The sequence below is a fragment of the Actinomadura chokoriensis genome, from assembly GCF_039529475.1.
GTDB lineage: Bacteria > Actinomycetota > Actinomycetes > Streptosporangiales > Streptosporangiaceae > Spirillospora > Spirillospora bangladeshensis.
In genome coordinates this window covers 1-55,983 of the sequence record NZ_BAAAMW010000025.1, presented here as the reverse complement: position 1 = coordinate 55,983, position 55,983 = coordinate 1, and the positions used below count along the sequence as shown (strand labels likewise).

At 73.2% G+C, this 55,983-nt stretch carries 51 protein-coding genes, 1 tRNA gene and 1 riboswitch; of the genes, 21 read left to right on the top strand and 31 right to left on the bottom strand.

Going from position 1 to position 55,983, the window contains the following annotated elements:
- Positions 1–52 precede the first annotated feature (52 nt).
- The 9 genes from ABFX46_RS35660 (at position 53) to ABFX46_RS35620 (ending at position 8,672) form a co-directional block, all read left to right on the top strand.
- Positions 53–454 carry a nitroreductase family deazaflavin-dependent oxidoreductase gene (locus ABFX46_RS35660; protein ID WP_346048369.1) on the top strand — a complete coding sequence of 134 codons (402 nt, stop codon included), beginning with the start codon at positions 53–55 and terminating at the stop codon, positions 452–454.
- Positions 455–559: 105 nt separating this feature from the next.
- On the top strand, positions 560–1,648 hold the full coding sequence (locus ABFX46_RS35655; RefSeq protein WP_346048368.1) for a phosphotransferase enzyme family protein: 1,089 nt from the start codon (positions 560–562) through the stop codon (positions 1,646–1,648).
- Positions 1,649–1,793: 145 nt separating this feature from the next.
- Positions 1,794–2,660: an NAD(P)-dependent oxidoreductase gene (locus tag ABFX46_RS35650; protein ID WP_346048367.1), complete on the top strand. Its 867-nt coding sequence runs from the start codon at positions 1,794–1,796 to the stop codon at positions 2,658–2,660.
- Positions 2,661–2,802: 142 nt separating this feature from the next.
- Positions 2,803–3,192, top strand: a complete 390-nt coding sequence (locus ABFX46_RS35645; RefSeq protein ID WP_346048366.1) for a VOC family protein — start codon at positions 2,803–2,805, stop codon at positions 3,190–3,192.
- A gap of 22 nt (positions 3,193–3,214) precedes the next feature.
- On the top strand, positions 3,215–3,817 hold the full coding sequence (locus tag ABFX46_RS35640; RefSeq protein WP_346048365.1) for a class I SAM-dependent methyltransferase: 603 nt from the start codon (positions 3,215–3,217) through the stop codon (positions 3,815–3,817).
- Between the two features lie 65 nt (positions 3,818–3,882).
- On the top strand, positions 3,883–4,710 hold the full coding sequence (locus ABFX46_RS35635) for a hypothetical protein (protein WP_346048364.1): 828 nt from the start codon (positions 3,883–3,885) through the stop codon (positions 4,708–4,710).
- The gene (locus tag ABFX46_RS35630; RefSeq protein ID WP_346048362.1) at positions 4,707–5,846 is read left to right on the top strand and encodes a hypothetical protein; all 1,140 of its coding nucleotides are present in this window, start codon (positions 4,707–4,709) and stop codon (positions 5,844–5,846) included. Before ABFX46_RS35635 ends, ABFX46_RS35630 begins: the two co-directional genes overlap by 4 nt.
- Before the next feature lie 7 nt (positions 5,847–5,853).
- Positions 5,854–7,326, top strand: coding sequence for a hypothetical protein (locus ABFX46_RS35625; RefSeq protein ID WP_346048361.1), 1,473 nt, complete (start codon positions 5,854–5,856; stop codon positions 7,324–7,326).
- Positions 7,323–8,672 carry an AAA domain-containing protein gene (locus ABFX46_RS35620; RefSeq protein WP_346048360.1) on the top strand — a complete coding sequence of 450 codons (1,350 nt, stop codon included), beginning with the start codon at positions 7,323–7,325 and terminating at the stop codon, positions 8,670–8,672. The genes ABFX46_RS35625 and ABFX46_RS35620 overlap by 4 nt, the downstream gene beginning before the upstream one ends.
- 7 nt (positions 8,673–8,679) lie before the next feature.
- On the opposite strand, the gene ABFX46_RS35615 is transcribed toward ABFX46_RS35620, so the two are convergent.
- Positions 8,680–9,468: an ABC transporter ATP-binding protein gene (locus tag ABFX46_RS35615; protein WP_346048359.1), complete on the bottom strand. Its 789-nt coding sequence runs from the start codon at positions 9,466–9,468 to the stop codon at positions 8,680–8,682.
- 190 nt (positions 9,469–9,658) lie between these two features.
- On the opposite strand from ABFX46_RS35615, the gene ABFX46_RS35610 reads away from it, so the two are divergent.
- From ABFX46_RS35610 to ABFX46_RS35600, 3 genes are all read left to right on the top strand, one after another.
- Positions 9,659–10,174: a hypothetical protein gene (locus ABFX46_RS35610; protein ID WP_346048358.1), complete on the top strand. Its 516-nt coding sequence runs from the start codon at positions 9,659–9,661 to the stop codon at positions 10,172–10,174.
- A gap of 89 nt (positions 10,175–10,263) precedes the next feature.
- Positions 10,264–10,953: a hypothetical protein gene (locus ABFX46_RS35605; RefSeq protein WP_346048357.1), complete on the top strand. Its 690-nt coding sequence runs from the start codon at positions 10,264–10,266 to the stop codon at positions 10,951–10,953.
- Between the two features lie 141 nt (positions 10,954–11,094).
- Complete coding sequence (locus tag ABFX46_RS35600; protein WP_163060803.1) at positions 11,095–11,310, top strand: hypothetical protein; 216 nt, start codon at positions 11,095–11,097, stop codon at positions 11,308–11,310.
- Positions 11,311–11,341: 31 nt separating this feature from the next.
- Here ABFX46_RS35600 and ABFX46_RS35595 read toward each other — a convergent pair whose 3' ends face one another.
- The 5 genes from ABFX46_RS35595 to ABFX46_RS35575 form a co-directional block, all read right to left on the bottom strand.
- Entirely contained in the window at positions 11,342–12,901 is a 1,560-nt protein-coding gene (locus ABFX46_RS35595; protein WP_346048356.1) for a coiled-coil domain-containing protein, read from the bottom strand.
- Positions 12,902–12,976: 75 nt separating this feature from the next.
- Positions 12,977–13,930 (bottom strand): prolyl aminopeptidase, encoded by a 954-nt coding sequence (pip, locus tag ABFX46_RS35590; protein ID WP_346048438.1) that lies wholly within the window; start codon positions 13,928–13,930, stop codon positions 12,977–12,979.
- Positions 13,931–14,004: 74 nt separating this feature from the next.
- Positions 14,005–17,937: an ATP-dependent RNA helicase HrpA gene (hrpA, locus tag ABFX46_RS35585; RefSeq protein WP_346048355.1), complete on the bottom strand. Its 3,933-nt coding sequence runs from the start codon at positions 17,935–17,937 to the stop codon at positions 14,005–14,007.
- Positions 17,938–18,124: 187 nt separating this feature from the next.
- Positions 18,125–19,033, bottom strand: a complete 909-nt coding sequence (locus tag ABFX46_RS35580) for an SDR family oxidoreductase (protein ID WP_346048354.1) — start codon at positions 19,031–19,033, stop codon at positions 18,125–18,127.
- Positions 19,030–19,803 (bottom strand): SDR family oxidoreductase, encoded by a 774-nt coding sequence (locus ABFX46_RS35575; protein ID WP_163057604.1) that lies wholly within the window; start codon positions 19,801–19,803, stop codon positions 19,030–19,032. Before ABFX46_RS35575 ends, ABFX46_RS35580 begins: the two co-directional genes overlap by 4 nt.
- Before the next feature lie 54 nt (positions 19,804–19,857).
- Here ABFX46_RS35575 and ABFX46_RS35570 point away from each other — a divergent pair, with 54 nt between their 5' ends.
- Genes ABFX46_RS35570 through ABFX46_RS35555 form a run of 4 tightly spaced genes read left to right on the top strand, consistent with a single transcriptional unit; the run spans position 19,858 to position 23,371 of the window.
- On the top strand, positions 19,858–20,604 hold the full coding sequence (locus ABFX46_RS35570) for an enoyl-CoA hydratase family protein (RefSeq protein WP_346048353.1): 747 nt from the start codon (positions 19,858–19,860) through the stop codon (positions 20,602–20,604).
- A complete protein-coding gene (locus ABFX46_RS35565; protein WP_346048352.1) occupies positions 20,601–21,464 on the top strand; it encodes a CoA transferase subunit A in 864 nt (287 codons plus the stop codon). Before ABFX46_RS35570 ends, ABFX46_RS35565 begins: the two co-directional genes overlap by 4 nt.
- 55 nt (positions 21,465–21,519) lie before the next feature.
- Positions 21,520–22,257 carry a CoA-transferase subunit beta gene (locus ABFX46_RS35560; RefSeq protein WP_346048351.1) on the top strand — a complete coding sequence of 246 codons (738 nt, stop codon included), beginning with the start codon at positions 21,520–21,522 and terminating at the stop codon, positions 22,255–22,257.
- Positions 22,258–22,309: 52 nt separating this feature from the next.
- Positions 22,310–23,371, top strand: coding sequence for an NAD(P)H-dependent flavin oxidoreductase (locus ABFX46_RS35555; protein WP_346048350.1), 1,062 nt, complete (start codon positions 22,310–22,312; stop codon positions 23,369–23,371).
- On the opposite strand, the gene ABFX46_RS35550 is transcribed toward ABFX46_RS35555, so the two are convergent.
- Complete coding sequence (locus ABFX46_RS35550; protein ID WP_346048349.1) at positions 23,368–23,988, bottom strand: TetR/AcrR family transcriptional regulator; 621 nt, start codon at positions 23,986–23,988, stop codon at positions 23,368–23,370. The genes ABFX46_RS35555 and ABFX46_RS35550 overlap by 4 nt on opposite strands.
- Before the next feature lie 68 nt (positions 23,989–24,056).
- Between ABFX46_RS35550 and ABFX46_RS35545 the strand changes: the two genes are divergently transcribed.
- Complete coding sequence (locus ABFX46_RS35545) at positions 24,057–24,629, top strand: peroxiredoxin-like family protein (RefSeq protein WP_346048348.1); 573 nt, start codon at positions 24,057–24,059, stop codon at positions 24,627–24,629.
- A gap of 84 nt (positions 24,630–24,713) precedes the next feature.
- On the opposite strand, the gene ABFX46_RS35540 is transcribed toward ABFX46_RS35545, so the two are convergent.
- From ABFX46_RS35540 to ABFX46_RS35505, 8 genes are all read right to left on the bottom strand, one after another.
- On the bottom strand, positions 24,714–25,724 hold the full coding sequence (locus ABFX46_RS35540) for an aldo/keto reductase (RefSeq protein WP_346048347.1): 1,011 nt from the start codon (positions 25,722–25,724) through the stop codon (positions 24,714–24,716).
- A 103-nt stretch (positions 25,725–25,827) separates the two neighbouring features.
- On the bottom strand, positions 25,828–26,679 hold the full coding sequence (locus tag ABFX46_RS35535; RefSeq protein WP_346048346.1) for a helix-turn-helix transcriptional regulator: 852 nt from the start codon (positions 26,677–26,679) through the stop codon (positions 25,828–25,830).
- Between the two features lie 40 nt (positions 26,680–26,719).
- Positions 26,720–27,904 carry a CaiB/BaiF CoA transferase family protein gene (locus ABFX46_RS35530; RefSeq protein WP_346048345.1) on the bottom strand — a complete coding sequence of 395 codons (1,185 nt, stop codon included), beginning with the start codon at positions 27,902–27,904 and terminating at the stop codon, positions 26,720–26,722.
- 93 nt (positions 27,905–27,997) lie between these two features.
- The gene (locus tag ABFX46_RS35525) at positions 27,998–29,173 is read right to left on the bottom strand and encodes an acyl-CoA dehydrogenase family protein (RefSeq protein WP_346048344.1); all 1,176 of its coding nucleotides are present in this window, start codon (positions 29,171–29,173) and stop codon (positions 27,998–28,000) included.
- An 11-nt stretch (positions 29,174–29,184) separates the two neighbouring features.
- Positions 29,185–29,961, bottom strand: a complete 777-nt coding sequence (locus tag ABFX46_RS35520) for an enoyl-CoA hydratase/isomerase family protein (protein ID WP_346048343.1) — start codon at positions 29,959–29,961, stop codon at positions 29,185–29,187.
- A 49-nt stretch (positions 29,962–30,010) separates the two neighbouring features.
- Positions 30,011–30,706, bottom strand: a complete 696-nt coding sequence (locus tag ABFX46_RS35515) for a GntR family transcriptional regulator (protein WP_346048342.1) — start codon at positions 30,704–30,706, stop codon at positions 30,011–30,013.
- 88 nt (positions 30,707–30,794) lie between these two features.
- Complete coding sequence (glpK, locus tag ABFX46_RS35510) at positions 30,795–32,321, bottom strand: glycerol kinase GlpK (protein ID WP_346048341.1); 1,527 nt, start codon at positions 32,319–32,321, stop codon at positions 30,795–30,797.
- 27 nt (positions 32,322–32,348) lie between these two features.
- Positions 32,349–33,116, bottom strand: a complete 768-nt coding sequence (locus ABFX46_RS35505; RefSeq protein WP_346048340.1) for an IclR family transcriptional regulator — start codon at positions 33,114–33,116, stop codon at positions 32,349–32,351.
- A 247-nt stretch (positions 33,117–33,363) separates the two neighbouring features.
- Here ABFX46_RS35505 and ABFX46_RS35500 point away from each other — a divergent pair, with 247 nt between their 5' ends.
- The 3 genes from ABFX46_RS35500 to ABFX46_RS35490 all read left to right on the top strand — a co-directional run bounded on the left by ABFX46_RS35500 (position 33,364) and on the right by ABFX46_RS35490 (position 37,480).
- Complete coding sequence (locus ABFX46_RS35500) at positions 33,364–34,209, top strand: MIP/aquaporin family protein (RefSeq protein WP_346048338.1); 846 nt, start codon at positions 33,364–33,366, stop codon at positions 34,207–34,209.
- Between the two features lie 35 nt (positions 34,210–34,244).
- On the top strand, positions 34,245–35,762 hold the full coding sequence (gene glpK, locus ABFX46_RS35495) for a glycerol kinase GlpK (protein ID WP_346048437.1): 1,518 nt from the start codon (positions 34,245–34,247) through the stop codon (positions 35,760–35,762).
- 62 nt (positions 35,763–35,824) lie between these two features.
- A complete protein-coding gene (locus ABFX46_RS35490; protein WP_346048337.1) occupies positions 35,825–37,480 on the top strand; it encodes a glycerol-3-phosphate dehydrogenase/oxidase in 1,656 nt (551 codons plus the stop codon).
- A 134-nt stretch (positions 37,481–37,614) separates the two neighbouring features.
- Here the strand turns inward: ABFX46_RS35490 and ABFX46_RS35485 are convergent, their stop codons facing one another.
- The 10 genes from ABFX46_RS35485 to ABFX46_RS35440 all read right to left on the bottom strand — a co-directional run bounded on the left by ABFX46_RS35485 (position 37,615) and on the right by ABFX46_RS35440 (position 51,226).
- The gene (locus tag ABFX46_RS35485; RefSeq protein ID WP_346048335.1) at positions 37,615–38,775 is read right to left on the bottom strand and encodes an NADH:flavin oxidoreductase; all 1,161 of its coding nucleotides are present in this window, start codon (positions 38,773–38,775) and stop codon (positions 37,615–37,617) included.
- 146 nt (positions 38,776–38,921) lie between these two features.
- Positions 38,922–40,076 carry an acetyl-CoA C-acetyltransferase gene (locus ABFX46_RS35480; RefSeq protein ID WP_346048333.1) on the bottom strand — a complete coding sequence of 385 codons (1,155 nt, stop codon included), beginning with the start codon at positions 40,074–40,076 and terminating at the stop codon, positions 38,922–38,924.
- 39 nt (positions 40,077–40,115) lie between these two features.
- Positions 40,116–40,733, bottom strand: coding sequence for a TetR/AcrR family transcriptional regulator (locus ABFX46_RS35475; RefSeq protein WP_131937757.1), 618 nt, complete (start codon positions 40,731–40,733; stop codon positions 40,116–40,118).
- Between the two features lie 7 nt (positions 40,734–40,740).
- The gene (locus ABFX46_RS35470) at positions 40,741–41,520 is read right to left on the bottom strand and encodes an SDR family oxidoreductase (RefSeq protein ID WP_346048332.1); all 780 of its coding nucleotides are present in this window, start codon (positions 41,518–41,520) and stop codon (positions 40,741–40,743) included.
- The gene (locus ABFX46_RS35465; protein ID WP_346048331.1) at positions 41,517–42,698 is read right to left on the bottom strand and encodes an acyl-CoA dehydrogenase family protein; all 1,182 of its coding nucleotides are present in this window, start codon (positions 42,696–42,698) and stop codon (positions 41,517–41,519) included. The genes ABFX46_RS35470 and ABFX46_RS35465 overlap by 4 nt, the downstream gene beginning before the upstream one ends.
- A gap of 24 nt (positions 42,699–42,722) precedes the next feature.
- Positions 42,723–43,952: a glycosyltransferase gene (locus ABFX46_RS35460; RefSeq protein ID WP_346048330.1), complete on the bottom strand. Its 1,230-nt coding sequence runs from the start codon at positions 43,950–43,952 to the stop codon at positions 42,723–42,725.
- The gene (locus tag ABFX46_RS35455; protein ID WP_346048329.1) at positions 43,936–46,839 is read right to left on the bottom strand and encodes a bifunctional glycosyltransferase/CDP-glycerol:glycerophosphate glycerophosphotransferase; all 2,904 of its coding nucleotides are present in this window, start codon (positions 46,837–46,839) and stop codon (positions 43,936–43,938) included. The genes ABFX46_RS35460 and ABFX46_RS35455 overlap by 17 nt, the downstream gene beginning before the upstream one ends.
- 256 nt (positions 46,840–47,095) lie before the next feature.
- Positions 47,096–47,860, bottom strand: coding sequence for a CHAP domain-containing protein (locus ABFX46_RS35450; RefSeq protein WP_346048328.1), 765 nt, complete (start codon positions 47,858–47,860; stop codon positions 47,096–47,098).
- 11 nt (positions 47,861–47,871) lie between these two features.
- Positions 47,872–48,027, bottom strand: a riboswitch (cyclic di-AMP (ydaO/yuaA leader).
- A 453-nt stretch (positions 48,028–48,480) separates the two neighbouring features.
- On the bottom strand, positions 48,481–50,370 hold the full coding sequence (locus ABFX46_RS35445; RefSeq protein ID WP_346048327.1) for a PP2C family protein-serine/threonine phosphatase: 1,890 nt from the start codon (positions 50,368–50,370) through the stop codon (positions 48,481–48,483).
- A 184-nt stretch (positions 50,371–50,554) separates the two neighbouring features.
- On the bottom strand, positions 50,555–51,226 hold the full coding sequence (locus tag ABFX46_RS35440) for a hypothetical protein (protein ID WP_346048326.1): 672 nt from the start codon (positions 51,224–51,226) through the stop codon (positions 50,555–50,557).
- Between the two features lie 303 nt (positions 51,227–51,529).
- Between ABFX46_RS35440 and ABFX46_RS35435 the strand changes: the two genes are divergently transcribed.
- Positions 51,530–51,603, top strand: a tRNA-Pro gene (locus tag ABFX46_RS35435).
- 102 nt (positions 51,604–51,705) lie between these two features.
- Here ABFX46_RS35435 and ABFX46_RS35430 read toward each other — a convergent pair.
- From ABFX46_RS35430 to ABFX46_RS35405, 6 genes are all read right to left on the bottom strand, one after another.
- Positions 51,706–52,887, bottom strand: a complete 1,182-nt coding sequence (locus ABFX46_RS35430; RefSeq protein WP_346048325.1) for a site-specific integrase — start codon at positions 52,885–52,887, stop codon at positions 51,706–51,708.
- Positions 52,865–53,041 carry a CopG family ribbon-helix-helix protein gene (locus tag ABFX46_RS35425; protein ID WP_346048324.1) on the bottom strand — a complete coding sequence of 59 codons (177 nt, stop codon included), beginning with the start codon at positions 53,039–53,041 and terminating at the stop codon, positions 52,865–52,867. The genes ABFX46_RS35430 and ABFX46_RS35425 overlap by 23 nt, the downstream gene beginning before the upstream one ends.
- Positions 53,042–53,190: 149 nt before the next feature.
- Positions 53,191–53,451 carry a helix-turn-helix domain-containing protein gene (locus ABFX46_RS35420; protein WP_346048323.1) on the bottom strand — a complete coding sequence of 87 codons (261 nt, stop codon included), beginning with the start codon at positions 53,449–53,451 and terminating at the stop codon, positions 53,191–53,193.
- Positions 53,452–53,534: 83 nt separating this feature from the next.
- On the bottom strand, positions 53,535–54,044 hold the full coding sequence (locus tag ABFX46_RS35415; RefSeq protein ID WP_346048322.1) for a hypothetical protein: 510 nt from the start codon (positions 54,042–54,044) through the stop codon (positions 53,535–53,537).
- A 439-nt stretch (positions 54,045–54,483) separates the two neighbouring features.
- Positions 54,484–55,461, bottom strand: coding sequence for a C40 family peptidase (locus ABFX46_RS35410; RefSeq protein WP_346048321.1), 978 nt, complete (start codon positions 55,459–55,461; stop codon positions 54,484–54,486).
- Positions 55,462–55,482: 21 nt separating this feature from the next.
- Entirely contained in the window at positions 55,483–55,764 is a 282-nt protein-coding gene (locus ABFX46_RS35405) for a helix-turn-helix domain-containing protein (RefSeq protein ID WP_346048320.1), read from the bottom strand.
- Positions 55,765–55,983 lie beyond the last annotated feature (219 nt).

Sequence of the window (55,983 nt, the reverse complement as noted above, 5' to 3'; positions counted from 1 at the left end):
GCGGGTTGTCACCGGTGGCCGCGCCGCGGCCGAATCCAGAAGAGGAGGACCGATGCTGTACGGCAAGGAACATGTCCAGCGCTACCAGGAGACCGACGGAGCGGAGGGGCACGACTGGCAGGGCACGATCACGCTGCTGCTCACCACCACCGGGCGGAAGAGCGGCAAGGAGCGCACGACGCCGCTCATCTACCAGCCCGAGGGCGACGCCTACCTCGTCGTCGCGTCCAAGGGCGGCGCGGACGAGCCGCCGCTCTGGTACCTGAACCTCCAGGCCGACCCCGAGGTGAAGGTGCAGGTGAAGGGCGACAAGTTCACCGCGCGGGCGCGCACCGCGACCCCGGAGGAGAAGCCGGCGTTCTGGCGGAAGATGACGGCGACCTGGCCGGCCTACGACGAGTACCAGACGAAGACGAGCCGCGACATCCCCGTGGTGGTGCTGGAGCGCGTCTGAACCGCCGTCCGCGCGGGTTCCCTTTCGCCGTGCGGGCCGGGCGTGTAGCGTCGTCGTAGAACATCCATTCGACCGCCGTCCGCCCGACGCAGCCGAGGTGCCGAGGTGCCCACGTCGCACAGCACGGAGACCCGCCAGGGTGCCGACACCGACCCGCCGACGCGGCTGCTGCGCCGCTGGGACGCCGGCGCGCCGGACGCGGTGAGCCCGCTGCCGGCCGGGCCCGGCCGCCGGTGCTGGCGGGTCGACACGGCCGCGGGGACGTTCTTCCTCCGCGAGTACGCCGAGCCCGACCGGCGCCGCGTGCTGTTCCAGCACACGGTGACCGCCGCGCTCGACGCCGCCGGGCTGCCGGTCCTCGCGCCGCTGCCGGCGCGCACCGGCCGGACGCTGGTCACCGCCGCCGGCCGCGGCTACGTCCTGTATCCGTGGGTCGGGGGCCGCGGGCGCGGCGGCCTGGAGCTGACGTTCGGCGGGTGCGAGGCCCTCGGCGCGCTGCTCGGGCGGCTGCACGCGGCGCTGGACGAGCTGACGGCGCCCGTCCAGCAGAGCATGCTGGTGCCGACGCCGCGCGCCGCCGACGCTGCCGCCGCCGTCGAGGCGATGCTGGCGGACGTCCCCGGCGACGGCGACGGCACCGACTTCGACGCGCTGACCGCCCGGCGGCTGCGCGAGCGCCGCGACCTGCTCGCCGAGTTCGCCGGGCACCAGCCGCCCGACATCGAGGTCAGCACGGTCGGGCACCTGCACGGCTCGTTCCACGGCGGGCACCTGCGCTACGGCGGGTCGGGCAACGTCACCGCCGTCCTCGGCTGGGACGGCCTCACCACGGGGCCGGTCGCCGGCGAGGTGGTCCGCTCGGCGGCGCGGCTGTTCGCGTGCGACGACGAGCGCGGCCTCGACCTCGACCGCGTGCAGGTGTTCGTGCGGGGGCACCGCTCGGCGTACCCGCTGGACGCCGGGCAGATCCAGGCGGCCGTGCACCGCGAGTGGTGGGAGCGGCTGTGCGACGTGGCGCCGCTGCGGCACCGCTACCTGGGCGAGGACGGCGCGGGCGGGCGCGGCCCGGCGTCGCTCGTGGCGTGGTGGTCGGCCCAGCTCGACCGCACCCTCGACGCGTTCGCCGCCCCGTACACCGACGCGAGCGCCGACGCCTACGCCGACGCGGCGGACGACGACCACGCCTACGGCTGACCTCCTCGGTAGGCCACCCCGGCTGACGGCCGTGCCGCGGAACCTCGGCCGGCGGTGGGTAGTGCATCCATGATGCGCGACGCGCAGCCGTGTGCGAGGCTTGTCCCGCACATTTATGAACTGGACAGTCCAAAAGGAGCGCGAGATGACTCAGGTCGCGATGCTCGGCACCGGCATCATGGGGGCCGCGATGGCCCGGAACCTGCTCCGGGCCGGCCACCGGGTCGCCGTCTGGAACCGCACGGTCGCCCGCGCGGAACCCCTCGCCGCCGACGGCGCCGCGGTGGCCGGCTCGCCCGCGGAGGCCGTGGACGGCGCCGAGGTGGTCATCACCATGCTGAAGGACGGCGAGACCGCCCTCGCCGTCATGACCGATGCGGCGCCGTCGCTGCGCTCGGGGCAGGTCTGGGCGCAGATGGGCACGGTCGGCCTCGGGTCCCTCGGGCGGCTCGCCGCCTTCGCCGCCGAGCGGGGGCTCACGTTCGTCGACGCGCCCGTGCAGGGCACGAAGCAGCCCGCCGAGCAGGGGACATTGCTGGTGCTCGCTGCGGGCCCGCAGGACGCGCGGACCGTCCTCGCCCCCGTGTTCGACACGGTCGGCGCCCGAACGCTCTGGCTGGACGAGAGCGGCGCGGGCGGTGCGGGCACCCGGCTGAAGCTCGCCGCGGTCAGCTACGCGATCTCGCTGACCTCGGTCGTCGCCGAGTCGGTCGCGCTGGCGAAGGGCCTCGGGCTCGACCCGGCGCTGCTCGGCGAGGTCCTCACCGGCGGGCCGCTCGACAGCGTCTACCTGCAGACGAAGATGAAGGCGATGATCGAGGGCGACTTCGAGCCGAGCTTCGCCGTCCGCAACGCCGAGGCGAACACCCGGCTCATCCACGAGGCGGCGGAGTCCGCCAAGATCCGGGTGGACGTCAACGACGCGGCCGGCGAGCGGTTCCGCCGCGCCATCGAGCAGGGGCACGGCGACGAGGACATGGCGGCCACCTACCGCGCGAGCTTCCCCACCTGACCGGAGCAGAACCGGGGCGGGGCCCGCGTGCCGCCCGCCGCGCGACCGGCAGGCGCGGCCGGAGCGGGCCCGGCCCCGGGGCGGTGCGGCGCGCGGGCGTGGCGGTGCCCCGCGCCGGGCGGCCGCGGGCGAGGATGGGGGCATGGACGTTCTGAGCAGCCGCATCCTGCTGCGCCCGGCCGACCCCGCCCGCACCCAGCGCTTCTACCGCGACGTGCTGGGCCTCGCCGTCTACCGCGAGTTCGGCCCCGCCGACTCCCCCGGCGTGGTGTTCTTCCTCGGCCCGGGGTTCCTGGAGGTGTCGGGGCACGGCGCGGGCGCGCCGGGGTCGTCCCCGATGATCTGGCTCCAGGTGCGGGACGTCCGGGCGGAGCACGACCGGCTCGCGGCGGCCGGGGCGCGCGTCACCCGCGAGCCCCGCGAGGAGCCGTGGGGCCTGGTCGAGATGTGGACCGAGGACCCGGACGGCGTCAAGATCGTTGTCGTGGAGGTCCCCGAGGGCCACCCCCTGCGCCGCGACCCGCGTTCCTGACCCGGCGGCGGCGATGGTGACGATGACCGGCGATTACTGGAATCACAACACCCACTACCACGGCGTCGTGCTGCGCAATGTGCCGCGCGGATGCGGCGAGGCGCTGGACGTGGGCTGCGGCGACGGCCTGCTCGTCCGGCGCCTCGCGTCCCGCGCCGCGCACGTCACCGGGCTGGACCGGTCGGCGGAGATGATCGCCAAGGCGACGAGGCTCGGCGACGGGATCGGCAACGTCGATTTCGTCGCGGCGGGGCTTCTCGAACACGACCTGCCGGCCGGCCACTACGACTTCGTGTGCAGTGTCGCCGCGATCCACCACATGGACTTCACCAAGGGCATGGCGGCGATGCGCGACGCCGTCCGTCCCGGCGGGAGCCTGGTCGTCATCGGCCTGGCGAACAACCGGGGTCCGCGCGACTGGGCGTTCTCGGCACTCGGCGTCCCCGCGCACCGCGTCCACCGGCTGCGGAACCGGCGGCGGGCGGGCGAGCCCGGCGCCCCGCTCGCCGACCCGGCGATGACCTGGGGCGAGGTCCGGGACGAGGCGCTGCGGCTGCTGCCGGGCGCCGTGTTCCGGCGGCATCTGCTGTGGCGGTACTCGGTCTCCTGGCGGAAGCCGCGCTGACCGTCTCGCCACCGCAAAACTGGAAAACACTGGAAGTGTCCGGAAGTACCTGTACTGTCTGCGGCATGTCCCGGCCCCCCGGCGTCCCGACCCCCGACGAGCTGGAGGCGCGCATCACCGAGCTGCGCGCCGCCGTCCGCCGGGCGATGGCGGCCGGGGACCGGCGGGCGGCCCGCGACCTGCGCGCCGAGCTGCGCGGGACGGAGCAGGCATGGGACGACGCGGTGCTCGGCGACCCCCGGCCCGCCGCCCCCGCCGAGGGCGAGCGCGGGCTGCTGCCCGTCCGCGACCAGGTCCACCAGGCGCTCACGCTCCTCGGCGCGCCCGCCGCGCCCAAGCTCATCGGCTCGGTGTACGCGGCGTTCTTCCCCGGCGAGATCCCCGGGGCTCGGCTGACGAGCCTGCGCCGCGACGAGGAGCGCTCGTTCCGCACCGCCCCCTACGCGCGGCCGTACTACCTGTGCGCCGCGCTGACCGCCGACCTGCTCGCCCCCGCGCGCGGCCTGCTCACCGTGAGCACGTGGCCGCTGGAGCAGCGGATCGTCGGGCCGCTGAGCCCCCGCACCGACTTCCTCACCGCCGCGGTGCGGCTCGCCGAGCACGCCGGGCGCGGGACGCCGTCCCCGGACGTCCAGCGGCTGCTGTGGCGTTTCGCGTCCAACATTCCCGGTGCGGTCACCGGTACGGTCGGTACGGCCGATCCGGCCAGGCTCGCCGACGCCGCCCGGGCCGAGCTGGACGTCCACCGCGAACCCGACCGCCGGCGCCGCGAGGCCGCCGCGGTCCGCGCCCTGGAGCGGCTCGACGACGCGGAACGGCTGTTCGGCAGCCGGCTGCGCGCCGTGCGCGCGTCCGGGCGCCGCCCTGCCAGCAACGGAGAAACGGACCCATGACCGACACCGCACCGGATCTGGACCGGCTGCGCGGCGCCACTCCCCCGCGCAACCACGACGCCCGCACGATCGCCGCGCTGACGTCCAATCCGGGCTGCGCCCGCCGCGGGGTGATGGACGCGGCGGGCGTCGACAAGGACGCGGTGGCCCGCGCCCTCGGGTTCCCCGCGCCGTTCGGGCAGTCGCAGTTCGCGATCACGCGCGGGAACGTGTTCGAGGCGCAGGTGAAGGCGGACGGGTGCGCGGAGCTGCTGACGCTGCTGCGCGACCGGCTCGGCCTCGACGTGCCGGAGGTCGCCTACGACGACCTGGAGGTGGTCGCGGGCAACGAGGGCCGGGAACTGCGGCACTCGCGGACCCGGCGGCTGCTCGCCCGCGCGCTGGAGTCGGGCGAGGGCACGCTGTTCGACCATCCGCTGCTGCGGCTGGAGATCGCCGGGTGCCCGGCCTACCTGGAACCGGACGTCATCGCGTTCCAGCTCGCGGGCCGGCTGCACGTCATCGAGATCAAGTCGTTCGCGGTCGTGGACGGGCAGGCCGAGCCGGAGCAGGTCGCGGCCGCGGCCCGCCAGTCGGCGGTGTACGTGCTGGCGCTGCGCCGCCTGGTGGCCGAGCTCGGGCACGACCCGGCGCGCGTGTCGCACGAGGTGTTCCTCGTCTGCCCGGAGAACTTCTCCAACCGGCCGACGGCGACGCCGCTGGACGTGCGGCCGCAGCTCGCCGTCCTCGAACGGCAGCTCGCCCGCCTCACCCGCGTGGACGCGCTGCTGGCGGAGCTGCCCGCCGGGCTGAGCTTCGAGATCGGCGAGGCGCTCGCGGAGTCGGTCCGGGCGGTGGACGCCCGGTACGCGCCCGAGTGCATGTCGGGCTGCGAGATGGCGCTGTTCTGCCGGGACGAGGCGCGCGCGTGCGGCGCGACGGGTGCGCTCGGCCGGTCCGTCCGCGACGACCTCGGCGGCGTCGACACGATCGGCACCGCGCTGGCGCTGGCGGACGGCTCCCTGGACCCGTCCGACGACCTGGCCGAGACGGCCGAGCAGCTGCGCGCCGCGGCCCGGCTGCGCGCCGAGGCGCTGCACGGCGGCGCCCCGCACGGCTCCGCGCCGCACGGCACCGCGCTGCACGGGGCGGCGTGATCGCTTCATGAGCGCACTGTCCTCGCTCGCGCAGTTGCAGGCGGTGGCCGCGGGGGTCGCGCAGCCGCTCGCGACCGTGCGGCACTGCCACGTCCCGGACGCGCCGCTGGTGCTCGTCCCGCTGAAGCTCGCCGGGGAGGCCGCGGCGCCGCTGGCCGTGCTCGTCGGCAGCGCGCCGGACGATCCGGCGCTGCTGGTGGTGCCGCAACCGCGCAACCGCGACCTGCGGTTCGCGTTCGCCGCCGACCTCGCCAAGCTCGTCCTCAACCACATCGAGACGAGCCGGGGCGCGGTGGAGGAGCTGCCTCCCGGCAAGGAGGGCGAGGAGCGGATCCGGTACGGGGACGCGCCGCAGCTGCTCGTCCCGAACCGGGGCGGCGTCGCGTTCCTGCGGCTGATGGGCCGGTCGACGCGGTTCCGCAGCACCGAGGGCCCGTACGCGGTCGATCCGGCGGTGCCGGTGCTCGGCCGGTGGCTGACGTGGTTCGCCGACCGGTACGACCACCCCGGCTCGTCGCTGCTGCTGGCGATGACGGAGGCGCTGCGGCTGCACTGGGCGACCGGGCAGAGCTCGCTGGAGGACGGCAACCTCGCGGCGCTGATGGGGTGGATCGACCCGCCGGACGGCATGGACGGCCCCGCCGCGGCCGCCCGCGCCGAGGACCCGGTGCTGTGCCCGCCCGCCGGGCCCACCACCGACCCGACGTTCGACAACGAGGTGCTCGCCCCGGCGATCGCCGCCTACGACCGGGCGGGCCGCGGCTCGCGCGCCGAGGAGCGGCTGCGCGGCGTCCTCGCCGACCAGCTCACCCCGACGTGGGACCTGATGTGGCGGGCCGTCGGGCTGCTGCGCGCACTCCCCGAGGGGGCGAGCGTGCCGCGCCGATGGGAGCGCGACCGGGACGCCTTCACCTATTACCACCAGACGTTCGGCGAGGCGTATCCTCAGGCGCGCCGCGACCCGCCCGTCCGGGCGGCGCGGCGGCTGCACGACCTCGAACGGGCGCAGGACGCCTACGACGCGCAGCGCGCGTTCGACGACCCGCTGGTCATGGCCGAGCACCGGCTGAGCGGCCAGGCGTTCGGCGGGACGGTCACCGAGTGCGACCCCGCCCGGCTGGACGAGACGGGCAAGCGGCCGAAGCTGCGCCCGCTGCTGCGGGTCGGCACCGAGGACCCGGTGCGGCTCGACATCGGGACGACCGTTCGCAACGCGGCGCGTCCCGCGCTCAAGGGGAGGATCGTGGAGATCGGCGACGGGTCCGTGCTGCTGGAGCTGACCGGCGGGATGGGCCGCAAGCTCACCCCGGAGCCGGGCGCCGTCCCCGCGGCCGGGGACCGGGTCTGCTTCACCTCGCTGACCGAGGGCTCGTTCGGCGCGGCGAAGTTCCCCGACCGCGAAGAGACGCCGTGGACGCACGGCGGCCCGCCCGGCGAGTACGTCCCGACCGACGAGGACGCCGAAGAGGAATGGTCGTGACCGGGCAGGCGGGCCGGCACCTGGTGCCGGTGGCGGCGGACGACCTCGTCCCGTCCGAGGCGGCGGCGCGGGTGGTCGACGGCGTCCTGGCCGACCTGGCGGGCGGGCATCGCGGCGTGGTCGTCGACTCGCCGCCCGGCGCGGGCAAGTCGACGCTGGTCGTCCGCGCCGCCGCGCACCTCGCCGAGGCCGGCGAGCGGCTGATGATCGTGGCGCAGACCAACGAGCAGGTCGACGACCTCATCGAGCGCATCGCCGGCAGGCACCCCGATATCACCATGGGCCGGCTGTCCGCCTCGCAGTACGTGCCGTCCGAGCGTGTCCTGGCGCATCCGCAGGTGAAGGTCGCGCAGAAGGCCGCCGACCTCGCCGAGCGGACCGTGGTGATCGCGACCGCGGCGAAGTGGGCGACCCTGTCGGAGGGCTCGTGGCCGTGGGCGATCGTGGACGAGGCGTACCAGATGCGCTCGGACATGCTGCTGCGCATCGCGGGCCGGTTCGAGCGGGCGCTGTTCGTCGGCGACCCGGGGCAGCTCGACCCGTTCTCCACGGTCGAGGTCGAACGCTGGGCGGGCCTCAGCTGGGACCCGATGCGCAGCGCCGTGTCGGTCCTGCTCGCCCACAACCCGGACCTGCCCGTCCACCGGCTGCCGGTGTCGTGGCGGCTGCCCGCGTCGGCGGCGCCCGTCGTGTCGCGCGCGTTCTACCCGTTCACCGGGTTCCGCGCCGGGACGGAGCCGGGCGACCGCCGGCTGGAGTTCGGCGCGCGCGGGATGGGCACCACCTACGACCGCGCGCTCGAAGAGGCCGCGGCGACCGGCTGGGCCCTGTACGAGCTGCCGGCGCGGCACACGCTGCGCACCGACGCCGAGGCGGTCCGCGCGACGGCGGCGCTCGCCGTCCGGCTGCTGCAGCGCGGCCCCGTCGCGCACTCCGAGCAGGGGTCGGCCCCGGTGGACGCCGCGCGCGTCGCGATCGGCGCGGCGCACCGCGACCAGGTCACCGCGATCCGCGCCGCGCTCGGCCCGCACGGCGGCGGCATCACCGTCGACACCGCGAACCGGCTGCAGGGCCGCGAGTACGACGTGACGGTCGTCCTGCACCCGCTGTCGGGGCGCCGCGACGCCACCGCGTTCCACCTGGAGTCGGGGCGGCTGTGCGTCCTGGCGTCGCGGCACCGGCACGCGTGCGTGGTGGTGGCGCGGGCGGGCATCCCCGAGCTGCTGGACGCGCACCCGTCCGCCGAGCCGGTGCACCTCGGCGTCCCGGTGAAGTTCCCGGACGGCTGGGAGGCGAACCAGTCGGTCCTCGCGCACCTGTCCGGCCACCGCGTCGCGGGCGCCTGAGCGGCGGCTAGGCGGACCCGGCGGTCGCCGCCCATCGGCCGTTGTGCCGGGTGATCGCGATCGGGTGGTCGAAGCACGCGCTGACCAGCTCGGTCGTGAGCACATCGGCGGCGGCCCCGGAGGCCAGCACCTGCCCCTCGCGCAGCAGCAGCGCGTGGGTGGTGCTGGTGGGCAGCTCCTCCAGATGGTGCGTGACGAGCACGGTGGTCAGGTCGGGGCGGTCGGCGCGCAGCTGGTCGATGCTGGCCAGCAGCCGCTCCCGCGCCGCGACGTCGAGGCCGGTGGCGGGCTCGTCGAGCAGCAGCAGCGCCGGGTCGGGCATCAGCGCCCGCGCGATCAGCGTCCGGCCCCGCTCCCCCTGCGACAGCGTCGGCCACCGCGCGTCGGCCCGCGCCGTGAGCCCCATCAGCTCGATCAGCCCGTCGGCGCGGCGCAGGTCGTCCTCGGACGGCGTCCAGCGCGGGACGAGCTCGATGGTGCCGGTCACCCCGGTCAGGAGGATCTCCCGGACGGTCCGCGCCGACTCCAGCGGGTGCCGCGGGTTGACCTGCCCGATCAGCGGCCGCAGCGCGTGGACGTCGACCCGGCCGAGCCTGCGCCCGAGGATCTCCGCGGTCCCGCGCGTCGGGTGCGTGTAGGCGCCGAGGATGCCGAGCAGCGTGCTCTTTCCCGCGCCGTTCGGGCCGATCAGCGCCCAGTGCTCGCCGCGCAGCACGGTCATCGTGACGCGGTCGAGGAGCAGCCGCCGCTCGCGGACCAGATCGATCTTGTCGGCGTTCAGCACGACCTCGGACACGGAACCTCCCGTTCAAGAACTCGGCATGGGGGCACGCCGGGGAGTGCGCGGCGTGCGGGCGCGGCGGGCCGGGACCGCCGGCCGGCGCGGAAACGACGATCTTCAACGTACCCGAGCGGCGCCGGCTGGTACGACGGAGGCGTCCGGACGGATACTGTGAAGCCGGTGCCTCAGCGATCAGGAGGGGGACATGGAGGACATCGGCCTCATGTGCGCCCGCTGCGGCGGCGAGGTGCACGACGTGACGCACAACCGCGAGGGCTCGCTCGACGGCGTCGGCTACCGCCACAACCGGCGGGTCGAGCCGTGGGACCACGAGCTGGAGCTGGCGGTCGGCGAGCCCCTCCCGCAGGAGCCGGGCTGCGACTTCTGCGGCGCGTCCGGGCCGAGCTGGCTCTACTACCCCACGCTCGACCCCGACGACACCGACATGTTCGAGGTCGAGCTCGACACGACCGACCTGTCGGACGACGACACCGCCGTCGCCGTGCTCAACATGCTCTATCCGTGGTACGCGTGCGACACCTGCTCCGTCCTCGTCGCCGACCGCAACATCGACCTCCTCATCGCCCGCGCGCTCGACCGCACCCCCGTCCCGGAGGACGGTCCCGTCGACGAGGACACCGTCCGCGCGCGGCTCCAGGGGTCCCTCTCGGTCTTCTTCACCACCCGCCCCGGCCGCCCTCAGCCGTCGCGGGCGGTGTAGCGTCGTCCCACCCCAGGGGGACGGGGTGTCGTGGGGTTCATTAGGATCTATGCCGTTTTGGTGAGGCGCGTGTGGGTACGGGGGCGCAAATGATCATTGAGGGGCGGTTCCACGGGCCGGCGGGGTCCGGGAACGGCGGATACACGGCAGGCCGCCTGGCGGGCCGGGTGCCGATCGACACGGTGACGGTGACGCTGCGGCAGCCGCCGCCGCTGGACACCGAGCTGACGGTCACGGTGGAGGACGAGCGCGGGCACAGCGTCCGGCTGTGGGACGGCGAGCGGCTGGTCGCCGAGGCGCTCGCGGGCGCCATCGTCGTGCCGCCGATCGCGCCCGTCCCGTTCGAGCGGGCGCTGGAGGCGGCGGAGAAGTACCGGGCGCAGGAGAACCACCCGTTCCCGGGCTGCTTCGTCTGCGGGCCGGACCGCGAGCCCGGCGACGGGCTGCGGCTGGAGCCGGGGCCGGTCGGCGAGGGCACCGTCGCGGCGCCGTGGGTGCCCGAGCGGGTCCCCGAGCGGGAGCTCGTATGGGCGGCGCTCGACTGCCCCGGCGGGTGGTCGTTCGACGTGGCGGGCCGCCCGGCGGTCCTCGGCACGATGACCGCGCAGGTGATGGACGTCCCCGAGGCCGGCGAGCGGTGCGTCGTGATGGGGCTCGCGCGCAGCCGCGAGGGCCGCAAGATGCACGCGGCGACGGCGCTGTACGGGGCCGACGGGAGGCTGCTCGGCCGCGCCGAGCAGATCTGGATCGAGATCGATCCCGAGGTGTTCGGGCGCTGAGCCCGGCGCGCCGGCCGGTGATCCGCAGCCGGCCGGCCCCTGCCGGTTCCGCATGAATCGCGGAAATGTGTCGCCGGGCACTGTCGCCCGCGCCGGATCCGCTGTTCAATCTGAGCTGCCGCGGATTCGGAGGCGCAGCTCATGAGCGGAGACGGCTTACTCATCCTGGGCCTGGCGGCCCTGGCGATCTATACGGGCGTGCACTGGGAGCGGGCGCGCCGCTCGGTGACGGATCTGCGGCTCAGCCGCCGCCGCACCAGCACCCTGCGGCAGACCGCCGCGCGCGAGCGCGGCCACGTGCTGGTGATCACCGCGGTGGCGGCGCTGGCGTTCTTCCTGGCCGTCCGGTACGGCTGAACCCGGGCGGGGTCCGCCCGGGTGAGCGCGGTCAGGGGCCGGCGAAGAGGGGGTCCTCGCGGTCCACGCCGTTCAGGGGGCGGCCGTGGTCGCGCGCCTCGCCGCCCGGCGTCCGGTGGCCGCCGGTGTCCGAGCCCGGCGTCCCCTTCGGGCCCGGCGTGCCGTGCGGGGGCGTCCCGTGCGGGGCGGGGGCCGCGTTCGGCAGCGGTGCCCCGAGCGGCATCGGGGCCCCGTTCGGGACGCCGTTCGGGACGGAGCCGTGCCCGGCCGGTCCGCCGATCGGGGGCAGGCCCGGCGGCGGGCCGGCGGGCTGCGGGCCCGTGCCGTTCGGGACGCCGTTCGGGACGCCCGGCGGGGGCATCGGGGTGCCGCCGCCCGGCATCCGGCCGCCCGGCGGGATGTTCGACGACAGCGTGCTGTGGGTGAACTGGTCGACCTGGCGGCGGGCCCGGTCGGCCTCGGCGCGGGCGGCGTCGCGCTCCTCGGCGAGGGCGGTCAGCGCGGCCTGCTGCTCGGCGACCGACTGCGACAGCTGCCGCAGCTGCACGGCCTGGTCGTTGACCTTGCCGGCCAGCTCGTCGCGCTCCGCGGTCGCGGCCTCGGCGTGCGCCCGGGCGGTGTCGCGCTCCTTGGCGGCCTCGTCGGCGCGGGCCGCCGCGCGGACGACCTCGGCCTCGGCCTCGGACTGGGCGCGCAGCGCGGCGGTCCGCTCGGCCTCGGCCTTGCTGGCGGCCTGCATGGCGCGCTGGCGCTGCGCCTCGGTGTCGCGCATGGCGTTGCGCAGGTCCTCGGCGCCCTGCTTGGCGACGGCGGCCTCCACGCGCTGCGCCTCGGCGGTCCCCTCGGCCTCGGCGAGCTTGGCGTGCAGGCCGACGAGCTCGGCGCGCGCCGCCTCCAGCGCGGCGAGCAGTTCGGTCTCGCGGGCGGCGACGCGGTCGCGCTCGCTCTCGGCGGCGAGCTTGGCGGTCATCGACTGCTGCGCGACCTGGTGGGCCTCCTCCCACGCCTGCTGCGCGGCGTCGCGCTTGGCGGTGGCGAGCTTGGCCTCCTCGCGGGCCTCGCCGGCGACCCGCTCGGCCTCCTCGGCGCGCTTGCGGGAGGTGGCGGCCTCCTGCCACGCCTCCTCGGCGCGGCGCTGCGAGGCGTCCCGCTCGGTCTGCGCGATGGCGAGCTCGCGGGCGGCCTCGGCGCGCACCTCGGCGACGCGGCGCTCGACCCCGGCGACGCTCAGCTCGGACGTCAGCGAGTCGGCGAGCAGGTCGGCGGCCTTCTCCAGCCGCTCGACCATCTCCCAGGCGGAGGCGACCTGGCCGGTGAGGCCGGGCGCGTCCCGGCCGCGGTCGCGGCGGTCGCGGGCCTCGCGGGCGCAGGCGCCGTCGTTGTCCTGGCAGTAGCGGACGGCGCGGACCGCCCCCACGGGCTGGGGCACGGGACGTCCGCAGTTCGCGCACGGCCAGACCGTGACGGGGTCTCCCATGCGGGCGACCGCCGTCTCGGTGGACTCCCCCGAGCCTCCGGAGACCGCGCCGCCCTGGGGAGCCGCGGCCGCCCCCACGGGGCCGCTAATGTCGCGCTCTTCGCTGTTAGGCATGGAATGAACCATACGCACTGATGGGGGTTGCTGCAGTGACTTGGGAGGCAGATGTGGGGGTGCCCACTTCGTCGTTCAGTGAGCGGCGAACCGGTCGGTGGCCCCGATCAGCCGGTCCCGCGTGCCGGGCTCGGAGCCGCCGTGCCCGGCGTCCTCGACGATGTGGAACTCCGCCTCGGGCCACGCCCGGTGCAGATCCCACGCCTGGTCCGGCGGCGTCTTCATGTCGTAGCGGCCGTTGACGATCACGGCGGGGATGCGCCGGACGCGGTCGACGCCCGCGAGCAGCCCCTCCTCGGAGAGGAAGCCGCCGTTGGAGATGTAGTGGTGCGTGATGCGCGCGAACGCCAGGACGGTCGCGTCGTCCAGGTCCGGCGGCGGGACGGGCAGGAGGGTGTTCGCGGACAGCTCCCAGGCCATCCAGGCGCGGGCGGCCGGGAGGTGGACGGCCGGGTCCGGGTCCTCGATGCGGCGCCCGTAGGCGGTCATCAGGTCGTCCTGCTCGGCGGGCGGGATCGCGTCCCGGAACGCCGCCCACTCGGCCGGGAACAGGTGCGAGGCGCCGCCCGGCGTGAACCCCCACGCCTCGTCGGACGGGCGGACGAGGTAGACGCCGCGCAGCACGATCTCGGTGACGCGGTCCGGGTGCGCCTGCGCGTAGGCGAGCGCGAGCGTGCTGCCCCAGCTCCCGCCGAACACCAGCCACCGGTCGATGCCGAGGTGCTCGCGCAGCTTCTCGATGTCGTCGACCAGGCGCGGGGTGACGTTGTGCTCCAGTGACACCGACGGGTCTCCGGCGTGCGGGAGGCTCCGCCCGCAGCCGCGCTGGTCGAACAGCACGATCCGGTACCTGGACGGGTCGAAGAACCGCCGGTTGTCGGGGAGCAGCCCGCCGCCGGGGCCGCCGTGCAGGAACACCGCGGGCTTGCCGCCGGGGTTCCCGCAGACCTCCCAGTGGACACGCTGGCCGTCGCCGACGTCGAGCAGGCCGGAGCCGTACGGCTCGATCGGCGGATAGTACTCCCGCAACGTCATGATCCAGTCATACCAGGCGGACGATCATGCCCCGTCCGCTCATGCCCCGTCCGATCGGAGCGATCCGGTCAGAGCTGGGCCATGGCCTTGCGGATGCGCTTGTCGGAGACGGGGAAGCGGGTCCCGAGCTGCTGGGCGAAGAGGCTGACCCGCAGCTCCTCCAGCATCCAGCGGACCTGCCGGGCCGGCTCGTCGTCGCGTCGGGACGGGTGCAGGCGGCGCAGCGTCTGCTCGTACTCCTGCGCCAGGACGTCGGCCTGGTGCGCGAGCGTCCGGTCGCGCCCGGGGTTCTCGGGGAGCTTGTCGAGCCTGACCTGCAGGGCGCGCAGGTAGCGGGGCAGGTCGTGGAGCCGCGCCCAGCCGGTCGCGGTGACGAAACCGGGGTGGATCAGCTTGCCGAGCTGCCCGCGGATGTCGGTCAGCGCCGGGACGAGCGTGAGGCTCGTGGTGCCGCGCAGCCGCCGGTCGACCTCGTGCGCCTCGGCGAGGATCCGCTCGACCAGGGCGACGGTCTGCGCCGTCGCGTCGTGGAGGTCGGCGCGGACGCGGTCGTACAGGGCGCGGAAGCCGTCCTCGTCCCAGGCGGGGCCGCCCGCCTCGGCGATGAGCCGGTCGGCCGCGGCGGTGACGCAGTCGTCGAACAGCGCCGCGACCGAGCCGTGCGGGTTGTGGCTGAGCGCGAGCTTGCCCTGGTTGGTCAGCCGGCCCTGGATGAGCTTCACCGGGGACGGCGCGTTCAGCAGGATCAGCCGGCGCGTGCCGAGCCACATGGCGCGGCGCTGCTCGGCCTCCGTCCCGTACATGCGGACGGCGACCGTGCCGCCCTCGTCGGTGAGCGCCGGGTACGCCTTGACGTCGTAGCCGTTCTGCTTCTGCTCGTAGGTGCGGGGCAGCTCGCCGATCGTCCACTCGGTGAGGCCGGAGCGCTCGACGGTGGAGGCGGCCTTCGACAGCGTCCCGCGCACCGTGCCGGCGAGGCGGCGCTTCAGCTCGCCGAGGTCGGTGCCCTCGCCGAGGGTGCGGCGCCTCTCGTCCACGACGCGGAACGTGATGCGCAGGTGGGCGGGCAGCCGGGACGGGTCCCACGCCTCCCGCGCGACGGGCACGCTCGTCATCGCGGTCAGCTCGCGTTCGAGGGCGTCCAGCAGCGGCTCGGTGCGCGGCGCGACGCGGTCGAGGACCTTGCGCGCGTAGTCGGGCGCCGGGACGAAGTTGACGCGCAGCTGCTTCGGGAGCGACCGGATCAGCTCGGTGACGAGCTCGGCGCGCAGACCGGGGACCTGCCACTCGAAGCCGTCCGGCCGCACCTGGTTCAGGACCTGGACGGGGATGTGCACGGTCACGCCGTCGGCGTCGGTGCCGGGCTCGAACTGGTAGGTGAGGCGCAGGCGCAGCGCGCCCTGCTTCCACACGTCCGGGTAGTCGGCCTCGCTGACCCCGCCCGCCGTCTCGTTGATGAGCATCGACTTCTCGAACCCGAGCAGGTCGGGGTCGGCGTGCCGGGCCTTCTTCCACCAGGCGTCGAAGTGGCGCCCGGAGACGACGTCCTCGGGGATCCGCTCGTCGTAGAAGTCGAACAGGGTCTCGTCGTCGACGAGGATGTCGCGGCGCCGGGCGCGGTGCTCCAGCTCCTCGACCTCGTCCAGCAGGGCGCGGTTGTCGTGGAAGAACCGGTGGTGGGTCTCCCAGTCGCCCTCGACGAGCGCGTGCCGGATGAACAGCTCGCGCGACAGCTCCGGGTCGATGCGGCCGTAGTTCACGCGGCGGTCGGCGACGATCGGCACCCCGTAGAGGGTGACCTTCTCGTGCGCCATCACGGCCGCCTGCTTCTTCGACCAGTGCGGCTCGCTGTAGTTGCGCTTCACCAGGTGCCCGGCGAGCGGCTCGATCCAGTCGGGCTCGATCTTGGCGTTGATCCGCCCCCACAGCCGCGACGTCTCGACCAGCTCCGCCGACATGACCCAGCGAGGCGGCTTCTTGAACAGCGACGACCCGGGGAACACGGCGAACTTCGCGCCCCGCGCGCCGAGGTACTCCTGGCCCCGGCGCTGCTTCTCCTTCTTCTCGGCGTCGATCAGCCCGATGTGGGAGAGCAGGCCGGCGAGCAGCGAGGTGTGGATCAGGTCGGGCGGCGCGTCCGCGGTGTTGAGCGTGACGCCGAGCGCCTTGGCGACCTGCTTGAGCTGGCCGTGCAGGTCCTGCCACTCGCGGACGCGCAGGAAGTGCAGGAACTCGTTCTTGCACATCCGCCGGAACGCGCTGCCCGACAGCTCCCTCTGCTGCTCGCGCAGGTAGTTCCACAGGTTCAGGTAGGCCAGGAAGTCCGACGCGGGGTCGGCGAACCGGCGGTGCTTCTCGTCGGCGGCCTGCTGGTGCTCGGCGGGACGCTCGCGCGGGTCCTGGATGGACAGCGCGGACGCGATGACCAGCACCTCCCGGACGCAGCCGTTCTTGTCGGCCTCCAGCACCATGCGGGCGAGGCGCGGGTCGACGGGGAGCTGGGCGAGGCGGCGGCCGAGCGGGGTGAGGCGCTTGCGCGGGTCCTTCTCGGCCGGGTCGATGGCGCCCAGCTCGTGCAGCAGGTCGACGCCGGCCTTGACGTTGCGGCGGTCCGGGGGCTCGACGAACGGGAACGCCGCGATGTCGCCGAGGCCGAGCGCGGTCATCTGCAGGATGACGGACGCGAGGTTGGTGCGCAGGATCTCCGGGTCGGTGAACTCGGGGCGGGACTCGAAGTCCTCCTCGGAGTACAGCCGGATGCAGACGCCCTCGGACACGCGCCCGCAGCGCCCCTTGCGCTGGTTCGCCGACGCCTGCGACACCGGCTCGATCGGGAGCCGCTGCACCTTCAGCCGGTGGCTGTAGCGGGAGATGCGGGCGGTGCCGGGGTCGACGACGTACTTGATGCCGGGGACGGTCAGCGACGTCTCGGCGACGTTGGTCGCGAGGACGACGCGCCGGCCGCGGTGCGCCTGGAACACCCGGTGCTGCTCGGCGGCCGACAGCCGCGCGTACAGCGGCAGGACCTCGGTGGTGCCCTTCTGCCGGGCGAAGTGCTTGGTCAGCGCGTCGGCGGTGTCGCGGATCTCCCGCTCGCCGCTGAGGAACACCAGCACGTCGCCGGGGCCCTCGCGGCCCAGCTCGTCCACCGCGTCGGTGATCGCCTGGATCTGGTCGCGGTCGGGGTCGGCGGAGGCGTCCTCCGGGTCGGCGACGGGCCGGTACCGGACCTCGACCGGGTAGGTGCGCCCCGACACCTCCACGATCGGAGCGTTCCCGAAGTGCTCGGAGAACCGCTCCGGGTCGATCGTCGCCGAGGTGATGATCACCTTGAGGTCGGGGCGCCGGGGCAGGATCTCCTTGACGTACCCGAGCAGGAAGTCGATGTTCAGGCTGCGCTCGTGCGCCTCGTCGATGATCAGCGTGTCGTACTGGCGGAGCAGCCGGTCGGTCTGGATCTCGGCGAGCAGGATGCCGTCGGTCATCAGCTTGACGAGCGTGTCGTCGCTGGACCGGTCGGTGAAGCGGACCTTGTAGCCGACCGTGTCGCCGAGCTCGGTGCCGAGCTCCTCGGCGATGCGGTCGGCGACCGTCCGGGCGGCCAGCCGGCGCGGCTGGGTGTGCCCGATCGAGCCGAGCACGCCCCGGCCCAGCTCCAGGCAGATCTTGGGGATCTGGGTGGTCTTGCCCGATCCCGTCTCGCCCGCGACGATCACGACCTGGTGGTCGCGGACCGCGGCGAGGATGTCGTCCTTCTTCTGCGCCACCGGCAGCTCGGCCGGATACGTGATCGCGGGCACGGCGAGCCGCCGCCGCTCGACCCGCCGCCCGGCGGCCTCGACATCGGCGGCGATCTCCTCGGCGACCTTCGCGCGGCGCGCGGCGTCGCGCATCTTCTGGGCGCCGTCGATCCGGCGGCGCAGCCGGTGCTGATCACGGAGCATCAGCTCCGGCAGGCGCGCGCGCAGGCCGGCGAGCGGCGATTTCACACTCGTCCTCATATCCGTCACCAAGGATAGGGTTCCGGGCCCGCGGCCCCGCTCACCCTGCAAACCTTCGCACCGTAGCCCCAACACCCGGTGAGGGGCGAGGCATTTTCGGGCGGCGCAGGTGTACAACACCGCTCCTCGGGACGGAATTCCGGGGCCGCGCCTGCGCGGCGGCCCCGGAGAACGCCGGAGGCGCCGCTCAGCCCGCGCCGTAGACCGGCTCGGGGGCGGGCGCCCCCGCCAGGAGGTCCTTGACGACCGCGCCGACCTCGGCCGGGTCCCACTTGGCGCCCTTGTCGGCCGTGGGGCCGTGGCGGAAGGCGTCCATCACGCAGATCTTGCCTCCCTCGGCCTCGAAGACCCGCCCCGTGACGCCGCGGGACTCGGCGGAGCCGAGCCAAACGACCAGCGGCGAGACGTTCTCGGGGGCCATGGCGTCGAACTCGCCCTCGGCGGGGGCGGCCATCGTCTGCGCGAAGACCTCCTCGGTCATCCGGGTGCGGGCGGCGGGCGCGATCGCGTTGACGGCGACGCCGTAGCGGCCCATCTCGGCGGACGCGACGAGGGTCAGCCCGACGATGCCGGCCTTGGCGGCGGAGTAGTTGCCCTGGCCGACGCTGCCGAGCAGCCCGGCGCCGGACGAGGTGTTGATCACACGCGCGTCGACGGGGCGGCCCGCCTTGCTCTCGGCCCGCCAGTACCGGCCGGCGTGCTTGAGCGGCAGGAAGTGGCCCTTGAGGTGGACGCGCATGACCGCGTCCCACTCGTCCTCGCCCAGGTTGATCAGCATGCGGTCGCGGAGGAAGCCCGCGTTGTTGACGAGGGCGTCCAGCCGCCCGAACGCGTCGATCGCCGTCGCGACCAGCGCGGCGGCGCCCTCGTCGGTGGCGATGTCGTCGGTGTGCGCGACGGCCTTCCCGCCGAGCGCCTCGATCTCCCGGACGACGTCGTGCGCCGGTCCCCCGGACGCGTCGCCGGTGCCGTCCCGCGCGACCCCCAGGTCGTTCACGACGACGAGGGCGCCCTGCCGGGCGAACTCCAGCGCGTGCGCGCGGCCGAGGCCGCGGCCGGCGCCGGTGACGGCGACCACCCGGTCCTTGCAGATCATCGCGTTTCCTCCTTGTTCACGGTGGCGGCGTCCAGGAAGGCGGGCCGCTCTCCCCCGCCGTGGACCTGCATCGACGAGCCGGTGACGTAGGACGCCAGGTCGGACGCCAGGAACGCGCAGGCGGCGCCGATGTCGTAGGGGTCGGCGAGGCGGCCCATCGGCACGGTCCGCGACACCGCCGCGATGCCGTCCTCGTCGCCGTAGTGCAGGTGGGACAGCTCGGTGCGGACCATCCCGAGGACGAGCGTGTTGACGCGGATGTGCGGCGCCCACTCGACGGCCAGCGACGTGGTGAGGCTGTGGAGGCCGGCCTTGGCGGCGCCGTAGGCGGCGGTGCCGGGCGAGGGGCGCACCCCGCTGACGCTGCCGATGTTGACGACCGAGCCGCCGCCCGCCTCCATGATCTTCGGCTGGAGCGCCCGCGCCATGATCAGCGCGGACGTCAGGTTCAGCTCGATGATCTTGACGTGGGTGCGCAGGCTCCCGTCGGCGACCGGCAGGAACGGGGCACCGCCCGCGTTGTTGACCAGCACGTCGACGCGGTCCAGGCCGTCGGCGAACGCCTGCACGGCGTCCGGGTCGCGCACGTCCAGCGAGACGAAGCGGGCCGTGCGGCCGCCCGCCTCGGGCAGCGTCTCGGGCTCGCGCCGGGCGACCGCGACGACGTCGGCGCCCGCCTCCAGGAGGGCGCGGCTGATCCCGGCGCCGACCCCGCGCACGCCGCCCGTGACCACGGCGGTCCGGCCGCCCAGGTCGAGCGTCAGTGACATTCCGCCTCCTCTGCTACCTTCTGTTCTAACAAATGTTTGGTGGAAAGGTAGCGCATGGGAGTCTCCACCACGACCCTGGACGGGGTCGCCGAGATCGTCGTGGACGCGCCGCCGGTCAACGCCCTGACCGTCGCGGGCTGGTACGAGCTGGCCGACGCGGTCACCGCGGCCGGCCGCGACCCGGAGGTCGGCGCCGTCGTGCTCCGGGCCGCGGGCCGGGGCTTCAACGCGGGCGTCGACATCAAGGAGATGCAGAGCACCGAGGGGCACACCGCCCTGGTCGGCGCGAACCGCGGCTGCTACGCGGCGTTCGCGGCCGTCTACGACTGCGAGGTCCCGGTCGTCGCGGCCGTCCACGGCTTCTGCCTCGGCGGCGGGATCGGCCTGGCCGGCAACGCCGACATCGTGGTCGCCTCGCAGGACGCCTACTTCGGGCTGCCGGAGGTCGACCGGGGCGCGCTCGGCGCCGCGACGCACCTGGCCCGGCTCGTCCCGCAGCACCTGATGCGCGCGATGGTCTACACGTGCCGCAACGTCACGGCGGAGGAGCTGCACCACCACGGCTCGGTGCTGGAGGTCGTCCCGGCGGACGAGCTGCGCGCCAAGGCCCTGGAGGTCGCCGCGAACATCGCCGCGAAGGACAAGTACGTGATCCGGCGGGCCAAGGAGTCGCTGAACGGCATCGACCCGGTCGACGTCAAGCGCAGCTACCGCTACGAGCAGGGCTTCACGTTCGAGCTCAACCTCGTCGGCGCCGGCGACGAGCACCGTGATGCGTTCGTCGCGAAGGGGGCGAAATGAGCAGCAAGGTGATGTCGGCCGACGCGGTCGCCGCGTCGCTGGAGAGCGGCATGACGGTCGGGATCGGCGGCTGGGGGTCGCGGCGCAAGCCGATGGCGCTCGTCCGGGCGATCCTGCGCTCCCCCGTCACCGACCTGACCCTGGTGACCTACGGCGGGCCGGACGTGGGGCTGCTGTGCGCGGCCGGCAAGGTCCGCCGCCTCGTCACGGCGTTCGTGACGATGGACTCGGTCCCGCTGGAGCCGCACTTCCGGCAGGCGCGGCAGACCGGGGCCATCGAGCTGACCGAGTACGACGAGGGCATGTTCCTGTTCGGGCTGTACGCGGCGGCGCACGGGCTGCCGTTCCTGCCCACCCCGGTCGGGCTCGGCTCGGACGTCCTCAAGGTCAACCCCGAACTCAAGACGATCCGGTCGCCGTACGAGGACGCCACCGAGCTCGTCGCCGTCCCGGCTCTGAAGATGGACGTGGCGCTCGTCCACATGAACCGCGCCGACGCGCGCGGCAACGCCCAGTACCTCGGCCCCGACCCGTACATGGACGACCTGTTCGCCAAGGCGGCCGGCCGCACCTACGTGTCGTGCGAGCGGCTCGTCGACACCGCCGACTTCGCCAAGGAGGGCCCGGTGCAGTCGCTGCTGATCAGCCGGGCGCACGTGGCGGGCGTCGTCGAGACGCCGAACGGGGCGCACTTCACCGACTGCGCGCCCGACTTCGGGCGGGACGAGAAGTTCCAGAAGCTCTACGCGCAGTCGGCGGCCGACCCGGAGAAGTGGGCCGGGTTCACCGAGCGGTTCCTGTCCGGCGACGAGGCCGCCTACCAGGACGCCGTCCGGGTCTGGCGGGAGGAGAACCCGTGAGCGGCCGCGCGGCGGCTGGACCGAGGAGCGCGCGCAGCGACGAAGGAGTGAGCCGATGAGTACGAGTGACGTGACGCGCGCGGAGGTGTGCGCGGCGGCGTGCGCCGACCTGTTCCGGGGCGACGGCGAGATCGTCGCGGCGGCGGTGGCGGGTTTCGTGCCGATGCTGGGGTCGCGGCTGGCGCGGGCCACGTTCGCGCCCGACCTGCTGACCACGGACGGCGGGCCGTCGCTGAGCGCCGAGCCCGTCCCGCTCGGCGGGTCGGCGGAGACGGTCGAGGGCTGGCTGCCGTTCCGCGACCACCTGTGGCTCGTCCTGAACGGGCGGCGCCACGTGGTGATGGGGCCGAGCCAGATCGACGCGCACGGCAACACCAACATCTCGTGCATCGGCGACTGGGAGCGCCCGACGCGGCAGCTCCTCGGGGTGCGCGGCGGGCCCGGCAACACGCTGCTGAACCCGACGAGCTACTGGGTGCCGAAGCACTCGACGCGCGTGTTCACCGAGAAGGTCGACATGGTGAGCGGCGTCGGCTGGGACCGGGGCGCGCACGAGATCCGCGCCGTCGTGACCAACCTCGCGGTGCTCGACTTCGACACCCCGGACCGGCGGATGCGGCTGCGGTCCGTCCACCCCGGCGTGAGCGTCGCGGACGTGACCGCCGCCACCGGCTTCGAGCTGGCCGTCCCGGACGAGGTGCCCGAGACGCGGCTGCCGGACGGCGAGGAGCTGCGGATCATGCGCGAGGTCCTCGATCCGAAGGGGCTGCGCGAGCGGGAGGTCCCGGCATGAGCGAAGCGACCCGGGGGGTGTGGGGGGTCGCCCCCCACGCAGAGGAGGCGTGATGGAGCAGTTGCTCGACACGCCGCTGACCCGGCTGACCGGCGTGCGGCACCCCGTCGTCCAGACCGGCATGGGCTGGGTCGCCGGGCCGAAGCTCGTCACGGCCACGGCGAACGCGGGCGGCCTCGGCATCCTGGCGTCGGCGACGATGACGCTCGACCAGCTCGCCGACGCGATCCGCGAGGTCAAGGACCGCACGGACGCCCCGTTCGGGGTCAACCTGCGGGCCGACGCCGGCGACGCGGGCGACCGCATCGACCTCCTGATCAAGGAGGGCGTGAAGGTCGCCTCGTTCGCGCTCGCCCCGAAGAAGGAGCTGATCGCCAAGCTCAAGGACGCCGGGCTCGTCGTGATCCCCTCGGTCGGCGCGCGGCGGCACGCGGAGAAGGTCGCGGGCTGGGGCGCGGACGCGGTGCTCGTCCAGGGCGGCGAGGGCGGCGGCCACACCGGCGCCGTCGCGACGACGCTGCTGCTGCCGCAGGTCGTGGACGCAGTCGACATCCCGGTCATCGCGGCCGGCGGCTTCTTCGACGGGCGCGGCCTCGCCGCCGCGCTGTCCTACGGCGCGGCGGGCGTCGCGATGGGCACCCGGTTCCTGCTGACGTCCGACAGCTCGGTGCCGGACGCGGTCAAGCAGGTCTACCTGAAGACCGGCGAGACGGTGGTGACCCGGCAGGTGGACGGCATGCCGCACCGGGTGCTGCGCAGCGAGCTGGTCGACACGCTGGAGAAGTCCGGGCGCGTCGGCGGGCTCGTCCGCGCGGTGCGCAACGGCGCCCGGTTCAAGAAGCTGTCCGGGATGTCGTGGCGCGCGATGATCGCCGACGGGAAGGCGATGAAGCACGGCAAGGACCTGTCGTGGTCGCAGGTGCTGATGGCCGCGAACACGCCGATGCTGCTGAAGGCCGCCATGGTGGACGGCCGCCCCGACCTGGGCGTGATGGCGTCCGGCCAGGTCGTCGGCGTCATCGACGACCTGCCCACCTGCGGTGAGCTGATCGACGGCATCGTGAAGCAGGCCGTCGAGGCGATCACCGCGCAGCAGTCGCTGCTGGTGCGTTAGGCGCCTTCGGCGCCGAGGCCGCGCAGCACGGCCGCCAGTCCCCCGCGGAACTCCTCCTCAGGGCCGATGTGGCGGGCGTGCCGCGCGGTCTCCGCCATATGGGGGAACTCGCCAGCGGGCAGCGCGGCGATGGCGTCCGTCCCCTCCCCCGCCAGCGGGCCGAGGTGCTCCAGCTGGATCGCGCCGATGATGTAGGCGATCAGCGCGCGCAGCGCGATGGCCGCGCGCGGCCCGGTGATGCCCGCCTCGGCGAGGAGCCCGGCGACCGTCTCGCCCCAGCACAGCGAGCCCGCCGAGGCGTGCCGGTGGGTGAGCGTCAGCGGCATGATCGCGGCGTGGGCGCCGAATGCGTCCCGCAGCCGCAGCGCCATGGTCTCGATCCGCGCGTCCCAGGGCCCCTCGCGGGGCGGAGCCGGGTCGACCTCGCCGTAGACCAGGTCGACGACCAGCCCTTCCAGTTCCTCGCGGTCGCGCACGTAGCGGTAGAGGGCCATGGTGCTCGTCCCGAGCTCCTTGGCGACGGCGCGCATGGACAGCCCGGCGAGCCCGTCGCGGTCGATGACGGCGAGCGCGGCCCCCGCGAGCTTCTCGGTGCTGAGCGAACGTGGTCGAGGCATGGCGCTTGACAGCGTACGGCATACGCTTACGATCGTAGGCGTATGTCGTACACCTAAAGGAGGCGGCCATGCACCTGGCCCCCGGCTCCGGCGTCCCGGCGCGCGAACTCACCCCGGTCAGCGGTCCGCCGCTGCCCGTCCCCGATCCCGGCCGGCTCGTCCACCTGCAGTTCCGGCGGTTCGCGGGCTGCCCGGTCTGCAACCTGCACCTGCGCTCGTTCACCGTCCGGCACGCCGAGATCGAGGCCGCGGGGATCCGCGAGGCCGTCGTGTTCCACTCGTCCGCCGAAGAGCTGCGCGAGCACGTCGCCGACCTGCCGTTCGCGGCGATCGGCGACCCGGAGAAGCGGCTGTACGCCGAGTTCGGCGTGGAGTCCGCCCCCCGCGCACTGCTGGACCCGCGCGTCTGGTGGACCATCCTGCGCTCCGTCGCCATCGGAACCTGGCACCTCGCGCGGGGGCGGGCGAAGGCGCCGAAGTCCCGCCCGGACGGCGGGCGCCTCGGCCTGCCCGCCGACTTCCTGATCGCCCCCGGCGGCCGCCTCGTGGCCGCGAAGTACGGCGAGCACGCCGCCGACCACTGGAGCGTCGACGACCTCCTCTCCCTGGCCGCCCAGACCCTGGCCGAAGCACCGAAGTGACCAAACGCGGAGGCCGCCGCGCGTCCAACTCGGCCGGGCGCCGAACGTGCGCGCTGCCGGACTCGGGGATCGCGACGGCCCGCGTCAGTAGCGCTCTCCGACGGCGGCGGGGACGCCGTCCAGCTCGGCCAGGTCGGCCGCGGTGAGGTCCAGGCCGGCGGCGCCGGCGTTGTCGCGCAGGTAGCGCCGCTTCTTGGTGCCGGGGATCGGGATGACGTGCTCGCCCTGCGCGAGCGTCCAGGCGATCGCGACCTGCGCCGGGGTGGCGCCGTGCCGTCCGGCGACGGCCTTGACGACGTCGACGATGCGCAGGTTGGCCTTCAGCGCGTCCTCCTGGAACCGCGGGTTGCCGCCGCGGAAGTCGGTGTCCTCGAAGTCGGCGGACGTGACCGTCCCGGTGAGGAAGCCGCGGCCGAGCGGCGAGAACGGGACGAACACGGCGCCGTTGGCGGCGCACCAGCCGACCACGTCGCCCACCTCCTCCCCCGTGCCCGCCGTGTGGCCCGGCGCCATGCCGGCCACCGCGCCGGGCGCGCCCATCGCGTCGCGCGTCCACAGCGACAGCTCCGACTGGATCGCGGCGACCGGGTGGATCGCGTGCGCCTCGGCGGCCTGCCGCACGCTGACCTCCGACAGCCCCAGCGTGCGGACCTTCCCCTCGGCGACCAGCTCGGCCATCGCGCCCCACGTCTCGGCCAGCGGCACGTCCGCGTCGACCCGGTGCAGGTAGTACAGGTCGATCACGTCGGTGCCGAGGCGGCGCAGGCTGTCCTCGGCGGACGCCTTGACGTGCTCGGGCGTCCCGTTCCGGACGAGGTTCCAGGACGACCTGTCCCCGACGACGAGCCCCGTCTTCGTCGCCACGACCGCCTCGTCGCGGCGGCCCTTCAGCGCGCGGCCCACGAGCGTCTCGTTGTGGCCGTCGCCGTAGGGCTGCGCGGTGTCCAGGAACGTGACGCCGAGGTCGAGCGCCTCCCGGATCAGCGCGGCCGACGCGTCGTCGTCCCGCTCCGACGCGCTGTAGGCCCAGCTCATCCCCATGCACCCGAGCCCGACCGCGCCGACCCGCGCGCCCGCGAAATCACGCGTCCTCATGAGTCCTCCTCAGTGGTTCTCGCTTCGAGGACGATCATGCGGGACGGGCCGCGGACCCGGCAGAGTCCGCTCATCATGGGTGTGGCACCACCACCCTGGAGGGTCAGCTCGCGGCGGCCATCCCGCGGCGGGCCATCAGCCGCTCGAGCCGCTCCTGCGTCCCGGTGCCCGGCCGCGGGTTGTGCAGGACCAGGTTGCAGCCCGGACGGTCGGCCAGCGGCAGCAGCGTCCCCTCGAAGATCAGCTCGCCCGCGTCCGGATGCCGGATCCCCTTCACGGCCTGCGTGTTCCCGCTGACGTCGTGGCGGGGCCACAGCTCGGCGAACTCGGGGCTGACGGCCAGCAGGTCCGCGACGAGCCGGCCGAACTCCGGGTCGTCGGGGCAGCGGGCCACGTCGGCGCGGAACCGGGCGACGACATCGGGCGCCGTCGCGGACCAGTGCGTGTTCATCGACCGGTACCGGACGTTGGTGAAGAACGTGACCAGGCAGTTGTGGTCGGTGTCGCCGTAGCCGAACACCTCGCGGGCCGCGTCGTTGATCGCGATGAAGTTCCAGTGCCGGTCGCGGACGTAGGCGGGCCGGGGCGACCAGGCGTCCAGCACCCGCTGCAGCTCCGGCGTGATCGGGACGGCCGGGGCCGCGTCCGCGCGGGGCGGGTTCAGCCCGGCGAGCAGGTACAGGTGCTCGCGCTCGGCGGCGTCCAGGCGCAGGGCGCGGCCGATCGCGTCCAGCACCTCGCCGGACACCGTGATGTCGCGGCCCTGCTCCAGCCACGTGTACCAGGAGACGCCCACTCCGGCGAGCACGGCGACCTCCTCGCGGCGCAGGCCCGGCGTGCGGCGCCGTCCGCCGTCCGGCATGCCGACGTCGGCGGGGGTGAGACGGGCACGGCGGGTCCGCAGGAAGTCGCGGAGTTCGCCGCGGCGGCCGGGGGCGGGAGTCGGGCGTGCCATGACCGCCACGATATCCGCCCGCCGGCGGTCCGCCGCGGGGTCAGCCGATCGTGCCCGCGGCCCGGAGTGCGGCGATCGCGGCGCCGTTGCGGCCGAGTTCGCGCAGGACGGCGTCGGTGTGCTCGCCGAGCGCCGGGATCGGGTCCATGCGCGGCTCGGCGTCGGCGAAGGTGATCGGCGGGAGCAGCGCCCGGATGCCGCCGACCGGGGAGGCCACCTCGCGCCAGCGGTCCCGCTCGGCGAGCTGCGGATGCGCGATCAGGCCGTGCCCGTCGTTCAGGGACGCGTTGGCGACGCCGGCCGCGTCGAGCCGCCTCAGCAGCTCGTCGCGGCCCATGCCGGACGTGACACCGGCGACGATCGCGTCCACCTTCTCCCGGTTGCGGACCCGCGCCCGGTTGGTCGCGTACTCGGGGTCGGTCACGAGGTCGGGCCGCGCCAGCACGCCGGTGGCCAGCGCCGCCCAGCCGCGGTCGTTCTGCACCCCGATCACGACGTCGGCGCCGTCGGCGGTGGGGTAGGCGTCGTAAGGGGCGATCACCGGGTGGCTCAGCCGCGTGCGAGGCGGTACGGAGCCGGTGTAGAGCGTCGTGTACATCGCCTGGCTCATCCATTCGGCGACCGCGTCGAACATCGTGATCTCGATCGACGCGCCCTCGCCGGTGGTGCCGCGCCGGACGAGCGCGGCGAGCACGCCCGAGAACGCGTACATGCCGGCGGCGATGTCGGCCAGCGGCGATCCGGCCTTCACGGGCGTCTCCGGGGTGCCGGTGACGGAGATCAGCCCGGCCTCGGCCTGGACGAGCATGTCGTAGGCGCGCTTGTCCCGGTACGGGCCGCTCGTCCCATATCCGGACATGTCGACCACGATGAGGCGGGGGTCGCGGGCCCGGAGCACGTCCGCGCCGAACCCGAGCCGCGCGGCCGCGCCGGGCGCCAGGTTCTGCAGGAACACGTCGGCGCCCGCGACCAGGTCGGTGAGGATCGCGCGCCCCTCGTCCCGCTTGAGGTCCAGCGCCACCGACTCCTTCGAGCGGTTCAGCCAGGCGAAGTGCGTGCCAAGCCCGCCGCGCACCGCCGAGTCGTAGGCGCGGGCGAAGTCGCCGCCGTCCACCCGCTCCACCTTGATGACGCGGGCGCCCTGGTCGGCGAGCTGGCGCGTGGCGAACGGCGCCGCCACCGCCTGCTCCAGCGCGACGACCGTGACCCCTTCGAGCGGCAGCATCCGCGGAGTGGTGCCCTCAGGGGGACGCCCCCCAGACCCCCGCGGGGCCGACCGATGATCCTCACTCCGCTCGCGCTCCGCCGCGGTCATCGGTCAGCCCTCCAGCAGGCGGCGGCCGATGATCATCTTCTGGATGTCGGCGGTGCCCTCGCCGATCAGCAGCATGGGGGCCTCGCGGTAGAGGCGCTCGATCTCGTACTCCTTGGAGTAGGCGTAGCCGCCGTGGATGCGGAACGCGTCCTCGACGACCTCCTTGCAGTACTCGCTGGCGAGGTACTTCGCCATGCCCGCCTCCAGGTCGTTGCGCTCGCCGGAGTCCTTGCGGCGCGCGGCCATCACCATCATCTGGTGCGCGGCCTCGACCTTGGTCGCCATCTCGGCCAGGCGGAACAGGACGGCCTGGTGCTCGGCGATGGGCTTGCCGAACGCCTCTCGCTGCCGCGCGTAGTCGAGGGCCAGTTCGTAGGCGCGCCTCGCGACGCCGCAGCCGCGCGCCGCTACGTTGACGCGGCCGACCTCGACGCCGTCCATCATCTGGTAGAAGCCCCGGCCCGGCGTGCCGCCGAGGATCTGAGCCGCCGGGACGCGGTACCCGTCGAAGACCAGCTCGGTGGTGTCGACGCCCTTGTAGCCCATCTTCTCGATCTTGCCGGGGACGGTCAGGCCCGGCGCGACCTCGCCGAAGCCGGGGGTCTTGTCGATGAGGAACGCGGTCATGCCCCGGTGGCCGGCGTCCGGGTCGGTCTTGACCAGCGTGGCCACCAGGTTGGCCGAGCCGCCGTTGGTCAGCCACATCTTCTGGCCGTCGATCACGTAGTCGCCGCCGTCCGGGACGGCGCGGGTCGTGATCGCGGAGACGTCCGAACCGCAGCCCGGCTCGGACATCGAGAACGCGCCCCGGATCTCCCCCGCCGCCATCTTCGGCAGGTAGTGGGCCCTCTGCTCGGGCGTCCCGTGATGGGTGATCATCCAGGCGACGATGAAGTGGGTGTTGACGATGCCGGACACGCTCATCCAGCCGCGCGACAGCTCCTCCACGGCCAGCGCGTAGGTCAGCAGCGACTCGCCCAGCCCGCCGTGCTCCTCGTCGATCATCAGGCCGAAGAGCCCGAGGTCCTTCATGCCGTCCACGATGGCCTGCGGGTACTCGTCGGCGTGCTCCAGGGCGGTGGCGACCGGGAGGATCTCCCGGTCGACGAACGCCCGGACGGTCGCGATGATCTCCCGCTGCTCGTCCGTCAGCCCGTGGGTCTGCTGCAGCCTGCTCACGTCGCTCCTCCCTAGCGGCCTTCGAAGCGGGGCGGCCGGCGCTCGGCGAACGCGGCGCGCCCCTCGGCGAAGTCGGCGGTGCCGAACAGGGCCGCCTGCTCCGCGCGCTCGGACTCCAGCAGTTCCTCCAGGCTCTGGCCGGCGCGGGCCAGCAGCCGCTTCGCGGCGGCGACCGACAGCGGGGCGAGCGCGGCGGCCTCGGCGGCGAGTGCGAGCGCGGCGTCGAGCGCCCCGCCGGACGGGGCGAGGGAGTCGGCGAGGCCGATCTCGTGGGCGCGGGGCGCGGTGACCGTCCGGCCGAAGACGAGCATCTCCCTGGCGCGCCCCATGCCGACGCGCTGCGGCAGCGTCCAGAGCAGGCCGCCGTCGGCGACGAGGCCGACCTTGCCGAACGCGGCGACGAACCGGGCGTCCTCGGCGGCGACCACGTGGTCGCAGACGGCGGCGAGGGACACGCCGAGCCCGGCGGCGGCGCCCTCGACCGCGGCGATCACGGGCGTCCCGCACGTGGTGATGAGCCGGACGGCCTCGTGCACGGGCGCGAGCCGGGCCCGCACGGCGTCCGGGCCGGCGCCCTCCATCGACCGGACGTCGCCGCCCGCCGAGAACGTCCCGCCCGCGCCGGTCAGCACGATCGCCCGGACCTCCGGGTCGCCGGCGGCGCGCCGCAGTTCCGCCAGCAGCCGCTCGCGCATCGGGACGTCGATCGCGTTGCGCGCCTCCGGCCGGTTCAGCGTGAGCACGCGCGCCGCGCCGTGCCCGGTGACCGTGACCACCCGGTCGTCCATCAGCCCTCCCGGAAATTTTTTATACGATACGGCGCCGCGGAAAGGGCCGTCACTCCGGCTCGGCCGCCCAGAACCCCCGGGCCTCCAGGTGGACGGCGAGCAAGGTCCCCGCGTGCCGGATGTGGGCGCGCATCGCCTGCCGCGCGCCGTCGGCGTCCCCCGCCCGCAGCGCGGCGAGGACGAGGTGGTGGTCGTCGGCGGACGCCCGCGTCCAGCCGTCGATGCTCGCGTAGAAGCGGCGCGGCGCGTACCTGGCGACGGTCTTCAGCAGGAAGGCGGTCTTCGGCGACCCGGCGCACAGGTTGATCGCCCGGTGGAACCGGTGGTTGGCGCGCTCGATGCCGGCCGAGTCCCCGGCCTCGAACGCCTCCTCCAGCTGCGCCTGGGTCCGGTCGAGCGCCGCCAGCTCCGCCTCGGTGATCCTCCCGGCGGCGCGGGCCGCCAGCTCGCCGGCGAAGTACGCCTGCGCCTCGAACAGGTCCTGGACGTCCTGCCGGGTCAGCGGCGCCGGCATGAACCCGCGCCGGGGCTCCAGCGTCACGAAGCCCTCGCCGCGCAGCGACAGCAGCGCCTCCCGGACGGGGGTCACGCTGATCCCGAGGTCCTCGGCGATCCGCTCCAGGCGCAGGAACTCGCCGTGCCCGACCCGGCCCGCCATGATGAGATCGCGGACGTGGTCGGCCACCTCGTCGCTCAGCTGGCGGCGCCTGCCGAGGGCGTGATCGCCGGTACCGGCCACCGTCATCGTCTCCCGTGGGCGCGGGGCATGGGCACATCAAATATATGAGAGATCGGCCGGCGTGGAAGCGGGCCGGGCCCGACGGGGCCCGGGTTCACGGCGCCGAGGCGGGGTCCTCGCCGCTGCGGATCCAGTCGAAGGTGCGCTCGACGGCGCGCCTCCAGTTGTCGTACTCGGCCGCGCGCCGCACCGGCTCCATGGCCGGGACCCAGCGGGCCGCGCGGTGCCAGTTGCGCCGCAGCCCCTCCAGCCCCGCCCAGTAGCCGACGGCGAGCCCGGCGGCGTAGGCGGCGCCGAGGGACACCGTCTCCACCACCATCGGCCGCTCCACCGGCACGTTCAGCACGTCCGCGACCATCTGCATGACGAGGTTGTCGGACGTCATGCCGCCGTCGGCCTTCAGCTCCTTGAGGCTGAGCCCGGAGTCGGCGTTCATCGCGTCGACGACCTCGCGGGTCTGCCAGGCGGTCGCCTCCAGCACGGCCCGCGCCAGGTGCCCCTTCGTGATGTAGGACGTGAGGCCGACGATGATGCCGCGCGCCTCGCTGCGCCAGTGCGGCGCGAACAGCCCGGAGAAGGCGGGGACGATGTAGCAGCCGCCGTTGTCGGCGACCGACCGGGCGAGGGTCTCGATCTCCGGCGCGGTGGTGATCAGCCCGAGGCCGTCCCGGAACCACTGGACGAGCGCGCCGGTGATCGCGATGGAGCCCTCCAGCGCGTACACGGCGGGCTCGTCGCCGATCTTGTAGCCGACGGTGGTGAGCAGCCCGTTGTCCGACTTCACCGGCGCGGTGCCGGTGTTCATCAGCAGGAACGCGCCCGTCCCGTAGGTGCACTTGGTCTCGCCCGGGGCGAAGCACGTCTGCCCGAACAGGGCGGCCTGCTGGTCGCCGAGGGCCGCGCCGATCAGCACGCCCGGGAAGACGCGGCGGGCCGTCCCGTAGGTCTCGGTGGACGACCTGATCGCCGGCAGCATCGCCTTCGGCACGCCGAAGAAGTCGAGCAGGCCGTCGTCCCAGGCGAGGGTGTGCAGGTCCATCAGCAGGGTGCGGCTCGCGTTGGTCACGTCCGTGACGTGGACGCCGCCGTCGACGCCGCCGGACAGGTTCCAGATCAGCCAGCTCTCCATCGTGCCGAACAGCACCTCGCCGCGCTCGGCGCGCTCCCGCAGGCCGGGCGTGTGGTCGAGCAGCCAGCGGATGCGCGGGGCGGAGAAGTAGGTGGCGAGGGGCAGGCCGCTGCGCTCGGTGACCATCGCGGCGCCGGGGGCGCGGCCGAGCTCGTCCACGAGGGCGCCGGTGCGCATGTCCTGCCAGACGATGGCGCGGCCGATCGGGACGCCGGTCACCCGGTCCCACAGGACGGTCGTCTCCCGCTGGTTGGCGATGCCGACCGCGGCGACCTGGTCCGCGGTCACGCCCGCCTGGGCGAGCGCCTCCGGGGCGATCCGTTCCAGGTTGCGCCAGATCTCCACCGGGTCGTGCTCGACCCAGCCGGGCCTCGGGAAGTGCTGGCGGTGCTCACGCTGCGCCACCGAGACCAGCCGGCCGCCGTGGTCGAACAGGATGCACCGGGTGGACGTGGTGCCCTGGTCGATCGACATCACGTAGCGCTCGGTCACGCGCGACCGCCTCCCCCCGTGCCGGCGTCACCAGCGCGAGCCGCCGAGGTCGCGGGAGACGGCGCGGGCCGCGTCCCGCACGTAGGCGACGAGCCTCGGCTCCGGGACGCGGCGTGTGTCGCAGATCCGCTCGACCGCGCCGGAGATGCCGATGGCACCGACGACGAGCCCCCCGTACCCGCGGATCGGTGCGGCGATGCCGGCGTCGCCGATGGACAGCTCCTCGACCTCGGCGGCCCAGCCGTTCTCCCGCACCCGGGTGGCGGCCCGTGCGAGCTCGCGCGGATCGGTGATGGTGCGGCGGCAGTACGACTCCAGGACGGTGTCGCGGATGGACGCCGCCGCGTTGGCGTCGTGGGCGAGCAGCGCCTTGCCGAGCGCGGTCGCGTGCAGCGGCAGCAGGGAGCCGACGTCCATCGCCTGGAGCGTGTCGTCCGGGCGGAACACGTGGTGCACGACCAGGACCCTGCCCTCCAGCAGGGTCCCGATCCGGACGGCCTCGCCGCTGCGCGAGGCGAGCGCGTCGGCCCAGTTGATGGCGCGGGAGCGCAGCTCGTTGACGTCCAGGTAGCTGGTGCCGAGGTGCAGCAGGGCGGCGCCGAGCTGGTACTTGCCGGTGCCGCCGTCCTGCTCGACGAAGCCGACGCGCTCCAGGGTGCGCAGGATGCCGTGCGCGGTGCCCCGGGCGAGGCCGAGCGAACTGGCGATCTCGCCGACTCCGAGCCGGCCCGAGCTGGCGGCGAGCAGGCGCAGGATCGCGGCGGCCCGCTCGATCGACTGCACAGGTCCGGGCATGAATCCGATGGTAGTTGGCCCGGCAGGGTGCCGACAATGTCGGCAGTCGTCGTAATCGTCGTCCTTTGCGCCCCGAACTGCCCGGATTCTGTGATCTCGTGCACAGACTGGAGGGTAACCGGCACCGGGCATCGGGGAAAGTGTTCGACATTGTCGGCAGTGTCCGGTTGTTCGTCGCTCCGTCCCGGCTTAGCGTCCTGGCCAGCCTCACGGGGCTCGCGTCCACCCCCTCTGCCGAGGAGCGCCCATGGCGGAACGAGCAGTCCGACGACCCAGAATCCCCGCCCTCGCCGGCGAGCTCGCGGCCGAGTTCGCCGGCACCATGATCCTCATCCTGTTCGGCGTCGGCGTCGTCGCGCAGGTCGTGGCCGGCGGCCCCGGCCTCGGCGGCCACGACAGCATCGCCTGGGCCTGGGGCCTCGGCGTCACGCTCGGCGTCTACGTCGCCGCGCGGATCAGCGGCGCCCACCTCAACCCGGCCGTCACCGTCGCCCTCGCCGCGTTCAAGGAGTTCGCCTGGCGGAAGACGGCCCCCTACATCGCCGCGCAGACCGCGGGGGCGTTCGTCGCGGCGCTGATCGTCCGCTGGAACTACAGCGAGGTGCTCGCCGAGGTCGACCCCGGCCACACCATCAAGACGCAGGGCGTGTTCTCGACCCTGCCGGGCAACGGCACCCTCCCGGTCGGCACCTGGGGCGCGTTCCGCGACCAGGTCATCGGCACCGCCATCCTGCTCTTCGTGATCAAGGCGCTGACCGACGTGCGCAACGCGCCGCCGCTCGCCAACCTCGCCCCGTTCATGATCGGCCTGCTGGTGGTGGCGATCGGGATGGCGTTCGGCACCGACGCCGGCTACGCGATCAACCCGGCCCGCGACTTCGGCCCCCGGCTCGCCTCGTTCCTCACCGGCTACGGCGGCGCCTGGCGGGACCAGCACGGCGAGTTCTACTTCTGGGTCCCGATCATCGGCCCGCTCATCGGCGGCGTGCTCGGCGTCGGGCTCTACAAGGCCCTGATCGGACGGTTCCTGCCCGCCGAGGAGGAGCCCGCCCAGGAGATCGCGAAGCCCGAACCCCAGTACGAGACGGCGTGACCCGTCCCATCCCCTCGTCCCAGGAGACCGCGCGCATGGCCGACTTCGTCGGAGCCCTCGACCAGGGCACGACCAGCACCCGCTTCATGATCTTCGACCACGGCGGCGCCGAGGTCGCCCGCCACCAGCTGGAGCACGAGCAGATCCTGCCGCGGGCCGGCTGGGTCGAGCACGACCCGACCGAGATCTGGGAGCGGACCCGCGCCGTCATCCAGAGCACGCTCACCAAGGCGAACCTGCACCACGGCGATCTCGCGGCCGTCGGCGTCACCAACCAGCGCGAGACGGCCGTGGTGTGGAACCGGCGCACCGGCCGCCCCTACTACAACGCGATCGTCTGGCAGGACACCCGCACCGACCGCATCGCCGCCGCCCTGGAGCGGGACGGCCGGGGCGACGTCATCCGCCGCAAGGCCGGGCTGCCGCCGGCGACCTACTTCTCCGCCGGCAAGGTCCAGTGGATCCTGGAGAACGTCGACGGGGTCCGCGAGGCCGCCGAGAACGGCGACGCGATCTTCGGCACGACCGACTCGTGGGTGCTGTGGAACCTCACCGGCGGGACGGACGGCGGCGCCCACGTCACCGACCCGACCAACGCCAGCCGCACCATGCTCATGGACCTGGAGACCCTCTCCTGGGACGACGAGCTCCTGTCGTTCTTCGGCATCCCCCGCTCGATGCTGCCGGAGATCCGGCCGTCGTCGGCGTCCGACGCCTACGGGGTGACGCGAGCGGACGGCCCCTTCGGCGGCGAGGTGCCGCTGACCGCGGCGCTCGGCGACCAGCAGGCGGCGACGGTCGGACAGGTGTGCTTCGCACCCGGCGAGGCCAAGAACACCTACGGCACCGGCAACTTCCTGCTGCTCAACACGGGGAACGAGCCGGTCCGCTCGAAGAGCGGCCTGCTGACGACCGTCTGCTACCAGTTCGGCTCCGAGAAGCCGGTCTACGCCCTCGAAGGGTCGATCGCGGTGACCGGGTCGGCCGTACAGTGGCTGCGCGACCAGCTCGGCATCATCTCCGGCGCCGCGCAGAGCGAGTCGCTGGCCCGGCAGGTCGACGACAACGGCGGGGTGTACTTCGTCCCGGCGTTCTCCGGCCTGTTCGCCCCGTACTGGCGGTCGGACGCCCGCGGCGCGATCGTCGGCCTGTCCCGGTTCAACACCAACGCCCACGTCGCCCGCGCGACGCTCGAAGCCATCTGCTACCAGTCGCGCGACGTGGTCGAGGCGATGCGCGAGGACTCCGGCGTCGCGCTCGACACCCTCCGCGTCGACGGCGGCATCACGGCCAACGAGCTGTGCATGCAGATGCAGGCCGACATCCTGGGCGTCCCGGTGTCGCGTCCGGTCGTCGCCGAGACCACCGCCCTCGGCGCCGCCTACGCCGCCGGCCTCGCCGTCGGGTTCTGGAACACCACCGACGAGCTCCGCCAGAACTGGAACGAGGACAAGCGCTGGCAGCCCACCTGGGACGAGGAGCAGCGCCAGGCCGGCTACGCCGGCTGGAAGAAGGCCGTCGAGCGGACCCTCGACTGGGTCGACCTCGACTGACCGGCCCCACCCACCACCAACCAACGGACGAACCCCGTTCCTGCCTCTTCCGGGAGTGAGAAGTGACATCCGTAGCGCTCGGTCCGCGGTACCGGGAGGACGCCCTGCGCGGCCTCGCCGAGACCGAGTTCGACGTCCTGGTCGTCGGCGGCGGCATCGTCGGCGCCGGCGCGGCCCTCGACGCGATCTCGCGGGGGCTGTCCGTCGCCCTCGTCGAGGCGCGGGACTGGGCGGCCGGCACCTCCAGCCGCTCCAGCAAGCTGATCCACGGCGGGCTGCGGTACCTGGAGCAGCGCGACTTCGGGCTGGTGCGGGAGGCGCTGCGGGAACGCGGCCTGCTGCTGCACCGGCTGGCGCCGCACCTGGTCCGCCCCGTCCAGTTCCTGTATCCGCTGCGCAACCGGGTGTGGGAGCGGGCGTACGTCAGCGCGGGGGTCACCCTGTACGACACGATGGGCGGGAGCCGGGCGCTCCCTCGGCACCGGCAGCTGACCCGGCGCGGTGCGCTGCGCCGGGCCCCCGCGCTGCGCTCGGACGCGCTGATCGGCGCCGTCCAGTACTACGACGCGCAGGTGGACGACGCCCGCTACACGATGATGGTCGCCCGGACCGCCGCCCAGTACGGCGCGACGGCCGCCACCCGCGCCGAGGTCACCGGGTTCCTGCGCGAGGGCGAGCGGGTCACCGGCGCCACCGTCCTCGACCTGGAGGGCGGCCGGGAGATCGACGTGCGGGCGCGGCGCGTCGTGTGCGCGACCGGCGTCTGGACGGACGGCGCGCAGGCGATGACCGGTGCCCGCGCGGCGTTCGGCGTGCGGGCGTCCAAGGGCGTCCACCTGGTCGTGCCGCGCGACCGGATCCCGATGGACACCGGCCTGATCACGCGGACGGCCAAGAGCGTGCTGTTCATCATCCCGTGGGGGCGGCACTGGCTCGTCGGCACCACCGACACCCCGCACGACGACGGCCCGGACGAGCCCGTCGCCGACCACACCGACGTCGGCTACCTCCTCGACCAGGCGAACGCCGTCCTGCGGACCCCGCTCACCCATGACGACATCGAGGGCGTCTACGCGGGTCTCCGGCCGCTGCTGTCCGGCGAGATGGACGACACCACCCGCCTGTCGCGCGAGCACGCGGTCGCCGAGCCGGTGCCGGGCCTGGTCGTCGTCACCGGCGGCAAGTTCACCACCTACCGGGTGATGGCGCAGGACGCCGTCGACGCCGTCGCCGAGAGCCTGGACGACGCCGTCCCGGAATCGGTCACCGCGCGGCTCCCCATCCTCGGCGCGACCGGCTTCGAGGTGCTGTGGAACGAGCGCCGCCGCCTCGCCGCCGAGTCCGGCCTGCACGTCGCGCGCGTGGAGCACCTGCTGCGCCGCTACGGGGCGTGCACCCGGGAGATCCTGCGGATGATCGCCGCCGACCGGGCACTCGGCGCACCCATCCCCGGTGCCGCGGACTACCTGTGCGCCGAGGCCGTCTACGCGGTGACGCACGAGGGCGCACTGCACCTGGAGGACGTCCTCGCGCGCCGCCTACGCATCGCGATCGAAGAATGGGACGGCGGCGTCGCCGCGGCGACCCACGTCGCCGCCCTGGTCGCACCGATCCTCGGCTGGGACGAGGAGGAGACCAAGAACGAGATCAAGGCCTACGTCCGCCGCACGACCGAGGAGCACCGCGGCGGCGCAGCCATCGCGGAGCCCGCCGCCTAGTGCGGTGCCCACGAACATCGACCGGGTCGCCACAACGTTGATCTGCGGCGTGTTGTTGTTATGAGGCGCCTCATAACAACAACACGCCGCAGGTCAACGGAACCGGTGGACCTTGGTCGTACTGGCCGACCGCTTCAGCTCGGGATCAGAGGGCAGTGGGTGCCCTTGTAGATCGTCGGAACGCAGTGATTGCAGTGCGTGCACAAGGACGGCGTGGACGGGTCGGCGGCGATGCGGTTCACCAGGTCGGGTTCGCGCAGGAGCGCACGGGCCATGGCGACGAACTGGAAGCCCTCCTCCATCGCCTTGTCCATGCTCGCGCGATCGGTGATGCCGCCCAGCAGGATCAGCGGAAGGTCGAGTTCCGCCCGGAACCTGCGGGCGTGCTCCAGCAGATAGGCGTCCTGGTAGGGGTAGACACGGAGGAACTGCTTGCCGAACATCCGCAGGCCGATGCGCATGGGGAGCTTGTAGCTCGCCGCGAACTCGGGGATCGGCATCGGGCCGCGGAACAGGTACATCGGGTTGAGGAGCGAGCTGCCGGCGGTCAGCTCCAGCGCGTCGACCGTGCCCTCTTCCTGGAGCCTCCGCGCGACGTACAGGCTGTCGTCGATGTCCAGCCCGCCGCGGACGCCGTCGCGCATGTTGAGCTTGCCGGTGATCGCGATGCGGTCGCCGACCTCGTCGCGGACGGCGCGGGCGATGCCGAGCGCGACCTTGGCGCGGTTCTCGATCGGGCCGCCGTAGGCGTCCTTGCGCCGGTTGAGGCGGGGGCTGAGGAACGAGCTGGCCAGGTAGTTGTGCCCGAAGTGCATCTCCACGGCGTCGAAGCCGGACTCGATCGCCAGGCGCGCGGCCTCGGCGTGCGCCCGGGTGATGCGCTCGATGTCCTCGGCCGTGGCGACCTTGGTGAAGGCCATGCCGAGCGGGTTGAAGAACCGCCCCGCCGAGATGGCGGGCAGCTTGTTGGAGCTGGCGTCGGCGACGGGCCCGGCGTGCCCGATCTGGGCGGACGCCGCGGCGCCCTCGTCGTGCACGGCGTCGGTGAGGCGGCGCAGCCCGGGGACGGCCTCGGGCCGCATCCAGATCTGCCCGCGCTCCGTCCGCCCCTCGGGCGAGACCGCGCAGTACGCGACGGTCGTCATGCCCACTCCCCCGGCGGCCGGCCGCCGGTGGTACTCGATCAGATCGTCGCTCACCACCGCGTCCGGGGTCATCCCCTCGAACGTCGCGGCCTTGATCACCCGATTGCGCAGCGTCAGCGGCCCCAGCCGAGCCGGTTCGAACACGTCCACACCAGACTCCGTTCCACGCTCTTGAGTTTGAACCTCAGCCGCTGGAGCACGGGTCGCGCGGCCGGAGGGCGCTCTAGCGCCCGGAGGTCGCGCGACCCGCCGGCCTCTCGGCCGCAACGGGGGTTCCAGGGGGTCGCCCCCCTGGACTAGCACAGTTCGATGATCGTGACGTTGGCCTGGCCGCCGCCCTCGCACATGGTCTGGAGGCCGTAGCGGCCGCCGGTGCGCTCCAGTTCGTGGAGGAGGGTGGTCATGAGGCGGGCGCCGGTGGCGCCGAGGGGGTGGCCGAGGGCGATGGCGCCGCCGTTCGGGTTGACCTTGGCCGGGTCGGCGCCGGTCTCCTTCAGCCAGGCGAGGACGACGGACGCGAACGCCTCGTTGATCTCGACGGCGTCGATGTCGCCGATCGTCATCCCGGTCTTCTTCAGCGCGTGGGCGGTGGCGGGGATCGGCGCGGACAGCATCCGGATCGGGTCCTCGCCGCGCGCGGAGATGTGGTGGATGCGGGCGCGCGGGGTGAGCCCGTGGTCCTTGACGGCCTGCTCGGACGCGATGAGCAGCGCGGCGGAGCCGTCGGAGATCTGGGACGAGACGGCCGCGGTGAGGCGCCCGCCGTCCACGAGGGTCTTCAGGCCCGCCATCTTCTCCAGGGTGGTGTCGCGGCGCGGCCCCTCGTCGGCGGCGACGTCCTCGTAGGGGGCGATCTCGCGCTCGAAGCGGCCCTCGCCGATGGCGCGGATGGCGCGCTGGTGCGACTCGTAGGCGAACCTCTCCATGTCCTCGCGGGACAGGTCCCAGTCGCGGGCGATCATCTCGGCGCCGTTGAACTGGGAGACCTCGGTGTCGCCGTAGCGGCGGGTCCAGCCCTTGGAGCCGGCGAAGGGGCCCTCGGTGAAGCCGAGCGGCGCGGCGGCGGTCATCGCCGAGGCGATCGGGATCTGCGACATGTTCTGCACGCCGCCCGCGACGACGAGGTCGGACGTCCCGGACAGGACGGCCTGCGCGGCGAAGTGCACGGCCTGCTGGGAGGAGCCGCACTGCCGGTCGACGGTGACGCCGGGGACCTCCTCGGGCAGCCCGGCGGCGAGCCAGCAGGTGCGGGCGATGTCGCCGGCCTGCGGCCCGAGGGTGTCGACGCAGCCGAACACGACGTCCTCGACGGCGGACGGGTCGATCTTCGTCCGGTCCATGAGCGCGGTGAGGACGTGCGCGCCGAGGTCGGCGGGGTGCACGCCGGCGAGCCCGCCGTTGCGCCGTCCCACGGGGGCGCGGACGGCGTCGACGATGTATGCCTCGGCCATGGGGTCTACTCCTTCGTACAGGTCCGTCGTACAGGGGGCCTAGCTCGCCTGGATGCCTTCGAGGAACATGGCGAGGTACTGCTTGGCGATGTCGTCGGCGGACAGCCGCCCGCCGTGCTGGTACCAGTTCGCCGCGACCCAGACGGTGTCGCGGATGAAGCGGTACACGAGGGTCCGGTCGAGGTCGGCGCGGAACGCGCCCTCCTTGACGCCCCGGTCCAGCAGGGACAGCCACATCTCCTCGAACCGGCGCTGCGAGTCGAGCAGGTAGTGGAAGCGCTCGCTGGTCGCGAGGTGCTTGGACTCGTTCTGGTAGAGGACGACGGCGGGCCGGTGCCGGTCTATCGAGCGGAACGACTGGGCGACGATGGCCTCCAGGGTGTCCCGGGCGCTGAGGTCCGCCGCGAGGATCCGCTCGTACCCGGCCCACATCTCGTCCAGGAACGTCCGGAGGATCTCGTCGGCCATCGACTCCTTGGAGTCGAAGTGGTAGTAGAGGCTGCCGCCGAGGATGCCGGCGGCGTCGGCGACCTTCCGGACGGTCGTGGCGGAGTAGCCCTGGGAGGCGAACACCTCGGCGGCCGTGGCGAGCAGTTCCGCCCGCCGTTCCGCGCGGGCGGCGGCGGTGCCCTCGGCGTCGCGCCGTCGTGGACTCATGTGCTTCCTATGCGTGCTGGGAGGAGACGGAGACGACCTCGCCCGTCATGTACGAGGAGTAGTCGCTGGCCAGGAAGACGATAACGTTGGCCACCTCCCAGGGCTCGGCGTAGCGCCCGAACGCCTCCCGGCGCGTCAGCTCGTCCAGCAGCTCCTCCGAGGTCACCTTGACCAGGTGCGGGTGCATCGCGAGCGACGGCGAGACGGCGTTGATCCGGACGCCGTAGTCGGCGGCCTCCAGGGCGGAGCAGCGGGTGAGCGCCATGACGCCGGCCTTCGCGGCGGCGTAGTGCGACTGGCCCTTCTGCGCCCGCCAGCCGATCACCGAGGCGTTGTTGACGATGACGCCCGCGCCCTGGCCGCGCATGACGCGCAGGGCGGCGCGGGTGCAGCGCATGGTGCCGTTGAGGGTGATGTCGATCACGCGGTCCCACTGCTCGTCGGCCATGTCGACGAGGTCGGCCGTCCCGCCGAGGCCGGCGTTGTTGACGGCGACGTCGATGCGTCCGAAGCGCTCCACGGCGAGGCCGTAGAGGGCCTGCACCTGCTCCTCGGACGTGACGTCGCAGGGCAGGGAGGCGACGCGGTCGGCGCCGAACTCCTTCTCCAGCTCCTGCGCGGACGCGGTGAGCCGCCGCTCGTGGGTGTCGGAGATCAGGACGCGGGCGCCCTCCTCCAGGCAGCGGCGGGCGGTGGCGCCGCCGATCCCGGCCCCGGCCGCCGCGGTGATCACGACGGCGCGGTCCTTGAGCAGTCCGTGTCCGGGGACGTAGGGGGGCGGCGTCATCCACGTGCCTCTCTCGGGAGCCCGAGCACGCGCTCGGCGATGATGTTGCGCTGGATCTCGTTCGATCCGGCGTAGATCGTGTCGGAGCGGGAGAACAGGAACAGCCGCTGCCAGTCGTTCAGGTCGTACGGCTCGCCGTCGGCGACCAGGCCGGCGGCGCCGAGGACGTCCATGGCCAGCTCGCCCAGTTCCCGGTGCCAGGTGCCCCAGACGAGCTTGGAGATGGACGACTCGGGCCCGGGCGCGCCGGCGGCGACGCCCGCCATGGTCCGCACGGCGTTCAGCCGCATGATCTCCAGGCCCATGTACGAGCGGGTCAGGCGGTCGCGCAGCAGCGGGTCGTCGAGGGCGCCGGTGCGGCGGGCGAGGTCGGCGACGCCCTCGAACTCGCGGGCGAACCCGACCTGCTGGCCGAGGGTCGCGACGCCGCGCTCGAACCCGAGCGTCGCCATCGCGATCTTCCAGCCCTCGCCGGGCGCGCCGACGATGTTGCCGGCGTCGGTGCGGGCGCCGTCGAAGAACACCTCGTTGAACTCGGAGGTGCCGGTGAGCTGGATGATCGGCCGGATGTCCACGCCGTCCTGCTTCATCGGGACGAGCAGGTACGACAGGCCCTTGTGCCGGGACGAGCCCGGCTCGGTGCGGCAGACGACGAAGCACCAGTCGGCTTCGAGGGCGAGGGACGTCCACACTTTCTGGCCGTTGACCGTCCAGTGGCCGCCGGCGAGCTCGGCGCGGGTCTGGACGTTGGCGAGGTCGGAGCCCGCGTCCGGCTCGGAGTAGCCCTGGCACCACAGCTCCTCGACCGCCGCGATCGGCGGGAGGAAGCGGGCGCGCTGCTCGTCGGTGCCGAAGGCGATGATCGTGGGGCCGAGGAGGTTCTCGCCGATGTGGTTGACCCGGGCGGGGCCGTCGGCGAGCGCGTACTCCTCGTGGAAGATGACCTGCTGCTCGAGGCTGGCGCCGCGCCCGCCGTACTCGGCCGGCCAGCCGACGCACGTCCAGCCGGCCGCGGCCATGTGCCGCTCCCAGGCCAGCCGCTCCTCGAACGCCTCGTGCTCGCGGCCGGGGCCGCCGAGCCCGCGGGCGTGCGCGAACTCCCCCGACAGGTTCGCCTGGAGCCAGTCGCGGACCTCGGCGCGGAAGGCGCGGTCCGCCGGCGACTCGTTCTGGTTCACGTTCCGGACTCTACCAAACAGTTGTTAGAAAGAATCACCCCCCAGCGCGGGTTCGGCCGCCCGTTCCGGGACCGGCGCGGCGGGGCGCTCCGGCACGGCCCGCGGCAGTTCCCGGTGGAGCAGGTCGAACAGCCGGTCCCAGCGCGCGAGGACGGCGTCCGGATGGAACCGGAGCACCGAGGCGCGGGCCTCGGCGCCCAGCGCGCGGCGCAGGTCGGGGTCGTCGATGAGCCGCTCCAGGGCCGCCGCGAACGCGGCCGTGTCGCCGGGTCTGACCAGGATCCCGCCCCGGTCGTCCTCGATCAGTGTCCGGACCCCCGGCGCGCAGTCGAACGCCACCGTCGGCAGCCCGTACGCCATGGCCTCCAGCACCGACATCGGGAAGCCCTCCGCCCGCGACGGCAGCGCGAAGACCGACGCCTCGACCAGCGCCTCCTCGACGTCGGCGACCACGCCCCGGAACTCCACGGAGCCCATCCCGGCCGCCTGGCCGCGCAGGTCCGCCTCGTCCGGGCCGCTGCCGTAGATATGGAGCCGCCACTCCGGGTGGCGCGCGGAGATCCGGCCCCACACCTCCAGCATCAGGTCCATGCCCTTCTCGTAGGAGAGGCGGCCGACGCAGGCCACCACGGGGAGGTCCAGCGTGGGATGGACGGTCGGCGTGACGTGCAGCGGGTTCGGGATGTAGTCGGCGTTGGTCATGCCGTCCCGGGCCCAGGCGTCGGCGTCCTCGGCGGTCAGGACCAGCATCCGGTCGGCGTCCTTGTAGTGCTCCTTGACCCGCCGGTACCGGGTCGACCTCCGTGTGGCCTTGTAGGACTCGTGGCTCATCGCCACGACCCGCAGCCCGGCGGTGTCGGCGAGCCGCACCCACTCCATCGCCCACACCTGCGCCACGATGACGACCGAGCCGGGCTCCGCGGCGGCGAACAGCTCCGACAGCCGGGCGGCGCCGCGCCGCTGGGCCGCCGCCCGCCGCAGCTCCCGTCCGCGCGCCACGGCGTTCAGGCGCTCCAGGGGCCTCTTCGGCCGCCACGCCATCGCCGGGGCCCGCCATTCGCGGTGCAGGACCTCGACGGCGTAGGAGCCGTCGCGGCCGTGGTGGTACGGCTCCGGGCCGCGGGTGATCCCGACGAGCGTGACGCGGTCGCCGCGTCCGGCCAGCAGCCGCGCCATGTGGTGCGCCCAGCGCTGGAGCCCGCCCATCTCGTCGGCGTTGTTGCACACGATGAAGACGTCACGCCGTGCGGCCATCGCGTTCCCCCCTGTTCCCCCTGTGGTCCGGCCGCGCGGCCGGGAAGTAGCGGTCCACCACCGTGCGGGCGGCGGTGCCCCGGTCGTGCTCGCCGAAGCGCGCGGCGAACGCGCGGCGCCGGGCCGCGTGGACGGCCTCCGCCGCGTCCAGGCCGGCGAGCGCGGCGACGAGCTCCTCCTGCGTGCGGGTGATCGGCCCGGGACCGTGCCGGTCCAGGTCGAAGTAGCCGGTGGTGAGGTCGCGGCCGTCCGGGAGGTGCAGGATGATCGGCCGGTCCAGCAGCGCGAAGTCGAACATGATCGAGGAGTGGTCGGTGATCAGCGCGTCCGCGAGCAGCAGCAGCGGGGTGACGTCGGGCACGGCGCCGACGTCCCGCATGACCGCGCGGGCACCGGGCGGGACGTTGGCCCGGCACAGGTAGTGCGGCCGGACGAACAGCACGTACTCCTCGCCCAGTTCCCGCGCGAAGAGCTCCGGGTCGACGGGCGGCTCCAGCAGCTTGACGGGCCGGCCCTTCGGCCCGGTCGCGAACGTGGGCGCGTACAGGACGGCGCGGCGCCCGTCGCCGAGGCCGAGCGACGCGCGGAGCGACGCCACCTCGGCGGCCAGCTCGGCGTCGCCGTCCACCCCGTTGACCAGCGGGTCGTTGCGCGGGTAGCCGGCCGGCAGCAGCTCGGAGCGGACGCCGAGGCCCGTGCAGAGCGTCTCGGCGTCGTGCCCGGAGCGCACCAGGAAGCAGTCGTAGCGCTCCACCATCCGGCGCAGCCGGGCCCGCTCGGCGGCGGGTGCGATCTTGAGCCGCGGCTGGTCGAGGCCCATGAGCTTGAAGGCCGAACCGTGCCAGGTCTGGATGTAGGTGGTCTCCGGGCGCTTGCGGAGGCCCTCCGGGTAGCCCTGGTTGTCGATCCAGAACTCGGCGCGGGCCAGCGCCAGGAAGTACGCCCAGGAGCCGCGCCGGACCAGCGCGGCGTCGTCCGGGAACCCCGTGGGGGACGACGCGTACGACCACACCGCCCGCACCGGCCGGCCCGTCCTGCGCAGCTCCCGGTAGATGTACTTGGGGTTGTCCGAGTAGTGCCGGCCCAGGTGGCTCTCGAAGACGGCCAGGCCGGGCCGGACCGGCAGCCGGCTCAGCACCCGGTTGAACACGGCGATCTTGGTTTTGCGGGAGGTCAGCGTCCGCCGGACGGCCTTCTCCGCCTCGCGCGCCCGGCGCCAGGCCAGCCGTCCCGCCGGTGAGCGGGCGGCGCGCAGCGCGGCGGCCCCGGCGAGCCGCGCCCACGGGTTCGCCGTCTCCAGCGCGAAGGCCAGGTGCCCGCCCTCGGTGACGTAGGAGCGGAGCCGGTCCGCGGCGATCCTGGTCAGCCGGGGCCGGACGGGCAGCGCGACGCCCGTCAGGGACGGGGATCCGCGGCCCTCGCCGGGGCGGGTGACCATCTCCTCGCCGTCCACCCGGACGCGGAGCCGCACGTCCCAGACGGGGTCGATGAACCCGACCGGCCTGATCCGCGCGGCCGGGGCGAACTCCGACCGCCACGCCAGCCGCTCCCCCTCGTGGCGGACGGTCGCGCGGGCCCGCGCCCGGCGGGCGCGGCGGCGCCGGTCGCAGAACTCCAGCGTCCCGGCCAGCTCGGCGTCCGGGGGGACGCGGTCCAGGGGGTTCAGCACGTGCCCGGCCATCAGGACGCGGTCGCCGCGCATCTCCAGCCGCGTCACCGTGTTGGCCGGGCGCAGCTCCTTCAGCGGCCGGACGTGGAAGCCGAAGCCCGTGACGTCCAGGATCGCGCGGCCGAGCGTGCCGCGCGGGCGTGCCGCGCCCCAGAAGACCCGCCCGTCGCGCTCCACCAGCCGCGCGCGCAGCTCGGGCCGCTCGGCGGGCCGGTACTCGGCGGCGGCGAGCGCCCCGTCGTGGTCGCCCTCCCGGATCAGGTACGCGGCGATCGCGGGCATCGGGTTGGCCAGCTCGTAGACGCGCGGGTCCAGCTCGGCGAGGTAGCCGGCCGCGAGGTCCAGGAAGCGCTCCCGGTAGCCGGCGTCGCGGTCGCGCAGCTCCCGCAGGTAGAGGACCAGATCGTGGTTGACGAACTTCACACCCTTGGCCTGCCGCAGGTCGTGCGCGCCGCGCAGCGCGAACAGCATGTCGATGCGCCGGTGGATCTCCAGCCGGTCGGCGAAGTTGGCCAGCTCGGCGCGCCGGTTGGAGATCGACGGCGCCGCCGTCCGCTGCCGGACGAGCCAGTGGTAGACGCGGTGCGGGATCAGCGCGGTCCGGCCCGCCGCCAGGTACGCCTCGGCGGTGAACAGCAGGTCCTCGTAGTGCAGCCGTTCGACGAACCGGAGCCCGTGCTCCTCCAGGAAGCCGCGCCGGTAGGCCTTGTTGGTCGACAGGGTGTCGTAGAGGAGGTCGGGGTTCTCGGCCAGCGACCCGTACACGGCGCTGTTCCGGTAGAGCCACGGGTACCAGGGGCGGATGCGCCCCTTCGCGCCCGCGGGGACGTCCAGGAAGACCCGGTCGCAGAGGCCGGAGACCAGGTCGGCGCCGGTGTCCTCGGCGGCGGCGACCAGGTTGAGGCAGGCGTGCCGGTCCAGCAGGTCGTCGCTGTCGAGGAACATCAGGTAGCGGCCGGACGACGCGTCGATCCCGGTGTTGCGGGGCCGTCCGCACCCCCCGGAGTTGGACGGCAGGTGGACGGCCCGGACCCGCCCCGGGTGCGCGGCGGCGAGCCGGTCGGCGACCTCCCCGGTGCCGTCGGTGCTGGCGTCGTCGACGATCACGGTCTCGACGCCGCCCAGCGACTGCGCCAGCGACGAGGCGACCGCCTGCGGCAGCTGCCGCGCGTCGTTGTAGGCGATCACCACCACGCTCACATCCGGGCGCACCCGCATGGGCATCCCCCCTTCCCCCGGTTCCGCCGGAACTGAGCCAGCCCGCAGGAGCTGGTCGGACGCGTCGCCAGTGATTCCTATCCCGGAACTCCGCACTGAGGTCCAAGCAGGATCAAAGGCTGCTAATGCTTCGCATTACCCGACTTCAGCGGAGACATGGCGCAGATCACCAGGAACGCCCGAAGGCGCCCGGCCGGGGGCCGGGCGCCTTCAGGTCTGGGAGGGTCTTCGAAGTGCTGGGCTGGGAGAGCCGGGGTCAGCTCTTCGCGTAGTCGGGGTAGCCGAAGCCCACGATCTGCGACAGCTTGCGGGTCTTCTTCTGCACCTCGTTGTCGCTGTTGCCCTCGATGGTCTTGACGGTGCCGTCGCCGTTGTCCTTCACGACGAGGCCGACGTGGTCGATGTCACCGATGGAGCCACCGGAGCCGTTCTTCCAGTCGAAGAACACGACGGCGCCCGGCTTGGGCTTGTCGCCCCAGCGGTCGGTCTTCTTGAACCAGCTGGCGTGCTGGACGGTGTAGGCGTCCCAGCCCATGTTCTTCACGCCGGTCTGGGCGCCGAGCCAGGACACGAACATGTCGCACCACTGGGCGCCGTTGTAGGCCTTGACGGAGAATCCGCCGTCGCGCTGGGCGGTGGCCTTGGCGTGCGGGGTCGAGACGTACCAGTCGTGGAACTTGGTCTGGCCGCCCTTGCCCTCGCTGATGCCGACCTGCTTCTGGGCCAGCTTGATGACCTCGGAGGCCTGGACGGCGCGCGGCGCGACCTTGTAGCCGGCCTCCTTGGCCTCGGCGGTGGTCATGGCCGCGGAGCCCTTGGACGCGCTGTTGGACGCGGTGCTCTGCTCGGCCACGGCCGCCGCCGCCTGAGCGGGCGTCTCGGCCGCGGCGCTGCCACCGGCGAGGGGGTTGAGGACGGCGAGCCCGACGGCTCCGGCCAGGACCGCACCGGCGGCGACGCCGACGGCCTTGTCCTCGGACGAGAAGCGGTTGAGCGAAAGTCGATCGAAACGACCGGTCATGCAGGGAATCTCCTTGTCTTCCATGACGCCTACCGGGTTAGCTGACGGATTCGGGCATGGAAGCAGCCCTACGGCGCGGCTCTCGACGCGCCGATTCACCCCTGGAACATTGGGTCCCCGGCTCCGTCCGGTCGCGTGGACCGGGACGGACTCGGCCTCGCACCGCGTGACGCGGCGCAGACTATTCGGATGGATCTCAGCGACTGATCTCGGTGAGGGTGCGCGCGTCAGGTGGCGCGCATCGCGTGCGGATACCGCTCCGCGATCCTCGGCCGCGCGTGGCACGGCCGGCGGCAACGCATGGGGTGCGCTGCGGGATTCGGATAGAAGGTAGCAACCTTCTCAAGAAAAGCAAACCAGACACAAACCTCGTTTATGCCCGCTTCATGCCCTTCCAAGGATTCACCAACAGCGTCAGGCCGCCGGGTGTTCCCGATCTTTCCCAGACTGCCCCTCAGCCCTTTGCCCGCAGGGCTTACCGGCAGATGAGCAAAAGGTAAAGAACGTCTGAGTGCGCGTCGGCCGACACGCCGGCCACCGCCGCGTACCGGCCCTGACCACGGCCCTGACTGAGTCCTAGCTCACACGACGCGGCCTCTCGGGGCCGTGCGTGCGCCCGGTCACTCGATGTGCAGGGCGAACAGCGTGGTGTCGTCCGCCGCCCGGTCGAACTCCATCCGCGTCATCACCTCGTCGAGGGCCAGGTCCGGGCGCATCGAGGAGTCCTGCAGGATCGCGGTGAGGCGGCCGATGCGCTCGTCCAGATCGGCGTCCCTGCGCTCCACCAGGCCGTCGGTGTAGAGGAACAGCAGGTCCCCCGGGCGCAGCCCGGTGGTGATCGTCGTGTAGTGCCAGGGCATCGCGCCGAGCATCGGGTCCCGGACGACCTCCAGCGGCGCCGCCCGCCCCTCCCGGACCAGGATCGGCGGCGGATGGCCCGCGCACGTCCACTCCAGCGCCCGCCGGGACGGGTCGTAGTGGGCAACGATCGCGGTGCCCGTCGCAGGCGGGTCCATGGTGCCGACCAGCTCGTTCAGCCAGCCCACCAGCCGCCCCGCCGGCTCCCCGGTGCAGGCGAGGCCGAGCAGGCCGTTGCGGGTCCGCGCCATGGCGGCCGCCGCCGGCAGCCCGTGCCCGGCCGCGTCGCCGATGGCGAACAGGCCCCGGCCGTCCGGCAGCGCGCGGGTCGCGAACCAGTCCCCGCCGATGCGGGCGGTGCTCTCCGCCGCCAGGCTGCGGACCGCCATGCCGAGGCCCGGCAGCTGCTCCACCTCGTCCTCGTCCGGCAGGATCGCGCGGCGCAGCGTCACCGCCACCTTCCGCTCCTGCGCCGTCCGGGCCTGCTGCTTCAGCATCTGCCGGCGGGTCTCGGCGAGCGCCCGCTCGACGCCGCGGCGCCGGGTGATGTCCTGCGAGACGACGTTGATCGAGATCGGCAGCCCGGAGTCGCCGAGCACCGGCTCGGCGAACAGCCACAGGTGCCGCGGCGTGCCGTCCTGCCCGATCACGCGGTGCTCGGCCTCCACCGGCTCCCGGCGCGAGAACATCGTCTGGACGGCCTCCTCCACCAGCGGCAGGTCGTCGTCCGCCACGGCCTTCGGCAGGTCGTGCGGCATCGGCGGCACCTCGTCGGGGGCGAGGCCGTAGTTGGCGCGCATCTGCGGCGTCCAGTCCGACTCCCCGGTCGCGAGGTCCCACTCGCCGAAGCCGATCAGCGCCAGCCGCTCGACCCGCTCCAGCCGCCGCGCGACGCGGTCCTCGGCCGCGTGGTACCGCCAGGTGACGCACACCCCGGTCGGCACCCGCACGCACCGGACGCTCATCCGCGACGACCGGGACAGGCCGCGCTGGGCGGTGGAGTACATGATCGAGGGGCGCTCGGCCGGCCGGCCCGTCTCCAGCACCTCGACGTACTCGTCGAAGAGCCCGCTGAGCACCGCGCCCGGATCCGTCCGCAGCAGCCGGAGCCCGGTCAGCTCCGCCCCGCCGCGCCCGAACATGTCCCGGGTGGCGGCGTTCAGCTCGGCGTAGAGGAAGTCGGCCACGGTCCCGTCGGCCCCCCGGACCGGCACCAGGTGCGCGCAGGAGTCGAGCGTCCCGTCCAGCACCGCCCGCGCCACGGGATCCTCGCCCACCTCGGCGAGGATCTCGGCGTCGCCCCCGGTGTCCTCGGCGGTCACCCGGCGCAGGACGTCCTCGGCCTCGGTCAGCACGGCCTTGCGCTCCTCCGTGCCGCCCTCGGCCCGCGGCGCCCGCCGCCCGGCGAGCACCGCCCCCACCGGGCCCTCGCCCCGGTCCTTGACCAGCAGGGCCGCCGCCTCGGTGAGGTCGATGTCCAGATCGCGCGCGAGCCAGATCAGATGCTGCAGGGCCTCCCCCGGCGGGACGCCGAGCCGCCGTCCCAGCACGACCCGCGCCTCCGCCAGCACCGCGCGGTCGTGCGCGGCGCCCCGCAGGTCCTCCAGGTCCGCAACGTGCACCCCGGGCTGGGTGCCCTCCGCTTCCGCCAACCCTGTGTCCCCCGTTCGGCGTCACTGCCCCTGGGAGAAAAAAGCTACATACGCCAGCGAAGGACTATTCGCCCACAACCTGGTAAACAGCCCAGATCTTTGCCATGGATTTCCGTTCCCGTCCGGCCGCACCGCTTCCGATGACCCAGTCCGGACGGAACCCTTCCCCGCCCTGTGACCCGCGTCACGCCGCCCGGTAGACGTCCCTGGTCAGCGCCGTGATCCGCGCCGCCGCGGCCCGGAACGACGACCCCGCCGGCTGCAATGTCAGCACCACGACGATCTTGTCCCCCACCACCCCGGTCGTATGCAGCACGGGCCGTCCGAGCCCCAGATCGGGCCGCCACGCCGCGGGCCGCGCCCCGCCCTTCTTGCACGGCTCCGCCGGCACGTCCCCGAACCCGGACCACCCCTGCTTCACCGCCCACGGCCGCTTCACCGCCCGCGGGATCCCGAACGTCTGGTCGAACCCGTCCTTCCCGCACGGCGTCGACTTCCGCAACTGCTCGAGCACGAACTCCCGCTGCGCCTCCGGCGCCTCGTCCAGCAGATACCGGTAGGTCTTGACCACGTCCTCGGCACTGAGCGCCGTGTACCCCCAGAACCCGGGCTTCTCCGCGGGCGGCGGCGCCGTCTCCGCCAGCCCCACCCGCCGCACCATCCGCTCGATGATCTCCCCCTGCCCGCCCCGCCGCCAGAACTCCGTCGCCGCGTGATCATCGCTCGACCTGAGCATCGGCACCAGCAGCGCCCGATCCGCCGCCGACACCCGGTGCCGCTCCATGAAGTCCAGCGCGATGAGGATCTTCACCACCGACGCCGACCGAAACGTCCGCCGCGGCTCCCGCTCCACCACGACCCGCCCCGCCCCCCGATCAAAAACGACAAAGGAGGCCCGAACCCCCTCAGGCACCCGCACAGCCGGCGCCGACTCCCCCGGCCGGGCCGCCTCCGGCGTCTCCGCCGCCCCCTCGGAACTCCGGCCCATCGCCCGTCCCCCTCCCCCACACCCGCACACCAACCCCAGGCAAACGACCCCGGCCACCACGGCTCGCGAAGACACCATCCGCCCTCCCTACCAGAGATCACCGCCCCCACAACCCGGTACGCACGACCCCGCGGACTGCGCTACAGTAATCACGCCCGCTCAGCCGGGCACCGGGACGTGGCGCAGTTTGGTAGCGCACTTGACTGGGGGTCAAGGGGTCGTGGGTTCAAATCCCGCCGTCCCGACAGAGAAACGCCAGGTCAGAGGGGCTTCGGAGATCATTCCGAAGCCCTTTTTCGATCTTGAAAGTCGAAGGGGAGCCAAAAGGGGAGCCACCACCAGCCGACCTAGGCCGACTCGCCCGTACCGAACACCGTGTCGGCGACCCGTGCGCCCCGGGTGATCACCGGCCGGAGCTGGTGCCGGTACACCTGCCCGGTGACCGCCGGGGAGGAGTGCCCGCACAGATCGGCGATCGCCTCGATCGGCACCCCGCCGTCACTCATGATCGAGACGAACGAGTGACGCAGTTCCCGCGGGGACCAGGACTCCCCGATCCCCGCCTTTCTGGTGATGAGCCGGAACGCCCGCCGCACGTTCGCGGCGTCCAGCGGCCTTCCGGTCGCCGAGCAGAACACCAGCCCGCTGTCATGCCACGCCTCCCCCGCTTTGAGTCGCTGGGAGGCTTGGCGCGTGTGGTGCCTGCGCAGTGCGTCCGCAGCCCGCAGCGGGAGTTCCAGCGTCCGGCGCGACTTGTCGGTCTTGGTGTCGCCGTGCATCCGCACCGACCGCCATACATAGATGGCGAAGGTGTCGCGGTCGAAGCCGGCCTTGGTCACCGGCCGCCATTCGGCCGCGTCGTCGATCCACGCCACGACGTGGGTCCACTGCAAGGCGCGGGCTTCTTCGGTGCGGACGCCGGTCAGCAGGCTGACCACGACGTAGGCGTGCAATTGCGATGACTGTGCCGCCTCCAGTACCGCCCGGGCCTGGTCGAGGGTGAGAGCCCGGCTCGGACGCCCGGCCGTGCCCTTCGGCGTTTTGACCAGCTCGGCCACGTTCCGCATGACCATGTCCCGGGCTTGGGCCTGCCGGATCGCGCGCTTGAGGATCGCGTGCACGAGCCGCAGGCTTCTGGTCGACAGCGTGCCCGAGAGCCCGTCCAGCCATTCGTCCACGTCGTCGGCCCGCAGATCGCCGAGTCTCGGTTTGCCGATCAGCGGGATGACGTGCTTGCGGGCCAGGCTCCCGTAGTTGACGACCGTGTCGTCGTCGAGTCCTTTGAGGCCCTTGGCGAGCCAGTCCTCGACGCAGTCCCCGACCGTGTAGTTCGCCGGGCTCTTGATGCCCGTTTCCAGGTCCTCGACCGCTTCTTTGAGCCTGTCCATGACCTGGCTCTTGGTCTTCCCCTTCCTCTTGAGCCGCTTGCGCCTGCCGTCGGGCCCGAAGCCCAGGGCAAGCGCCCCGGCGTAACCTCCTTTCTCCGGGTACATGGTGCCTTCGTACTTACCGATCAAGATCTTGCTCAATCGATCGCTCCTCGCGTCGGTCGAGATACTCCTTGATCGCTTTCCTGATGACCCATGACACATCGCGTTCCTGCGACTGCGCGTACGCGGACAAGCGCTTCTTGAACGCCGTGTCCACGCGCACTGCAGGCAGGGTCGTCCTGTCGTCGGTCATATGTGCGTTCTCCTCTCGTCAGTTGCATATGCCGAGGTGAGAGCGCGCTCGCGTCGATGGAGTTATCAAGAAGCGACCCTCGGGCCTCCCCGTCACCGGGAAGATCCGAGGCGATGCGTAGCACAACGTAGCACGATGATTGCAGTGAGTCATCCTTGCTCTTCGGCCGAGGCGATGAAGTCGGCGAGTTGCTGGTCGGTGATCCGTCGCAGCCGGCCGATCTTGATACTGCGCAGGCGTCCCGTCCGCAGGAGCATGTAGACCTTGTCGCGGCCGACCTGCAGCATTTCGGCGACCTGCTCGACCGTGTACACGCCCCCACGAACGCCCTGCTCCATCGGGGACTCCTCGGCTGCCGCATCGCGCACCCTCGGCGCCTCGACCCCGGAGCGGGCGATCAGCGCGGGCATGCGGTCGGCCCCTGCCATCGGCCCCGATGAGATCGGGGCACCGCAGCATTCGCAGGTAGGCCTCTGATGACGCGCTTGAGTGGTCACTTGAAGCACCAGCCGCTGTCGCAGGTGCCGTCGCCGTCGTCGAAGGGGAGGGTGTCGGTGGTTGGGGTGACGTCGGCGAGGGGTGCGTTGTAGCGGGTGAGGTAGACGGGGTCTTTTCCGAGGTCGTGGCGGCGTTGGTTGATGGTGGTTTCGAGGTGGCAGGCCTTGGTGAAGAGGGTGGGTTGTTCGCGGCGCATGGTTTGCCAGGTGGTGAGGCGGTGGAAGGGGCAGAACCAGGCGGATTTGGGTGGGACGGGTAGGCCGGTGGAGCGGATGATGCGGGGGCAGTCGGTGCGGCGGATCCGCAGGTCCAGGAGGGGGTAGACGATGTTTTCGTAGGGTTCGTGGCGGCGGGTGTTGGCGCGGTGGATTTCGTCGAGGCTGATGCCGATGGCGATGGTGGCGGGGTTGGCAGGGTTGGCGCCGTGGGCTTTGAGCCAGCGGCCGATGACGCGGATTTTGAAGTCGGCGGTGCAGGAGCGGGTGCCGGGGGCGCCGTTGCTCATGCGGACGGGTATGGGGATCGAGCGGGAGCCTTCGCGCATGAGGCGGCCGTAGAGGGTCTCGGTGGTGCCGTCGCGGCGGACGCGGTGCAGTTCGCGCAGGTCGATGCCGTGGGCGGCGGCGTAGGGGGCGGCGTGGTCGCGGATGTAGGCCAGGGTGGCGGGTGTTCGGAGTCGTCGCCGACGTTGGCGAACAGGAATGTCTGGAAGTCGATACGTCCTTGGGCGGCCAGGACGAGGGCGGCGGTGGATTGCCAGCCACCGCCGTAACTGAAGGCGCGGAGCGGCCCGCACGGCGGCGGGGTTTTCGTCTTCTTCGGATGGGGTGGCGTCGTCTTCGAGTGTTCGCGGTTGGGTACTGGGCGAGTGTGGCCGCGGGCGGTCCTGGGCGGGTGTGGGTCGCAGTTTAGGTTCCCGTGGTGGGACAAGGGCGGTCCTCCGGTCAGGTTTGGGTGGTGTGTGGTGGTGTGGGTCGGGTGGCGCCGGTGTATTGGCGTTCGCGGTAGGGGTTGCCGGTGAATTGGGCGATGCGGACGACGTCGCCGGTGTGGGGGGCGTGGATCATGCGTCCGTGCCCGTAGTAGATGGCGACGTGGTGGATGGTGGCGGGGTTGGTGGGGTTGGTGGCGAAGAAGAGCAGGTCGCCGGGTTGGAGCCGGGTTCTGGGGATGTGGGTGCCGGTGTTGTATTGGTCGGCGGCGATGCGGGGTAGGCGGATGCCGGCTTGGGCCCAGGCGTATTGGGTGAGGCCGGAGCAGTCGAAGCCTTTGGTGCCGGCGCCTTGGGCGATGCCGTAGGTGGGGCCGGTGGGTCCGCCGCCGCCCCAGGAGTAGGGGGTGCCGAGCCGGCGCAGCGCGGCCTTGACGGCGATGGCGCCGCGTCCGGTTGCTGTGGGGGCGGCGTAGCGGGCGGCTTGGGCTAGGACTTTGCGGACGTACCAGTCGGCGTGGTTGTACTGCCAGATCGCGCGGCGCAGGTGCTTGCCGCCTTGGCCGGCGTGGTTGGCGCACAGGTAGTGGGCGGCGCCGGGGATGGCGTCGGCGGGGTTGTAGCGGTCTTTGGTGCCGTCGTGGTCGCCGTCAACGCCATAGGCGGCCCAGGTGGCGGCGAGGAACTGCATGGGGCCGCCGGCCCCGGCCGAGTTTTCGCCCGAGTGGACGCCGGGGGCGGTGGAGCGGCCGTGGTCGGATTCGACTTTGCCGATGGCGGCCAGCACGTTCCAGGGCAGGCCGGGGCAGGTGCGGGCGGCGTCGAGGTACCAGCGCAGGTAGGCGGGCGGGATGTCGCGCCGGGCCTCGGCGGTGGGCGCGCCGGCCAGGGGCGTGCCGGTGTCTGCGGCGGAGTCGTGGCCGGCTGCCAGGAAGAGCAGGCCCAGGGGGAGGGCGAGGGCGGCGGCGCATGCGGTGGCGGCGGCCTTCACCGGGTGGGCCGCCGGGCTGGGTTAGTCCTGGGAGCCGGTGCGGGCTTGGCGTTGGGCGCGGTACCCGGCGCCCTTGTTGGGCTGGGTGGTTGGGTCATGGGCGGCTTCCCCGGGTTGCTGGTGGGGTTGCCGCAGCACCTCGCGGACTGCTTGCCAGGAGTAGCGGAAGTCCTTGCCGGTTTTGAGGGCGGGGATCTGTCCGGCGTTGGCCATCCGGCGGACGGTCTGGGGTGAGAGGCCGAGTTTGGTCGCGAGTTCGGCGGTGGTGAGGACGTCGGGGTCGCGGCCGGGTGTCTCGGTCATCGCTTGGGCTCCTGGGTGGGCGGTCACGGTTTGTCCTTTCCAGTGTGGTGGATCGGTGCTGCGGAGGCAGCTTGTTCGGCGTGATGACGTTGTCTGAATTTGTTTGACGATACTTGCGCTCTGTCATGTTGCCACGTACCGTGATCGTTCAGCAACCCAGTGCATCGATTCGGGGGTATGTGGGTGAGTCTTCGACAAACCAGGCCAAGCCCGGCCGAC

Coding starts and splice junctions, on each gene's coding strand:
- ABFX46_RS35575 (WP_163057604.1), bottom strand. CDS start 19,803: ATGTCACTGACGCTCGACCTGGGCGGCCGGACCGCCGTGGTCACGGGC.
- ABFX46_RS35450 (WP_346048328.1), bottom strand. CDS start 47,860: ATGACCGGTCGTTTCGATCGACTTTCGCTCAACCGCTTCTCGTCCGAG.
- ABFX46_RS35545 (WP_346048348.1), top strand. CDS start 24,057: ATGCACCTGGCCCCCGGCTCCGGCGTCCCGGCGCGCGAACTCACCCCG.
- ABFX46_RS35420 (WP_346048323.1), bottom strand. CDS start 53,451: ATGCCCGCGCTGATCGCCCGCTCCGGGGTCGAGGCGCCGAGGGTGCGC.
- ABFX46_RS35595 (WP_346048356.1), bottom strand. CDS start 12,901: ATGCCTAACAGCGAAGAGCGCGACATTAGCGGCCCCGTGGGGGCGGCC.
- ABFX46_RS35470 (WP_346048332.1), bottom strand. CDS start 41,520: ATGACGCCGCCCCCCTACGTCCCCGGACACGGACTGCTCAAGGACCGC.
- ABFX46_RS35480 (WP_346048333.1), bottom strand. CDS start 40,076: ATGGCCGAGGCATACATCGTCGACGCCGTCCGCGCCCCCGTGGGACGG.
- ABFX46_RS35520 (WP_346048343.1), bottom strand. CDS start 29,961: ATGGACGACCGGGTGGTCACGGTCACCGGGCACGGCGCGGCGCGCGTG.
- ABFX46_RS35415 (WP_346048322.1), bottom strand. CDS start 54,044: ATGAGCAACGGCGCCCCCGGCACCCGCTCCTGCACCGCCGACTTCAAA.
- ABFX46_RS35605 (WP_346048357.1), top strand. CDS start 10,264: ATGATCATTGAGGGGCGGTTCCACGGGCCGGCGGGGTCCGGGAACGGC.
- ABFX46_RS35515 (WP_346048342.1), bottom strand. CDS start 30,706: ATGACGGTGGCCGGTACCGGCGATCACGCCCTCGGCAGGCGCCGCCAG.
- hrpA (WP_346048355.1), bottom strand. CDS start 17,937: ATGAGGACGAGTGTGAAATCGCCGCTCGCCGGCCTGCGCGCGCGCCTG.
- ABFX46_RS35570 (WP_346048353.1), top strand. CDS start 19,858: ATGGGAGTCTCCACCACGACCCTGGACGGGGTCGCCGAGATCGTCGTG.
- ABFX46_RS35475 (WP_131937757.1), bottom strand. CDS start 40,733: ATGAGTCCACGACGGCGCGACGCCGAGGGCACCGCCGCCGCCCGCGCG.
- ABFX46_RS35610 (WP_346048358.1), top strand. CDS start 9,659: ATGGAGGACATCGGCCTCATGTGCGCCCGCTGCGGCGGCGAGGTGCAC.
- ABFX46_RS35625 (WP_346048361.1), top strand. CDS start 5,854: ATGAGCGCACTGTCCTCGCTCGCGCAGTTGCAGGCGGTGGCCGCGGGG.
- ABFX46_RS35635 (WP_346048364.1), top strand. CDS start 3,883: ATGTCCCGGCCCCCCGGCGTCCCGACCCCCGACGAGCTGGAGGCGCGC.
- ABFX46_RS35505 (WP_346048340.1), bottom strand. CDS start 33,116: ATGCCCGGACCTGTGCAGTCGATCGAGCGGGCCGCCGCGATCCTGCGC.
- ABFX46_RS35560 (WP_346048351.1), top strand. CDS start 21,520: ATGAGTACGAGTGACGTGACGCGCGCGGAGGTGTGCGCGGCGGCGTGC.
- ABFX46_RS35540 (WP_346048347.1), bottom strand. CDS start 25,724: ATGAGGACGCGTGATTTCGCGGGCGCGCGGGTCGGCGCGGTCGGGCTC.
- ABFX46_RS35530 (WP_346048345.1), bottom strand. CDS start 27,904: ATGCTGCCGCTCGAAGGGGTCACGGTCGTCGCGCTGGAGCAGGCGGTG.
- ABFX46_RS35455 (WP_346048329.1), bottom strand. CDS start 46,839: ATGCGGGTGCGCCCGGATGTGAGCGTGGTGGTGATCGCCTACAACGAC.
- ABFX46_RS35500 (WP_346048338.1), top strand. CDS start 33,364: ATGGCGGAACGAGCAGTCCGACGACCCAGAATCCCCGCCCTCGCCGGC.
- glpK (WP_346048437.1), top strand. CDS start 34,245: ATGGCCGACTTCGTCGGAGCCCTCGACCAGGGCACGACCAGCACCCGC.
- ABFX46_RS35555 (WP_346048350.1), top strand. CDS start 22,310: ATGGAGCAGTTGCTCGACACGCCGCTGACCCGGCTGACCGGCGTGCGG.
- ABFX46_RS35405 (WP_346048320.1), bottom strand. CDS start 55,764: ATGACCGAGACACCCGGCCGCGACCCCGACGTCCTCACCACCGCCGAA.
- ABFX46_RS35535 (WP_346048346.1), bottom strand. CDS start 26,679: ATGGCACGCCCGACTCCCGCCCCCGGCCGCCGCGGCGAACTCCGCGAC.
- ABFX46_RS35600 (WP_163060803.1), top strand. CDS start 11,095: ATGAGCGGAGACGGCTTACTCATCCTGGGCCTGGCGGCCCTGGCGATC.
- ABFX46_RS35550 (WP_346048349.1), bottom strand. CDS start 23,988: ATGCCTCGACCACGTTCGCTCAGCACCGAGAAGCTCGCGGGGGCCGCG.
- ABFX46_RS35630 (WP_346048362.1), top strand. CDS start 4,707: ATGACCGACACCGCACCGGATCTGGACCGGCTGCGCGGCGCCACTCCC.
- ABFX46_RS35580 (WP_346048354.1), bottom strand. CDS start 19,033: ATGATCTGCAAGGACCGGGTGGTCGCCGTCACCGGCGCCGGCCGCGGC.
- ABFX46_RS35425 (WP_346048324.1), bottom strand. CDS start 53,041: ATGACCGACGACAGGACGACCCTGCCTGCAGTGCGCGTGGACACGGCG.
- ABFX46_RS35565 (WP_346048352.1), top strand. CDS start 20,601: ATGAGCAGCAAGGTGATGTCGGCCGACGCGGTCGCCGCGTCGCTGGAG.
- ABFX46_RS35640 (WP_346048365.1), top strand. CDS start 3,215: ATGACCGGCGATTACTGGAATCACAACACCCACTACCACGGCGTCGTG.
- ABFX46_RS35645 (WP_346048366.1), top strand. CDS start 2,803: ATGGACGTTCTGAGCAGCCGCATCCTGCTGCGCCCGGCCGACCCCGCC.
- ABFX46_RS35650 (WP_346048367.1), top strand. CDS start 1,794: ATGACTCAGGTCGCGATGCTCGGCACCGGCATCATGGGGGCCGCGATG.
- ABFX46_RS35660 (WP_346048369.1), top strand. CDS start 53: ATGCTGTACGGCAAGGAACATGTCCAGCGCTACCAGGAGACCGACGGA.
- ABFX46_RS35460 (WP_346048330.1), bottom strand. CDS start 43,952: ATGGCCGCACGGCGTGACGTCTTCATCGTGTGCAACAACGCCGACGAG.